The sequence below is a fragment of the Actinoplanes siamensis genome (assembly GCF_016862395.1).
GTDB classification, from domain to species: Bacteria; Actinomycetota; Actinomycetes; order Mycobacteriales; family Micromonosporaceae; genus Actinoplanes; species Actinoplanes siamensis.
In genome coordinates this window covers 1-55,021 of sequence record NZ_BOMW01000037.1, presented here as the reverse complement: position 1 = coordinate 55,021, position 55,021 = coordinate 1, and the positions used below count along the sequence as shown (strand labels likewise).

At 72.1% G+C, this 55,021-nt stretch carries 53 protein-coding genes and 2 pseudogenes (1 of these 55 cut by a window edge); 24 read left to right on the top strand and 31 right to left on the bottom strand.

Annotated features, from left to right (window positions below; translation table 11 throughout):
- The 5 genes in view from Asi03nite_RS20590 to Asi03nite_RS20570 are tightly spaced (at most 13 nt apart) and all read right to left on the bottom strand, a layout consistent with a single transcriptional unit that may run on beyond the window.
- Window positions 1-582, bottom strand: the beginning of a protein-coding gene (locus tag Asi03nite_RS20590; RefSeq protein WP_203682051.1) for a lipopolysaccharide biosynthesis protein. Its footprint begins 666 nt before the window's first position; the window shows 582 of its 1,248 coding nt (coding positions 1-582); the start codon lies at window positions 580-582; the stop codon falls past the left edge of the window.
- Complete coding sequence (locus tag Asi03nite_RS38560; protein WP_203682050.1) at window positions 575-2,062, bottom strand: tyrosine-protein kinase domain-containing protein; 1,488 nt, start codon at window positions 2,060-2,062, stop codon at window positions 575-577. The genes Asi03nite_RS20590 and Asi03nite_RS38560 overlap by 8 nt, the downstream gene beginning before the upstream one ends.
- A gap of 13 nt (window positions 2,063-2,075) precedes the next feature.
- Complete coding sequence (locus Asi03nite_RS20580; RefSeq protein WP_203682049.1) at window positions 2,076-3,284, bottom strand: glycosyltransferase family 4 protein; 1,209 nt, start codon at window positions 3,282-3,284, stop codon at window positions 2,076-2,078.
- Between the two features lie 6 nt (window positions 3,285-3,290).
- A complete protein-coding gene (locus Asi03nite_RS20575) occupies window positions 3,291-4,454 on the bottom strand; it encodes a DegT/DnrJ/EryC1/StrS family aminotransferase (RefSeq protein ID WP_203682048.1) in 1,164 nt (387 codons plus the stop codon).
- A complete protein-coding gene (locus tag Asi03nite_RS20570; RefSeq protein ID WP_203682047.1) occupies window positions 4,447-5,217 on the bottom strand; it encodes a polysaccharide deacetylase family protein in 771 nt (256 codons plus the stop codon). Before Asi03nite_RS20570 ends, Asi03nite_RS20575 begins: the two co-directional genes overlap by 8 nt.
- 165 nt (window positions 5,218-5,382) lie before the next feature.
- Here Asi03nite_RS20570 and Asi03nite_RS20565 point away from each other — a divergent pair, with 165 nt between their 5' ends.
- A complete protein-coding gene (locus Asi03nite_RS20565) occupies window positions 5,383-6,387 on the top strand; it encodes a lipid II:glycine glycyltransferase FemX (protein ID WP_203682046.1) in 1,005 nt (334 codons plus the stop codon).
- Between the two features lie 90 nt (window positions 6,388-6,477).
- Here Asi03nite_RS20565 and Asi03nite_RS20560 read toward each other — a convergent pair whose 3' ends face one another.
- Window positions 6,478-7,089 (bottom strand): lipoprotein, encoded by a 612-nt coding sequence (locus tag Asi03nite_RS20560; RefSeq protein ID WP_203682045.1) that lies wholly within the window; start codon window positions 7,087-7,089, stop codon window positions 6,478-6,480.
- A gap of 102 nt (window positions 7,090-7,191) precedes the next feature.
- Between Asi03nite_RS20560 and Asi03nite_RS20555 the strand changes: the two genes are divergently transcribed.
- Window positions 7,192-7,689 carry a hypothetical protein gene (locus tag Asi03nite_RS20555; protein ID WP_203682044.1) on the top strand — a complete coding sequence of 166 codons (498 nt, stop codon included), beginning with the start codon at window positions 7,192-7,194 and terminating at the stop codon, window positions 7,687-7,689.
- A 52-nt stretch (window positions 7,690-7,741) separates the two neighbouring features.
- Here the strand turns inward: Asi03nite_RS20555 and Asi03nite_RS20550 are convergent, their stop codons facing one another.
- A complete protein-coding gene (locus Asi03nite_RS20550) occupies window positions 7,742-8,584 on the bottom strand; it encodes an NADPH-dependent F420 reductase (RefSeq protein WP_203682043.1) in 843 nt (280 codons plus the stop codon).
- A gap of 115 nt (window positions 8,585-8,699) precedes the next feature.
- Window positions 8,700-9,425, bottom strand: a complete 726-nt coding sequence (locus Asi03nite_RS20545) for a nucleotidyltransferase domain-containing protein (RefSeq protein WP_203682042.1) — start codon at window positions 9,423-9,425, stop codon at window positions 8,700-8,702.
- 231 nt (window positions 9,426-9,656) lie between these two features.
- On the opposite strand from Asi03nite_RS20545, the gene Asi03nite_RS20540 reads away from it, so the two are divergent.
- Window positions 9,657-9,887 (top strand): zinc-ribbon domain-containing protein, encoded by a 231-nt coding sequence (locus Asi03nite_RS20540; RefSeq protein WP_203682041.1) that lies wholly within the window; start codon window positions 9,657-9,659, stop codon window positions 9,885-9,887.
- Here Asi03nite_RS20540 and glpK (Asi03nite_RS20535) read toward each other — a convergent pair.
- Together glpK (Asi03nite_RS20535) and Asi03nite_RS20530 are read right to left on the bottom strand one after the other, a co-directional pair.
- The gene (glpK, locus tag Asi03nite_RS20535; RefSeq protein WP_203682040.1) at window positions 9,881-11,377 is read right to left on the bottom strand and encodes a glycerol kinase GlpK; all 1,497 of its coding nucleotides are present in this window, start codon (window positions 11,375-11,377) and stop codon (window positions 9,881-9,883) included. The genes Asi03nite_RS20540 and glpK (Asi03nite_RS20535) overlap by 7 nt on opposite strands.
- Before the next feature lie 44 nt (window positions 11,378-11,421).
- On the bottom strand, window positions 11,422-12,177 hold the full coding sequence (locus Asi03nite_RS20530; RefSeq protein WP_203682039.1) for an IclR family transcriptional regulator: 756 nt from the start codon (window positions 12,175-12,177) through the stop codon (window positions 11,422-11,424).
- Between the two features lie 124 nt (window positions 12,178-12,301).
- Between Asi03nite_RS20530 and Asi03nite_RS20525 the strand changes: the two genes are divergently transcribed.
- Window positions 12,302-13,138 (top strand): MIP/aquaporin family protein, encoded by an 837-nt coding sequence (locus Asi03nite_RS20525; RefSeq protein ID WP_203682038.1) that lies wholly within the window; start codon window positions 12,302-12,304, stop codon window positions 13,136-13,138.
- Window positions 13,131-14,648, top strand: coding sequence for a glycerol kinase GlpK (glpK, locus tag Asi03nite_RS20520; RefSeq protein ID WP_203682037.1), 1,518 nt, complete (start codon window positions 13,131-13,133; stop codon window positions 14,646-14,648). Before Asi03nite_RS20525 ends, glpK (Asi03nite_RS20520) begins: the two co-directional genes overlap by 8 nt.
- A gap of 252 nt (window positions 14,649-14,900) precedes the next feature.
- Here the strand turns inward: glpK (Asi03nite_RS20520) and Asi03nite_RS20515 are convergent, their stop codons facing one another.
- The 4 genes from Asi03nite_RS20515 to Asi03nite_RS20500 all read right to left on the bottom strand — a co-directional run bounded on the left by Asi03nite_RS20515 (window position 14,901) and on the right by Asi03nite_RS20500 (window position 19,820).
- The gene (locus Asi03nite_RS20515; RefSeq protein WP_239102807.1) at window positions 14,901-15,491 is read right to left on the bottom strand and encodes a TetR/AcrR family transcriptional regulator; all 591 of its coding nucleotides are present in this window, start codon (window positions 15,489-15,491) and stop codon (window positions 14,901-14,903) included.
- 124 nt (window positions 15,492-15,615) lie between these two features.
- The gene (locus Asi03nite_RS20510; protein ID WP_203682036.1) at window positions 15,616-17,775 is read right to left on the bottom strand and encodes a carbohydrate-binding module family 20 domain-containing protein; all 2,160 of its coding nucleotides are present in this window, start codon (window positions 17,773-17,775) and stop codon (window positions 15,616-15,618) included.
- A gap of 192 nt (window positions 17,776-17,967) precedes the next feature.
- Window positions 17,968-18,531, bottom strand: coding sequence for a copper resistance CopC family protein (locus Asi03nite_RS20505; RefSeq protein ID WP_203682035.1), 564 nt, complete (start codon window positions 18,529-18,531; stop codon window positions 17,968-17,970).
- A 227-nt stretch (window positions 18,532-18,758) separates the two neighbouring features.
- On the bottom strand, window positions 18,759-19,820 hold the full coding sequence (locus Asi03nite_RS20500) for a glycoside hydrolase family 26 protein (RefSeq protein ID WP_239102806.1): 1,062 nt from the start codon (window positions 19,818-19,820) through the stop codon (window positions 18,759-18,761).
- Window positions 19,821-20,090: 270 nt separating this feature from the next.
- On the opposite strand from Asi03nite_RS20500, the gene Asi03nite_RS20495 reads away from it, so the two are divergent.
- The 5 genes from Asi03nite_RS20495 (at window position 20,091) to Asi03nite_RS20475 (ending at window position 25,899) form a co-directional block, all read left to right on the top strand.
- Entirely contained in the window at window positions 20,091-20,435 is a 345-nt protein-coding gene (locus Asi03nite_RS20495; protein WP_203682032.1) for a nuclear transport factor 2 family protein, read from the top strand.
- A 328-nt stretch (window positions 20,436-20,763) separates the two neighbouring features.
- Entirely contained in the window at window positions 20,764-22,458 is a 1,695-nt protein-coding gene (locus Asi03nite_RS20490; protein ID WP_203682030.1) for an ABC transporter substrate-binding protein, read from the top strand.
- Complete coding sequence (locus Asi03nite_RS20485) at window positions 22,455-23,339, top strand: ABC transporter permease (protein ID WP_203682028.1); 885 nt, start codon at window positions 22,455-22,457, stop codon at window positions 23,337-23,339. The genes Asi03nite_RS20490 and Asi03nite_RS20485 overlap by 4 nt, the downstream gene beginning before the upstream one ends.
- The gene (locus Asi03nite_RS20480) at window positions 23,336-24,325 is read left to right on the top strand and encodes an ABC transporter permease (protein ID WP_203682026.1); all 990 of its coding nucleotides are present in this window, start codon (window positions 23,336-23,338) and stop codon (window positions 24,323-24,325) included. Before Asi03nite_RS20485 ends, Asi03nite_RS20480 begins: the two co-directional genes overlap by 4 nt.
- Window positions 24,322-25,899, top strand: a complete 1,578-nt coding sequence (locus Asi03nite_RS20475) for a dipeptide ABC transporter ATP-binding protein (protein WP_203682024.1) — start codon at window positions 24,322-24,324, stop codon at window positions 25,897-25,899. Before Asi03nite_RS20480 ends, Asi03nite_RS20475 begins: the two co-directional genes overlap by 4 nt.
- Window positions 25,900-26,089: 190 nt before the next feature.
- On the opposite strand, the gene Asi03nite_RS20470 is transcribed toward Asi03nite_RS20475, so the two are convergent.
- Window positions 26,090-26,659, bottom strand: a complete 570-nt coding sequence (locus Asi03nite_RS20470) for a 3'-5' exonuclease family protein (protein WP_203682022.1) — start codon at window positions 26,657-26,659, stop codon at window positions 26,090-26,092.
- Between the two features lie 95 nt (window positions 26,660-26,754).
- Between Asi03nite_RS20470 and Asi03nite_RS37970 the strand changes: the two genes are divergently transcribed.
- Window positions 26,755-27,540: an SCO4651 family lipoprotein gene (locus tag Asi03nite_RS37970; RefSeq protein ID WP_239102805.1), complete on the top strand. Its 786-nt coding sequence runs from the start codon at window positions 26,755-26,757 to the stop codon at window positions 27,538-27,540.
- A gap of 430 nt (window positions 27,541-27,970) precedes the next feature.
- Here the strand turns inward: Asi03nite_RS37970 and Asi03nite_RS20460 are convergent.
- Both Asi03nite_RS20460 and Asi03nite_RS20455 read right to left on the bottom strand, forming a co-directional pair.
- Window positions 27,971-28,420: pseudogene (locus Asi03nite_RS20460) on the bottom strand (cation transporter); the annotation flags it as partial.
- Window positions 28,421-28,431: 11 nt separating this feature from the next.
- A complete protein-coding gene (locus Asi03nite_RS20455) occupies window positions 28,432-29,376 on the bottom strand; it encodes a DUF8832 domain-containing protein (RefSeq protein ID WP_203682021.1) in 945 nt (314 codons plus the stop codon).
- Window positions 29,377-29,709: 333 nt separating this feature from the next.
- Between Asi03nite_RS20455 and Asi03nite_RS20450 the strand changes: the two genes are divergently transcribed.
- Window positions 29,710-30,033, top strand: a complete 324-nt coding sequence (locus Asi03nite_RS20450) for a hypothetical protein (RefSeq protein WP_203682019.1) — start codon at window positions 29,710-29,712, stop codon at window positions 30,031-30,033.
- A gap of 90 nt (window positions 30,034-30,123) precedes the next feature.
- Window positions 30,124-30,888: an alpha/beta fold hydrolase gene (locus tag Asi03nite_RS20445; protein WP_203682017.1), complete on the top strand. Its 765-nt coding sequence runs from the start codon at window positions 30,124-30,126 to the stop codon at window positions 30,886-30,888.
- Between the two features lie 325 nt (window positions 30,889-31,213).
- Here Asi03nite_RS20445 and Asi03nite_RS20440 read toward each other — a convergent pair whose 3' ends face one another.
- The 4 genes from Asi03nite_RS20440 to Asi03nite_RS20425 form a co-directional block, all read right to left on the bottom strand.
- A complete protein-coding gene (locus Asi03nite_RS20440) occupies window positions 31,214-31,768 on the bottom strand; it encodes a hypothetical protein (RefSeq protein ID WP_203682015.1) in 555 nt (184 codons plus the stop codon).
- A gap of 122 nt (window positions 31,769-31,890) precedes the next feature.
- On the bottom strand, window positions 31,891-32,937 hold the full coding sequence (locus Asi03nite_RS20435) for an amidoligase family protein (RefSeq protein ID WP_203682013.1): 1,047 nt from the start codon (window positions 32,935-32,937) through the stop codon (window positions 31,891-31,893).
- The gene (locus Asi03nite_RS20430; RefSeq protein WP_203682011.1) at window positions 32,934-33,722 is read right to left on the bottom strand and encodes a hypothetical protein; all 789 of its coding nucleotides are present in this window, start codon (window positions 33,720-33,722) and stop codon (window positions 32,934-32,936) included. The genes Asi03nite_RS20435 and Asi03nite_RS20430 overlap by 4 nt, the downstream gene beginning before the upstream one ends.
- Entirely contained in the window at window positions 33,719-34,234 is a 516-nt protein-coding gene (locus Asi03nite_RS20425; RefSeq protein WP_203682009.1) for a SigE family RNA polymerase sigma factor, read from the bottom strand. Before Asi03nite_RS20425 ends, Asi03nite_RS20430 begins: the two co-directional genes overlap by 4 nt.
- Before the next feature lie 102 nt (window positions 34,235-34,336).
- Between Asi03nite_RS20425 and Asi03nite_RS20420 the strand changes: the two genes are divergently transcribed.
- Both Asi03nite_RS20420 and Asi03nite_RS37960 read left to right on the top strand, forming a co-directional pair.
- Window positions 34,337-34,705 carry a PadR family transcriptional regulator gene (locus tag Asi03nite_RS20420; RefSeq protein ID WP_203682007.1) on the top strand — a complete coding sequence of 123 codons (369 nt, stop codon included), beginning with the start codon at window positions 34,337-34,339 and terminating at the stop codon, window positions 34,703-34,705.
- Window positions 34,705-35,151: pseudogene (locus Asi03nite_RS37960) on the top strand (ATP-binding cassette domain-containing protein); the annotation flags it as partial. The gene Asi03nite_RS20420 and the pseudogene Asi03nite_RS37960, both read left to right, overlap by 1 nt.
- Here Asi03nite_RS37960 and Asi03nite_RS37955 read toward each other — a convergent pair.
- Window positions 35,130-35,498 carry a hypothetical protein gene (locus Asi03nite_RS37955; protein ID WP_239102804.1) on the bottom strand — a complete coding sequence of 123 codons (369 nt, stop codon included), beginning with the start codon at window positions 35,496-35,498 and terminating at the stop codon, window positions 35,130-35,132. The pseudogene Asi03nite_RS37960 and the gene Asi03nite_RS37955 sit on opposite strands and share 22 nt — an antisense overlap.
- 20 nt (window positions 35,499-35,518) lie before the next feature.
- Here Asi03nite_RS37955 and Asi03nite_RS20410 point away from each other — a divergent pair, with 20 nt between their 5' ends.
- Window positions 35,519-36,193 (top strand): hypothetical protein, encoded by a 675-nt coding sequence (locus Asi03nite_RS20410; protein ID WP_203682005.1) that lies wholly within the window; start codon window positions 35,519-35,521, stop codon window positions 36,191-36,193.
- A 176-nt stretch (window positions 36,194-36,369) separates the two neighbouring features.
- On the opposite strand, the gene Asi03nite_RS20405 is transcribed toward Asi03nite_RS20410, so the two are convergent.
- The 3 genes from Asi03nite_RS20405 to Asi03nite_RS20395 all read right to left on the bottom strand — a co-directional run bounded on the left by Asi03nite_RS20405 (window position 36,370) and on the right by Asi03nite_RS20395 (window position 38,758).
- Complete coding sequence (locus Asi03nite_RS20405; protein ID WP_239102803.1) at window positions 36,370-36,735, bottom strand: spore germination protein GerW family protein; 366 nt, start codon at window positions 36,733-36,735, stop codon at window positions 36,370-36,372.
- Window positions 36,736-36,801: 66 nt separating this feature from the next.
- A complete protein-coding gene (locus tag Asi03nite_RS20400) occupies window positions 36,802-37,788 on the bottom strand; it encodes a LacI family DNA-binding transcriptional regulator (RefSeq protein WP_203682003.1) in 987 nt (328 codons plus the stop codon).
- Window positions 37,789-38,080: 292 nt separating this feature from the next.
- A complete protein-coding gene (locus Asi03nite_RS20395) occupies window positions 38,081-38,758 on the bottom strand; it encodes an AbfB domain-containing protein (protein WP_203682002.1) in 678 nt (225 codons plus the stop codon).
- A gap of 473 nt (window positions 38,759-39,231) precedes the next feature.
- Between Asi03nite_RS20395 and Asi03nite_RS20390 the strand changes: the two genes are divergently transcribed.
- From Asi03nite_RS20390 to Asi03nite_RS20375, 4 genes are all read left to right on the top strand, one after another.
- Entirely contained in the window at window positions 39,232-40,332 is a 1,101-nt protein-coding gene (locus Asi03nite_RS20390) for a hypothetical protein (protein ID WP_203682001.1), read from the top strand.
- Window positions 40,333-40,352: 20 nt separating this feature from the next.
- Complete coding sequence (locus Asi03nite_RS20385) at window positions 40,353-40,976, top strand: class I SAM-dependent methyltransferase (protein ID WP_203682000.1); 624 nt, start codon at window positions 40,353-40,355, stop codon at window positions 40,974-40,976.
- Between the two features lie 62 nt (window positions 40,977-41,038).
- A complete protein-coding gene (locus Asi03nite_RS20380; RefSeq protein ID WP_203681999.1) occupies window positions 41,039-41,422 on the top strand; it encodes a hypothetical protein in 384 nt (127 codons plus the stop codon).
- 271 nt (window positions 41,423-41,693) lie between these two features.
- Complete coding sequence (locus Asi03nite_RS20375; RefSeq protein WP_203681998.1) at window positions 41,694-42,683, top strand: glycoside hydrolase family 6 protein; 990 nt, start codon at window positions 41,694-41,696, stop codon at window positions 42,681-42,683.
- On the opposite strand, the gene glxA is transcribed toward Asi03nite_RS20375, so the two are convergent.
- Both glxA and Asi03nite_RS20365 read right to left on the bottom strand, forming a co-directional pair.
- Window positions 42,680-44,629 (bottom strand): radical copper oxidase GlxA, encoded by a 1,950-nt coding sequence (glxA, locus tag Asi03nite_RS20370; RefSeq protein WP_203681997.1) that lies wholly within the window; start codon window positions 44,627-44,629, stop codon window positions 42,680-42,682. The two genes, Asi03nite_RS20375 and glxA, sit on opposite strands and share 4 nt — an antisense overlap.
- Window positions 44,626-46,305 (bottom strand): glycosyltransferase family 2 protein, encoded by a 1,680-nt coding sequence (locus Asi03nite_RS20365; protein ID WP_203681995.1) that lies wholly within the window; start codon window positions 46,303-46,305, stop codon window positions 44,626-44,628. Before Asi03nite_RS20365 ends, glxA begins: the two co-directional genes overlap by 4 nt.
- A 290-nt stretch (window positions 46,306-46,595) precedes the next feature.
- Between Asi03nite_RS20365 and Asi03nite_RS20360 the strand changes: the two genes are divergently transcribed.
- Together Asi03nite_RS20360 and Asi03nite_RS20355 are read left to right on the top strand one after the other, a co-directional pair.
- Window positions 46,596-46,871: a hypothetical protein gene (locus Asi03nite_RS20360; protein ID WP_203681992.1), complete on the top strand. Its 276-nt coding sequence runs from the start codon at window positions 46,596-46,598 to the stop codon at window positions 46,869-46,871.
- Window positions 46,872-47,000: 129 nt separating this feature from the next.
- On the top strand, window positions 47,001-48,974 hold the full coding sequence (locus Asi03nite_RS20355; RefSeq protein WP_203681990.1) for an acyl-CoA dehydrogenase family protein: 1,974 nt from the start codon (window positions 47,001-47,003) through the stop codon (window positions 48,972-48,974).
- Window positions 48,975-49,053: 79 nt separating this feature from the next.
- Here Asi03nite_RS20355 and Asi03nite_RS20350 read toward each other — a convergent pair whose 3' ends face one another.
- The gene (locus Asi03nite_RS20350) at window positions 49,054-50,049 is read right to left on the bottom strand and encodes a DUF4190 domain-containing protein (protein ID WP_203681974.1); all 996 of its coding nucleotides are present in this window, start codon (window positions 50,047-50,049) and stop codon (window positions 49,054-49,056) included.
- A gap of 98 nt (window positions 50,050-50,147) precedes the next feature.
- Complete coding sequence (locus Asi03nite_RS20345) at window positions 50,148-51,008, bottom strand: isocitrate lyase/phosphoenolpyruvate mutase family protein (RefSeq protein ID WP_203681973.1); 861 nt, start codon at window positions 51,006-51,008, stop codon at window positions 50,148-50,150.
- A gap of 98 nt (window positions 51,009-51,106) precedes the next feature.
- Between Asi03nite_RS20345 and Asi03nite_RS20340 the strand changes: the two genes are divergently transcribed.
- Complete coding sequence (locus tag Asi03nite_RS20340; RefSeq protein ID WP_203681972.1) at window positions 51,107-52,174, top strand: DUF6348 family protein; 1,068 nt, start codon at window positions 51,107-51,109, stop codon at window positions 52,172-52,174.
- Between the two features lie 207 nt (window positions 52,175-52,381).
- On the opposite strand, the gene Asi03nite_RS20335 is transcribed toward Asi03nite_RS20340, so the two are convergent.
- Window positions 52,382-52,546, bottom strand: coding sequence for a hypothetical protein (locus tag Asi03nite_RS20335; RefSeq protein WP_203681971.1), 165 nt, complete (start codon window positions 52,544-52,546; stop codon window positions 52,382-52,384).
- 112 nt (window positions 52,547-52,658) lie between these two features.
- Here Asi03nite_RS20335 and Asi03nite_RS20330 point away from each other — a divergent pair, with 112 nt between their 5' ends.
- Window positions 52,659-53,891: a lamin tail domain-containing protein gene (locus tag Asi03nite_RS20330; RefSeq protein ID WP_203681970.1), complete on the top strand. Its 1,233-nt coding sequence runs from the start codon at window positions 52,659-52,661 to the stop codon at window positions 53,889-53,891.
- A gap of 89 nt (window positions 53,892-53,980) precedes the next feature.
- Here Asi03nite_RS20330 and Asi03nite_RS20325 read toward each other — a convergent pair whose 3' ends face one another.
- The gene (locus Asi03nite_RS20325; RefSeq protein WP_203681967.1) at window positions 53,981-54,628 is read right to left on the bottom strand and encodes a thymidine kinase; all 648 of its coding nucleotides are present in this window, start codon (window positions 54,626-54,628) and stop codon (window positions 53,981-53,983) included.
- Window positions 54,629-55,021: the final 393 nt, after the last annotated feature.

Sequence of the window (55,021 nt, the reverse complement as noted above, 5' to 3'; positions counted from 1 at the left end):
CGCGACCGTGGGCAGGGCGCCGGCGAACACGTACGCGAGGAACCAGGTCTCCGGGTGCGAGGTGTGTGTGACCCACAGACCGACCAGCAGTGCCAGCAGCAGCGCCGACTCCAGCACCCGGGCGACCATGAAGTCGCGGACCCGGCCGACCGCGATCGCCACCGAGCGGCTGGCCAGGGCCGACGCCTCGACCAGGGTGTAGACCGCCAGCAGCACCACGATCACGGCGCCCGGGTTGTGCACGGCCAGCGTGCAGACCGCGGCGCCGGTGAGGCCGGCGGTCGCCGGGATCAGCAGCAGCCGGCCGTACGCCCGGACGGCCGGCCCCGGCGCCACGTCGTGGTAGTTCGCCACGAAGCTGCGCTCGGTGCCCAGCAGCAGGAACTGGGTGGCCAGGTAGACCACCTGCAGCAGCAACGCCACCTCGCCGCGGTGGGTGGGCGTCATCGAGCGGACCATCAGGATGTTCGCCGCCAGCGCCACGCCCCCGGTGAGCACCTGGGAGGCCAGCAGCTGGACGTACGGTTCGCGGAGCTGCCCCCGGACGAACCCCGGCGGACGGGCCGCTACGAGCTCACTCACCGGCCTTCGATCCCTCTGGTCGCCGGTCCCCGGTCGCCTCCAGCACCGCCTTCACCACCCGGGCCCGGCCGCGGACCACCCCGTTCGGCGGGCGCGGCGCGGGCGGGGTGCTCACCGGATCCGGCTCGTCCGGCTCGTCCAGGGGGATCAGCAGTTCGGCGGGGGACACCTGGGCCGCGGCAGCCCACGCCTGGCCGGTCCGGAGTTTGCGCGGCAACGCGTTGAGGACCGCGCCGGCCACCTTGGCGCCGATCCTCTCCAGCAACTCCAGCGAACGCTCCACGTCCGCGGTCCGGGTCCGGTTCGCCCGGACCACCAGCAGTGCGCTGTCGGTGACCTGGCCGAGCACGGCGGCGTCGGCCGGTCCGTTCAGCGGCGGCGCGTCCAGCAGCACCACGTCGAAGCGCTCGGTCAGCGTGCGCACGGTGGCCGGCAGCCGCGGCGAGGCGAGCAGCCCGCCCGGGTCCGGCACGTGCTCGCCGGCCGGCAGCACGGTGAGCCGCCCGTTCAGCGACTCGCGCAGCACGTCCGGGACCCGCGCGGCGCCGGCGAGCACCTCGGCCAGCCCCGGCGCCGGGTCGAGGGAGAGATAGCGGCCCACCCCGGGGGTACGGAGGTTCGCGTCCACCAGCACCACCCGCGCCCCGGTCTCGGCCAGCGCGATCGCCAGCCCGCAGGAGACCGCCGTGGTGCCCTCCTTGCGCCCCGACCCGGCCAGCAGCAGCGACCGCCCGCGCGGGTTGCCCCGCCGCCCGTCGGTGATCCCCGGCAACAGGCTGCGCAGCCGCCGGAACGCCTCGGCCAGCGCCTGGTCGGGATGCTCGCCCCGGCCGTGGCGGCCGTCCAGCGAGATCACCCCGACCGTCCCCAGGCCGAGCCGGCGCAGATCCTCCTGCTCGGCCACGGTGCGGGCGGCCGCCTCCCGGACGGCCACCGCGATCGCGCCGATCAGCAGGCCCAGCACCGCCGCGAAACCGGTGTCGCGGACCAGGCCGTCCGGCTCCCGGGCGGTCTCCGCGTCCTGCAGGATCGAGACGGACGGGGCCGGCCCGCCGTCCTGGCTCGCCGGGGTGATCTGCTTGGCAAGCGTGACCAGCACCGACGCGGCGGTGGTGACGATCGCCCGGCTCCGCGCGGCGGACGGGTCGGTCGCCGAGATCTCCAGCAGGTCGGTGCCCTCGCTGACCCGAGCGGCCAGGCCGGCGCGCACCTGCTCGGCGGTGACCTGCCCGGGGCCCAGCCGGGTGACCACTCCCTGGGCCACCCGGGGGCCGGTGAGCAGGGCGATGTAGGAGTTGAGCCGGCGTGCCTCGGCGTCCGGGTCACCGGTGCCCGCCGAGACGAACAGGATCATCGTCGACCGGTAGGCCGGCTTCGCGCTCACCGCCAGGCCGCCGGCGACCGCGGCCGCCACCAGCACCGGGACGAGGAGCCAGAGCCATCGGCGGCGGCACGCCCGCACGTACGCACGCAGTTCCATGAGCCCCCCGTTCTCAGGCCGCGGACCTGGTCAGCACGGCCTCGAAGCGGTCGAAGAGCAGATCCCGGGAGAACTGCTCGACCGCCAGCCGGTGCGCCGCGGCGCGCGCCTTCGCCAGCCACTGTTCGTCCCGCAGGTGCGCCGCCAGGACCTCGCCCGCGGCGTACGGGTCGTGCGGGTCCAGAACCAGCCCGGCGCCGGATCCGGTGAGCAGGTCGGCCTGCCAACCGCCGTAGTTGATGGCGATCGGCCGGCCGGCCGCGAGCGCGTCGAAGAACTTGTTCGCCGAGTTGTCCCACAGTCCGCGGATCGGCCGGACCGTGCTGGTGGACATGGTCGCGGCGCCGAGGATCACCGGCAGTTCGGACTTCGGGACCTTCTCCCACATCCGTACGCTCACGTCCAGCAGCTCGAACGCGGCGGCGAGCCGCCCGGTGCTCTCCCACTCCCTGCCGTGCCCCACGATCAGCAGCTGGAGCTCCGGGTCGATCTCGTGCATCCGCCGTGCCGCGCGCACCAGGTACTCCACGCCGTTGACCGCGCCCAGCGCTCCGGTGTAGACGATCAGCGGCCGGTCGCCCAGCCAGCGGTGCTCCGCGCGGAACCGCCGCACCTGCGCCTCGTCCACCGCGAACAGGTCGAGGTCTGCGGCGTTCGGGACGACGGTGACCGGGGTGCCGGGCCGGCGCCGGCTCACCCCGGCGGCCATGCCGGGGGAGAGGGCGATCACCTCGGCCGCGTTGCGGTAGGCGAAGTTCGCCAGGCCGCCGGCCAGCCCGCGGGCGACCGGGTTGCGCAGCGCGCCCATCTCGATCGGCACCTCCGGCCAGAGGTCGCGGACCTCGAAGACGAACGGCACCCGGCGCAGCCGAGCGGCGAGTACACCGGGTACCGCGACGGTGAGCGGCGTGCTGGTGGCGAACACCAGGTCCGCGCTGAGCCGGGACGCCCGCGCGGTGGCGAGGACCATGAACTCGGCGAAGGCGCGCAGCCGCCGGGCGTACGACATGTGGTTGTGGTACGGGACGCGGAACCAGTGCACCGTCACCCCGTCGTCCTCGGTGACCTTCCAGCCCAGCCCACGTCCGCCGGGGGTGATGTCGGTGGTGATCACGTCGACCGTGTGCCCACGGGCCACCAGCCGCCTGGCCTGCTCGTAGGACCGGATGCCCCCGGCCATCCGGGGGTTGCAGTAGTACTGGTGGATGTAGACCACGCGCATCCGCCGTCACCCCCTCTTCCCGGTGGCGGCCCCGCGGACGGCGGCCACCACCCGATCCCGGTCGTGCGCGGTGAGGGCGGAGCCGCTGGGCAGGCACAGCCCGCGGTGGAACAGGCCGGCGGCGACCGGGCCGCCGCGCATCACGCAGTCCCGGAACGCCGGCTGCAGATGCATCGGCTTCCAGGTGGGCCGGCCCTCGATGTTCGCGTCCCGCAAGGCCCCGAGGACGTCGTCGCGGTCCACCCCGAAGTCGTCCTTCTCGATCAGGAGACAGGTCAACCACCAATTGGGTACGCCGTAGGCCGCCACCGGCAGGAAGCGGATCCCCGGCAGATCGCCGAGCGCGGCGCGGTAGTGCTCGAAGGTCGCCCGCCGCGCCTCGATCAGCCGCGGCAGCCGCTGCAACTGCCCCCGCCCCACGGCGGCGAGCAGGTTGCTGAGCCGGTAGTTGTAGCCGACCGTGCGGTGCTCGTAGTGCGGCACCGGCTCGCGGGCCTGGGTGGACAGGTACCGCACCTGCTCGGCGACCGAGCCGTCGTCGGTGACCAGCATCCCGCCGCCACCGGTCGTGACGATCTTGTTGCCGTTGAACGAGAGCACCCCGGCCAGCCCGAAGGATCCGGCCGGCCGCCCCCGGTAGGTCGCGCCGAGCGCCTCGGCGGCGTCCTCGACCAGCGGCACCCCGTAGCGGTCGCAGGCCTCCACGATCGGCTGGTAGTCGGCGCACTGGCCGTACATGTCCACGGCGACCACCGCGCGGGGCAGGTGCCCGCGGACCGCCCGGCCGCGCAGCTCGTCGGCGACGATCTGGGGGTCCACGTTCCAGCTGTCCGGCGTGCTGTCCAGGAAGACCGGGCGGGCGCCGAGATACATCACCGCGTTCGCGGTGGCGGCGAACGTGAACGACGGGACCAGCACGGTGTCGCCGCGCCGCACGCCGGCCGCGATCAGGGCCAGGTGCAGCGCCGCGGTGCCGCTGCTCAGCGCCACCGCGTGCCGCACGCCGACCAGCTCGGCGCACCTCGCCTCGAACGCGTCCAGGTCGGGACCGGCCGGCGCCACCCAGTTCGAGTCGAACGCCTCCAGCAGCAGTTTGCGCTCGACGTCCGTGACGTCCGGTGGGGACAGGTGGATCCGGGGTGGGGTCGTGGACGGCTCTGGCTCAGTCATGGACCCGGGTCCGTACTGCCATGATCGGCCAGGCCGGGTGCAGCCCCTGGCGACAGATCCACATCGGCGAGTCGCCGGCGTGCATGGCCGGGCGCAGGGTGGTGGCGAAACTGCGGTAGCCGGACTCCTTGGCCAGGCGTACGTCACGCTCGGTGAAATCGACACCGGGATAGCCGTACGGCGCGGCGAAGTCCCGTACCTCGGCGCCGAGCTCGTCCTCGATCTCGCGCTTCGAGCCGGCGATCTCGTGTCCCGCCTCGGCGTCGCTCCGGTCGGCGAGCCGCGTGTGGGTCACCGTGTGGGAGCCGAAGGCGAACCCGGCCTCGCGGATCTCCCGGCAGTCCGCCCAGGTGAGGTTGCCGGGCCGGCCGACCAGGCCGGTGGTCAGGAAGAAGGTGGCCGGCACGGCGAGCTCGCGCAGCACCGGCACCACCACGTCGCGCCAGCTCAGGTGGGCGTCGTCGAAGGACAGGCAGAACACCGGCCCGGTCAGCGGACGCGTGCCGGCCAGCAGCGTCAGCGCCTCGTCCCAGCCGATCATCGGACCGATCCGGCCCAGCGTTTCCAGGTGGTGACGCAGGTCGCCGGCGTACTCCGGCAGGACGTCGTGGTAGAAGGGGAAGTAGAGTCCGGGGGCGCTGGGCAGGCGGCGGAACAGTCCGGCCGGGGCCAGCACCCGGCCCTGTGCCCGCGGCCGGGCCCGGAGTCGGCTGCGCAGGCCCAGTTCGTTGAGACGTCGCTTGATCGCCGTCGGCGGCTCCATGTCATCACCTTCGCAAAACGATGGCGAGGCGCGGCAGTAGCAATTGTCACCCTGAACACGAGAACTATTCACGTCAATTCGCGAATGGCCCTACCGGGTCTTGCGGAATGGGTGGCCGGCGGGGCATCATCCGCCTTCGACGCCTAATTCGATCGGGGCGACCGGATGCTCGCACTGCACCGGGTGGAACCGGCTTCCGCCCTCCACGCCGACCGCGCCACCTACCAGGACCGCCTCATCTTCCACACTCCCGAGTGGCTCTCGTTCGTGGCCGAGTGCCAGCGGGCCGAGCCAGTGCTGGCCATCCTGCGTGATGACTACACCACAGTGGGTCACTTCACCGGGTTGCTCGCCCGGCGGTACGGCCTACGCATCCTGGGCAGCCCGATGGCCGGCTGGACCACCTCCTACCTGGGCTTCAACCTGCGCCCCGGGGTGAGCAGGCGGGCCGCGATGCAGGCGTTGACCCGGTTCGCCTTCGACGATCTCGGCTGCGCCCACCTCGAGGTGCGCGACCGCGGCGCGACCGAGGCCGACCTGGCCGGCCTGGGCCTGCGCTGGGACGCCGCGCCCACCGCGGTGATCGACCTGAGCCCCGGCGAGGACGCCCTGTTCGGCGCGATGACCGGCGCCTGCCGCCGTAATATCCGCAAAGCCGCCAAGTCCGGGGTGGTCGTCGAAGAGGCGGAACCCGGCCCGGCATTCGCCGACGAATTCTACGATCAATTACGCGACGTTTTCGCCAAACAGAATCTCGTGCCGACGTATTCCGTGGAACGGGTGCGGTCGTTGATCCGACATCTCGCTCCGGCGGGTCGGATCAGCCTGCTGCGGGCCCGCGACGGCGAGGGCCGGTGCATCGCCACCGCGGTGCTGCCCTGGTACCACCGGACGATGTACTTCTGGGGCGGCGCCAGTTACCGCGAGCATCAGCACCTGCGGCCCAACGAGGCGCTGATCTGGCACGCGCTGCGGTGGGCCAAGGCCCGCGGGGTGACCGAGTTCGACTTCGTGGGCGGGAACGCGTACAAGGCGAAGTACGGCACGACCGAGGTGGCCGTGCCGTGGGCTCGTCAGTCGCGGTCGCCGCTGGTGGCCAGGTTGCGGGACACGGCGAAGCAGGCGTACGCCTGGAAGCAGCGTACCGCCGCGTTGCTGACCCGGCCCTGACCTGCTGAGCGCCCTTACCCGCCCGGCCTGTCCCGATCGCCCGGTCGGTCTCTTCGGCCCGCTCGGCCCGCCTCCTCGTGTTGCTCGCGCTCAGCTCACCGTCAGGCTGGTGCGCGCCAGTTCGTACGCCGGAAGCATCTCTTTCTGCTCCTCGTTGTCCAGACCGTCCAGTGAGACGACGACCAGGCCCCGGCCGGTGTCCACGGCGAACGCCCGCTCCTGCTCCAGGGAGTCGTCCAGCTCGCTCTTCTGCTGGTACTCGACCTCCAGCGCGGGCTTGCCACCGACCTGCGTCTCGGTGAACTTCGCCTGCTGCGCGCCGGCGCCGGCGAAGCCGCTCAGGCCGGCCTCCAGGTCGGCGCCGGCGCCCGTCCAGACCCGGAGGAAGCCGATGTTCCCGGCCGGCTTGGCGTCGATCTCGCAGGCCATCGTGAACGGGCCCTTCTTGGCCAGCGCGGCCAGCGGGTCACCGTCCTCGACCGTGACCTGCTTGGGTTTCCAGCCGGCGGTGAGGCCGAACGTGACGGGCAGTTCGCAGCCGCTGCCGGCGGCGCCCACCCGGGGGCCGTCCGCCGCGGCCGGCGCCTGGGCCTCCGTCCTGGTCGTCTTGTCGTCGCCGTCGCTGTCGCAGCCGGTCAGGGCGAGCGCGGCGAGGGTGGCCAGGGTGGCGGTACGGCTTGCGGTGCGGCACAGGATGTTCACAGGACGGGGAGTATAGGCTGCGTGTCCAGCCGGTCGGCGATGTGGAGCCGGTGCGAGAGATCGCAGTTGATCTTGGTCATGGTGTCGATTACGGTTCGCGCCGTGATGCGAACCCGGATTACTTCAGCTGTCCTGTTCACCGCTGCTGTGCTCAGCCTCGGCGCCTGCTCCGACGACGACAAGACCGAGGCCGGCGCCTCCTCGGCGGGCACCTCGACCGCCACCTCCGCCGCGGCCGCCCCGCCCGTCGGCGCGACCAGCGCGGCGGCCGCGGGGGGCGCCTCGGACAAGGCCATCTGCGAGGAGACCAACAAGGCCGGCGAGGCCATGAAGGAAAGCCTGCTCGGCTCCATGAAGGACGGCGACTTCCAGCCGGCCGAGGCGAAGAAGATGCTGGAGGACTTCTCCACCGCGGTGACCGCCGCGGCCGGTTCCGGCACCAGCAAGATCGCGACCGGCGCGAAGAGCCTGGCCGACATCGCGACCAAGTCCGCCTCGGCCGCCGACCCGCTGACCGCGGTCGAGGACCCGGCCTTCGAGAAGGCCGGCACCGAGCTGGCCGCGGCCTGCCAGGCCGCTGGGGTCAAGGTCAACCTCTGAGGTACGGCCGGCAGGAGCCCGTGACCGGGCCACCGGTCACGGGCTCTCCCGATCAGCGCTTGGCTTCGGCGACCGCCTTGCGGACGACCTCCGCGCCCGCCGGCGTGCCGGCCTCGCCGAACTGGCCGTAGGGCGTCACGTAGACGGGGGTGTCCCGCTGGGTGCGCCAGTTCTCGGCGAGCGGGCCGGCGTCCACCACGTCGTACCCGATCTTGTCCAGGAACTCGGTCACCACCAGCTTGGCCGCCGAGTCGTCACCCGCGATCGGCAGCGCGGTCCGGTCCGCCGCCCCGGACGGCCGCCCGAGCTGGGCGAGGTGACCGAACCAGATGTTGTTGAAGCCCTTGACCACCTTGGCCCCGGCGAAGTGCTCCTGCACCAGCTCCCCGGTGGTGCTCGTGCCGTTCTCCAGGGCCTCGACGACCCCGTCCCGCTCCGGGTAGTAGTTGTTCGTGTCGATCAGCACCTTGCCGGCGAGCAGCTCGGCCGGGATCTCCCGGACCGCCTTCAGCGGCACGGTCACCACCACGATGTCCCCGGCCGCGGCCGCCTCGGCCGTGGTCGCCGCGCGCGCCTTCGGTCCCAGCTCGCCCACGAGTTCCTGGAGCGTCTCCGGTCCGCGGGAGTTGCTCAGCACCACGTCGTAGCCGGCGGCGACCGCCAGCCGCGCCACGGTGCCCCCGATGTTTCCACTGCCGATGAGTCCGATCGTCGTCATACCAGCGCGAACCCCGCCCGTTCCCGCTCGATTCCGTCCGGGACCGACTCGTGACCGTCGGCACAATCGCTTGCGTTCCCCGTCCGGCGCCGCCGGGTTCGCCCGACAGACCCCGCACGCCCAGCCCCCATGCTCGGCTGGGCCCCACCATCGTGACGGCCCAGCGACAACCACCATGAGCGCCGGCTCAGAAGGTCGCCGGCCAGCGGTCACCGGTGCGCGGAGCCGGCGCTCGGCTGTCACCCACGCCGTCCTGTCCGGAGGGCCGGCGGGTTGCTTCGGCAGTGGGCCGCTACTCGGCGGTGTGGGCGGACGGCGGTCGCCGCTGGGCGGAGCGCACTGTACGGCGGGCGTCGCGCCAGGCCAGCCAGGCGGTTCGGAGGCGGGGGGAGGTGGTGTGCCGGCCCTGGCGGCGGGCGCGCAGCTGACTGATCAGCCAGGGCGGGGCGGCGGCCGAGGAGACGGCCTCGGACTTGGTGAGCAGGGCGCCGTGGGTGAGGGCGTGTCGGCCCCGGGACATCGAGGTGAGCGCCAGGTCGGCGAGTGGGGGATCGAGGAAGAGCCACGGGCGGCGGGCGGCCCAGGCCCAGTAGCCGGTGAGTTCGGCGCGGGCCGCCGTGCGGATGTCGTCGCCGGTCATCGCGGGGAGGAGGTCGGTGGGCGGGCGGCCGAAGACCGGATAGCCGTGCCGGACCAGCTCGGCGCGGGTGATGCCGGAGAGGACGCGCTGGACCAGGAGGCCGTGGGTCCAGGTGGGATGCCTGGCGTCCAGGTCGGTGATCCGGTTGGCGGGGACGTAGACGCAGCCCAGGTTGAGGGCCGGGTCGATGCCGGTGTGCGCGGCGACGATCCGGGCCGGGTCCGGGGCGCTGGGGACGATCGCCACCAGGTCGAGGTCGCTGACGCCGGGGATGTGGTCGCCGGTGGCCAGGGAACCGGCTACCAGGAGGTCGGTCACCCAGCCGGACCTGGACAGCCTCGCCCCGAACTCCTCGACCGCCGCCGACCGCATCGTCATGCCGATCACGCTAGTGCGCGACGCGCCAGGAGCAAGGCCGGCTGAGGCGGTGGCGCGGTGCGGGTCTGCGCGCGGTGGCGGGTGCGGGCGCGCATGCGACGTGCCCGCGGTGGCGGCGGCGAGCCCCCTGCCGGTGCGGTGCGCGGGTGCGGTGCCGGCGTGCGTGTGGGGGGAGGGGTGCGGACGGGCGTACGAAGTGCGGAGCTGGCGGGCCGGTGTCACGCTTGGGGCATGTTCTTCCTGTTGTTCGGGCTCCGGACCCGCGACGAGATCGTCGATACCACGGTGGCTACCTGTGAGGTCTGCGGGTGGACCGCCCCGCAGCAGCGGCTGGCCCGGACCACCCGGTTCACGCTGTTCTTCGTCCCGCTCTTCCCGGTGCGGCCGAAGAGGCACCTGCTGCGGTGCGGCCACTGCATGGCGCTGCGCGCCGCTCACCCGCAGGCCGCGTACGCCTACTGAGCCGGCTGGATCCAGTCGAACGTGCGCTCGACGGCGCGCCGCCAGTTGGCGTACTCGCGGTCGCGCAGGCCCGGTTCCATCGAGGGCATCCACTGGCCGGCGATGTGCCAGTTGCGGCGCAGCCCGTCCAGGTCCGGCCAGTAGCCGACGGCGAGCCCGGCCGCGTACGCCGCGCCCAGGGACACCGTCTCGACGGCGAGGGGCCGGACCACAGGCACGTCCAGCACGTCGGCGATCATCTGCATGAGCAGGTTGTTCGCCGTCATCCCGCCGTCGACCTTGAGCGTCTTCAGCGCCAGCCCGGAGTTCGCGTTCATCGCGTCGACCACCTCCCGGGTCTGCCAGGCGGTCGCCTCCAGGACCGCCCGGGCCAGATGACCCTTGGTGATGTACGAGGTCAGGCCCACGATCACGCCGCGTGCCTCGGACCGCCAGTGCGGCGCGTAGAGGCCGGAGAAGGCCGGCACGATGTAGCACCCGCCGTTGTCCGCCACCGTACGCGCCAGGGTCTCGATCTCGGGCGCGCTGGAGATCAGTTCGAGCTGGTCGCGGAACCACTGGACCAGCGAGCCGGTGATCGCGATCGAGCCTTCCAGCGCGTAGCTCGCCGGCTCGCCGGCCACCTGGTAAGCCACCGTGCTGAGCAGGCCGTGCCCCGGCCGGATCAGTTCCGTGCCGGTGTTGAGCAGCAGGAAGCTGCCCGTCCCGTAGGTGCACTTGGCCTCGCCGGGGGTGAAGCAGGTCTGCCCGAACAGCGCCGCCTGCTGATCGCCGAGCGCGGCCCCGATCCGTACCCCGGGAAATGCCTGGCAGGCGGTGCCGAAGGCGCCGATCGAGGCGCGCACCTCCGGCAACATCGCGCGGGGTATCCCGAAGAAGTCGAGCGCCTCCGCCGACCAGTCCAGCTCGTGCACGTCGAGCAGCATCGTCCGGCTGGCGTTCGTCACGTCGGTGACGTGCGCGCCGCCGGTCAGGTTCCAGATCAGCCAGGTCTCCATGGTCCCGCAGAGCACCTCGCCGCGTTCGGCGCGCGCCCGCAGCCCTGGCGTGTGGTCCAGCATCCAGCGCAGCCGAGGGCCGGAGAAGTACGTCGCCAGCGGCAGGCCGGAGATCTCCGCGACGGCGGCGGCGCGCGGGTCCGAGGCCAGGGAGTTGACCAGGGCGTCGGTCCGGGTGTCCTGCCAGATGATCGCCCGTCGCACCGGCACACCGGTGCGACGGTCCCAGATCACCGTCGTCTCCCGCTGGTTGGCGATCCCCACCGCCGCCACCTGGTCGATGGTGATCCCGGCCCGCCGTAGCGCCCGGGGCGCCAGCCGCTCCACGTTGCGCCAGATCTCCATGGCGTCGTGCTCCACCCAGCCCGGCTTCGGGAAGTGCTGCTTGTGCTCCTGCTGGGCGAGGGAGACCAACTGCCCGCGCCGGTCGAACACGATGCATCGCGTCGAGGTGGTCCCCTGGTCGATCGCGACCACGTAGCGCTCGGTCATGATCCTCCCCCTTGCCGCCGGCCGTTCCCGGTCCGGCGCCGCCGTCATTGCCGGGCCGCTCCCATCTCCCGTGAGATGGCCCGGGCCGCGTCCCGCACGCTGGTGATCAGGTGCGGGTGTGGCCGGTAGTGGCTGTCGCAGATCCGCTCGACCGGTCCGGAGACGCCGATCGCGCCGATCACCAGCCCGCCGTAGCCGCGGATCGGCGCCGCGACCGCCGCCTGGCCGAGGGTGTGTTCCTCGATGTCGGCGGCCCAGCCGTGTTCCCGGATCCGGTCCAGCGCCGCCCCGATGTCGCGGGGCGTGACCAGGGTCTTCCGGGTGTACGCGGTCAGCTCGTCGCGCGGGCTCCCGGCGCGGTACGCCAGTAGCACCTTGCCCAGAGCTGTCGCGTGCAACGGCAGCAGCGTGCCCACGTCAAGCGTCTGGAACGTGTCGTCCGGCCGGAACACGTGGTGCACGACCAGCACCTGTCCTTGTAGGACCGTGCCGATCCGGACGGCCTCGCCGCTGCGCGCCGCCAGCGGATCCGCCCAGTTGATCGAGCGGGACCGCAGCTCGTTGATGTCCAGGTAGCTGGTTCCCAGGTGCAGCAGGGCCGCCCCGAGCTGGTACTGCCCGGACACCCGGTCCTGCTCGACGAAGCCGACGCCCTGCAGCGTGCGCAGGATGCCGTGGGTAGTGCCCTTGGCCAGGTCCAGCGCGCGGGCGATCTCGCTGAGCCCGAGCCGTCCCGGCCCGCCGGCGAGCATCCGCAGGATCGCGGCCGCGCGCTCGATGGACTGCACTGTTCCCGGCATGTTTCGCACTCTAGGCGTTCACGCCGGGGCCTGCCGTGATTGAGGTTCGACAATGCCGACCGCTGTTCGTTGCTCCCGGCCCGGCGGGCTTCATACCGTCCGGAGATCGGACGAAGGAGGGAGCATGACCGCTCGACTCAAAGTTCCTGGACTCGCCGGTGAGCTCGCGGCGGAGTTCGCCGGCACGCTCATCCTGATCCTGTTCGGCTGCGGGGTGGTGGCCCAGGTCGTCGCCGGCGGGATCGGGGATCACGACAGCATCGCCTGGGCCTGGGGCCTGGGCGTCACGCTCGGCGTGTACGTCGCGGCGCGGCTCAGCGGCGCCCATCTCAACCCGGCGGTGACCGTCGCGCTCGCCGTCTTCAAGGGCTTCTCCTGGCGGAAGGTGGCGCCGTACGCGCTGGCCCAGCTCCTCGGCGCGTTCGTCGCCGCGCTGCTGGTGCGCTGGAATTACACGGAGGTCCTGCACGCCGCGGACCCCGGGCTGACGATCAAGACACAGGGGGTCTTCTCCACGCTGCCGGGCAACGGCAGCCTGCCGGTCGGTGAGTGGGGCGCGTTCCGCGACCAGATCATCGGCACGGCGATCCTACTCTTCGTGATCCTGGCGCTGACCGACGTGGCCAACAACCCGCCGGCCGCCAACCTCGGCCCGTTCGTGGTCGGCCTGCTGGTGGTGGCCATCGGGATGGCCTGGGGCACCGACGCCGGCTACGCGATCAACCCGGCCCGTGACTTCGGGCCGCGCCTGGCCAGCTTCCTCACCGGGTACGAGGGAGCATTCCGAGATCAGACCGGCTATCTCTACTTCTGGATCCCGATCGTGGGACCGATCATCGGTGGTGTGGCCGGCGCCGGTCTGTACCAGTATCTGATCGGACGATTCCTGCCGTCGGCCGAGCCCCAGGACGTGGGCGAGGTGCCGGCGGCACGTGACAGTGTGGAGGCGAACCGTGGCTGACTTCGTCGGGGCCGTGGACCAGGGCACGACCAGCACCCGTTTCATGATCTTCGACCATGGCGGCAACGAGGTGGCCCGCCACCAGCTCGAACACGAGCAGATCCTGCCGCGGGCCGGCTGGGTCGAGCACAACCCGATCGAGATCTGGGAGCGTACGGTCGCGGTGGTGCGCACCGCGATGCAGAGGGCCGACCTGGGGGCGAGTGACCTGGCCGCGGTCGGCATCACCAACCAGCGCGAGACAGCGGTCGTCTGGGACCGGCGGACCGGCCGGCCCTACTACAACGCCATCGTCTGGCAGGACACCCGCACCGACCGGATCGCCTCGGCGCTCGACCGGGACGGCCGCGGCGACGTGATCCGGCGCAAGGCGGGACTGCCGCCGGCCACGTACTTCTCCGCCGGCAAGATCCAGTGGATCCTGGAGAACGTCGACGGGGTCCGGGAGGCGGCCGAGCGCGGCGACGCGCTGTTCGGCAACACCGACAGCTGGCTGCTCTGGAACATCACCGGCGGAGCGAGGGGCGGCAACCACGTCACCGACGTGACGAACGCCAGCCGCACGATGCTGATGGACCTGGAGACGCTGGACTGGGACGACGAGCTGCTGTCGTTCTTCGGCATCCCGCGGCGGATGCTCCCGGAGATCCGGCCGTCGTCCGACCCGGCCGGTTACGGCACGGCGCACGTGGACGGGCCGCTCGGCGGGGACGTGCCGCTCACCGGTGACCTCGGCGACCAGCAGGCGGCCACGGTCGGCCAGGTCTGCTTCTCGCCCGGGGAGGCCAAGAACACCTACGGCACCGGCAACTTCATGCTGCTCAACACCGGGAACAACCTGGTGCGCTCGGAGAACGGGCTGCTCACCACGGTCTGCTACAAGTTCGGCGACGCCGCGCCGGTGTACGCGCTGGAGGGCTCGATCGCGGTCACCGGCTCGGCCGTGCAGTGGCTGCGCGACCAGTTGCACATCATCAAGTCGGCGGACCAGAGCGAGGCGCTCGCGGCGCAGGTGCCGGACAACGGCGGGGTGTACTTCGTGCCGGCGTTCTCCGGGCTGTTCGCGCCGTACTGGCGGTCCGACGCGCGCGGCGCGATCGTCGGGCTGTCCCGGTTCAACACCGACGCGCACATCGCCCGGGCCACCCTGGAGTCGATCTGCTACCAGACCCGGGACGTGGTCGACGCGATGGCCCAGGACTCCGGCGTCACGCTGGACGTGCTCAAGGTGGACGGCGGGATCACCGTCAACAACCTCGCCATGCAGATCCAGGCGGACGTGCTGGGCGTGCCGGTGAGCCGGCCGGTGGTCGCGGAGACCACGGCGCTCGGCGCGGCGTACGCGGCCGGTCTCGCTGTCGGTTTCTGGAAGTCCACGGACGAGCTGCGCGAGAACTGGAACGAGTCGCAGCGATGGCAGCCGAACTGGTCGGCGGAGCAGCGGGAGCAGGGCTACGGCCGCTGGAAGAAGGCGGTGCAGCGGACCCTCGACTGGGTGGACGTGGACTGATGTCGGCCCGCTCACCGCGGACCCGGGACGCCGCCCCGGCGGGGCCGAGGCCGGCGTGCCGGTGATCGGTGGTGGGCGGCCCCGGACGTGGTCAGCGCCGCATCCCCCGTAGAACACCATCGCCGTGGTATGCCCGTGGCGGCCGCCGGCCCTCGGCTGGTTCTCATGGTTGTCCCGACGCCGTTGGGACAACCATGGCGACCAGCCGGAAAGCGGGACGCGCGCCGCGGCCGGGGGCCGTGGGCGTACCGGCTAGATCGGGGTTTTCATCAGGGCCCGCACCACGTCGCGCAGGGGGAGCGTGAGATCGTCGGCGGAGGCCGACGCCAGCGGCTCCAGGTTCGACGCGCGCAGCAGGGTCACGCCGATCGCCGTGGACAGCAGGATCTGCGCCCGCAGGATGTCCGGGTCCGCACCCTGCAGGGAGGCCGCCTTCGCGAGCTTCTCGGCGAACGCGTGCAGGAAGCGCAGGCGGATCCGGTCGGCGTGCTCGTCGCCGGAGGAACGCAGGATCAGCAACAGGCTGTGACTGGGCCCGCCGGCCGTGCTCTGGCCCACCGCCTGCCTGGCTATCGTCTCCGGTACCTCACCGGGCGTGACGTCCCCGGCGGCCGCCCGGAGTTCCGCGAAACTGGCGGCCAGAGCCGCTTCGAACAGTCCTTCCTTCGACTCGAAGTACCTGTTGATCAGGGCGACGTTGACCCCCGCGTCGTCGGCGATGTCACGCACGGTGGTCCCCGCGTACCCGGCGTTCGCGAACCGGCGCCGGGCCGCGTCGAGCAGCGCCTGCCGGGTGCGGGCCGCGTCCCGCCGCCGGGGCGGCGGGGTCGAGCTGGTCGTCACGCCCGCAAGTGTGACGCAGGCGCGCCCGGGGACATCGTGCGGGGCGGTTCCCGAAGTGACCGGAAAGGATCGCGCGAGGAAGTCGTCACGAACCGCCGGGGCGGGCCGCCCCGGCGGCGGAGGTCTACTTCCAGGTGTCGCTGACGGTGTACGAGGTGCCGGTCCCCGTCGTGTACGACCGGTTGCCCCCGGACTCCCAGGTGACGTTTCCGGAGGCGTCCTTCTTCAGGTACTTGTACTCGAAGGTGGTGCTCCGCGGCAGCACCACCGCCCGGCTCCAGGTCGTCGAGCCGGCCGCCGGGAGCGGGATCGCGTCCGCGACGTTCCAGCCGCCCAGCGCCGGGATCGAGCCCACCACGTACACCTTGGTCCCGGTCGTCGTGGCCGCCGTCTCGGTGAAGGTCACCGACGTGGCGCTCGCGTCCGCCAGGTTGAAGCTGTTGCTGAGGGTCACCGCCGAGGTGCCGGTGCTGACCGCCCGGTTCGCGTTGCTCTCCCAGGTGACGCTCCCGGAGGCGTCCTTCTTCAGGTACTTGTACTCGAAGCTGGAGTTCGACGGCACCGTCACCGCGGACGTCCAGTACGGGTAGCCGCTGGACGACAGGGCGACGGCCTTCGACGTGTCCCAGCCGCCGAGGGCGGCGTTGGACCCCACCACGTAGACGCTGGTCCCACTGGTGGTGGGGGCGTAGACGCCGAAGGTCGCCGCGACCGTGCCGGCCGGGGGCGGGGCGGGCGAGGACGAGGTGGGCGGCGTGCTGGTGGCCGACCTCGCGTTCACGTCGATCGCCACCGCGCCGTTCGCCGGGATGGTCACCGAGGCGCTGCCGCCGGACACCGTGATCGAGGTCCCCGCGCACCCGCCGCTGGCCGCCCCGCCGGTGATCCGGTCACAGTAGGTGCCGTTCGCGAGCCCGGTCCGGTAGGTGGCGGTGGACGCGCTGCCGGACCGGTTCACGCCGAACCACCCGAGCGACCCACGACTGAAACCGATCACGTTGCTGGCGGTGTTCGTCCAGTTCGACACGGTCTTCACCGACTGCGTGGTGTTGCGCCACGCCACCATGCCCTTGACCCCGGTGCTCTGCGTCAGGCACTGCCACGCGCCGTTCGAGCAGTTGGTGTCGCTGACGTACCCGCCGGAGCCGGCCGGCGGCGAGGCCCCGGTCGCCGAGGTGGAGAAGCTGAAGCCGTCGTAGAGGAACGGCTGCCCGTACGGGTACGCGAGCAGGAAGTAGTTCGCCAGGGTGTACGTGCTGCCATCCTGGTAACGCAGCGTGCTGCCGTTGCGCTCCAGGTCGTGGTTGGTGACCATGGCCGCGGTGAGATCGCTGGACGCGTCCAGGCTCCACGAGCCGATCCCGGAGAGGTTCGCCAGCGTCCCGTTGGCGAACTGCGTCTTCAGCCCGTAGGCGTAGGAGAAGCCGAGCACGTCGCCGATGCCGGTGTAGGCCGACGGCGCGATCGCGCCACTGCCACCCGGGATGACCTCCTGCGCGAAGTACGGCGCCCGGCCCTCCGCCGTGGTGTTGTGCAGCTGCGACTTGATCGCGGAAAGATCCGAGGCGGCCATGTGCTTCGCGGCGTCCACCCGGAAGCCGTCCACGCCCCAGTCGATCAGCTTGTTGAGGTAACCCGCGATCTTCATACGGACCGAGCCGTCCTGCGATTTCAGGTCGGAGAGCGCCACCAGCTCGCAGTTCTGCACCTCGGCGGCGTTGTTGTCGTCGTCGATCACGCCGTCCTCGTCGGCGCAGTACCCGTCGTTCGGGTGGTGGAAGTCGCCGTACGAGTAGGGCACCGCAGGGTACGAGTAGCCGCCCGGGTCGAATGTCGAGCCGCCGTACCCGGTGGTCACCGTGTTGTTCGTGCCGGCCATGTGGTTGATCACCGCGTCCACGTAGACCCGGACGCCGGCGTTGTGACAGGCGGTCACCATGCCGGTGAACTCGGCCTGCGTGCCGAGCCGGCCGGAGATGTTGTACGAGACCGGCTGGTACACCTCCCACCACGGGTGCGCGCCGTCGCCCGTGGACGCCAGGGTGACCGATTCCTGGGGTGGGGCGACCTGGACCGCGCCGTACCCGGCCGGGCCGAGCTGACTGGTGCAGGCGGCCGCGATGGAGCGGAAGTTCCACTCCCACAGGTTCGCGGTCACGTCACTGTTGTTGAGGGTCACGGCGGCGCCGGCCGTGCCGGCCAGACTGACCCCGACCAGGCCCGCGGCGGCCAGCGCGAGGCTGGTCACGGACCCGAGCAGCAGGGTGCGGGTGCTTCTCTTCATGGGGGATGCTCTTTCGCCGAGAAGTCGAGTGAGCTGGGGACGGGTGAAACTTCTTGCATGGGGTTGCAAGCCGTTGCAGTTGTTTCAGCAAGTTACCAAGCTGTGTCAGACTCGTAAAGACATCGAGCGCTGTCCGGGCAAAAAAGAAGGCGCCCCCGTCCGGGGGCGCCTGCGCGGTGTCGGAGCCGGGGACTACTCGGTGGCGTTGCGGCGCCGCACGAAGACGAAAACGGCGGCGCCGGCCAGGACCAGGATGCCGATCCCGGCGACCAGGCCCAGCCACGGCCCGCCGGAGGTCGTGCTCACCGTCTCGGCCCCGGCGACCGTCTGCGTGGCCACCGGCGCGGCGGCCGAACTGGGCGCCTCGGAGACAACCGGTGCCGCGGAGGGTGCGGCCACCGGGGCCGCGACCGTGAACGTGTAGGAGCTCTTCACCACGTCACCGTCGTCCGCGGTGAGCTGCCACGCGACCGTGTACTTCCCGTTCGCCAGCGGCTCGTCGAACGTCACCGAGACGGTCTTCCCGCTGACCTCCGGGGTCGCCCCGATCGCCCCGTCCGGTCCGGCCACGGTCAGCTTGGTGCTGCCCGCGTCCAGCTTCTCGAGGAAGGTCAGCCTCACCGCGGCGGGCGCCTTCCGCACCGTCGAGCTCTTCGCCGGCACCGCCTCGACCAGCGGGTTGTGCGCGGCGGCCGGGGCGGCCGGGATCAGCACCGCGAACATCGCGGCGAGGGCAGTCAGGAGGCGCTTGGTCATGTCGGCAGATCCTTCTCGTCAGGTTCCCGGTTGGTCGCCCCGCACCGGCGGTTGGTTCCCGCCGACCATCAAACCCGATCGGCGGTACGCCCCGAACCCCGCTCCCGGCTGGTCCTCGTGGTGGTCACTCCTGCCTCATCGCCACCATGAGGACCAGCCGCGAAACAGCGACCAGCCGCGAACAGCGACGAGCCGCCCGGCAATCGCCGGGCGGCTCGTCTCAGAAATCAGCGGACGGTCACGTTGAACAGCGGGTTCGCGGCCAGCTTGCGGAACGAGGCGAGCGACGCGGCCGAGCTGTCGATGCTGATGTCGCGGTCGCCGAACGCGTCCTTCTTCGTGTCGAAGTAGACGATCGCCTTGATCGCGGGACGCTTCGCCAGCTCCGGCAGGACGCTGTTGAACTGCGCGGACTTGTTCACGACCTTGCCGATACGGTGGTACGCGCCCCACTCGGCGATCATGATCGGCTTGCCCGGGTGGTTCTTGACGGCCCAGTCGTACCAGCCCTGCGAGCCGCCCTTGGCCTTACGGTCGAGCAGGTCCTTGAACACGCCGGCGTGGTAGTACTTCTTCTCCGCGCTGACGTACGAGTCCAGGCCGATCCAGTCGACGACGTCGTTGCCCGGGTAGAGGTCCTTCCACCAGGACTGCGCCATCCACTTCTCGTTGCCCATGTAGGCGACGACGCTCACCGCGTTGCTCACGCCCTTGCTCCGCAGGCGCTGGATCACGTGGCGGAACGACTTCGCGAAGTCCTTCGCGGTCATGCCCGACTTCGCGGCGGTGCGGACGTCGTCCTCCGGCTCGTGGTTGAGCACGAGGTAGAACTTCTCCGGGAACTTGGTCTTGAGGCGCGCGGCGAACGCGTCGATCCGCTTGTCGACCTTGCCCGCGGCGACGGCGGCCCAGGTGGTGCCGTACTCGACGCGCCAGTTCAGCAGCAGCACCCGCGGGTGCGCCTTGTCCCGGGCCATCGCGATCTCCGCGTCGGTGGGGAACTTCTCGTCACCCTTGTGGTAGGTGTGGAAGATCGTCGCGGTGCGGCCGCTCAGCTTCTCCCAGTTGCGGTGCTCGACGTCACGCGGCTTGCCGGTGAAGCCGCCGGCCGCGGTGCCCCACAGCACCCCGCAGCTCGGGACGAGCTTGGCGCCGGTCGTGCAGTTCTTCGAAGCGGTGGAAGCAACGGCGGGCGCGGCCTGGGCCGGCGTGGCCGTCATCGCGGTGCCGAGGCCGGCAACGAGAGCGGTCAGCGTCAGTACGGTCTTGCGCAGCGTCGAGCGCTTCACAGTCAATCTCCCCCGTGTTGTCCGGCGGTGTTGCCCGCCGGGCATGGGAAAGAGATTCCAGGGCGCGAGTTGTCACGACGGTTGCCGTCAAGGTGCGCGAAGGTTGCGGCGTTCCGCCGGCCGGGGGATCGGCTCGGGGTGACTTGTCGGCGGCGCGGAACCCGACATGAGAAAACCGGGATGTCCGTTTCGTGGGATAGGAAGTTTTCCGCGGATGGCTACCAGCGTGGTCATCGACTCCGGCGGTGGATCGATGCCATCGTGCGGGGCATGAGCATCAAGGACATCTTCCTGGCGGCGTTCGGCCGCTTCGCCGCCGGTGACGTCGAAGTGCTGAGAGAGGTCATCCGCGAGGACTTCGTCAACCACGACCCGGACAGCCCGCGCGAACGGGACGCCTGGATCGAGTACGTCGCCAACGGCCCGATCGCCACCTCGACCCTGGACCTCAAGCGGGTGATCGCCGACGACGAGTTCGTGGTGGCCCACTACGCGCTCGTCCCGCCGGAGGGCGGCTTCGGCGAGGCGGTCGCCGACATCTGGCGCTTCGACGGCGAGCTGATCGTGGAGCACTGGGCCGTGGCGCAGCCGGCCACCGCTCCCGGCCAGGTCTGAGCCGCGTGGCAGGTGTGAATCCGCCGGACGATTGCCGGAAGAATCCGGGCACTTTTACCTTCCCGGTATGAAAGCATACGTTTGTCTGGCGCTCACGGTGCTGGCCCCGGCCGGCCTGACGTCGCCCGCGGCGGGAGCCGGAGCCCGGCGGGGGGCGGCGTTCCGGCTGGGGCCCCGGGGTGTCTCACGGGTGTGAGGCACCCCTCCCGGCCAGCCGGCGAGCCGGCGGCGCGTGGCGGGGAGCTCGCGACGTACAAAAATTAAACGATTTGCATCGATTGTTGCGCGAATAGTGCACCTTGCCTATCGATCCGATAGGTTTACGCGCATGCGCAGACTGGTACCCGCTGTCCTTTCCGCAACCGTGCTGCTCGCCGGCTGCCAGGGCGGAGGCGGTGGCGACACCACCGGCTCGAATGCGGCCTTCGATCCCAAGACCTGCCAGGGTGGCACGCTCACCGTGCTGAACCAGGGCGGCATCACCCATCTCGACCCCGCGCGGCTCTACACCTCCGGCGGCGGCAACCTCCCGTCGCTGCTGTTCCGCACGCTGACCACGCGCAACCGGCAGCCGGGCGAGGCCGGCACCAAGCCGGCCCCGGACCTCGCGACCGACCTGGGCACCCCGTCCGACGGCGCGAAGACCTGGACCTACCACCTGCGCGACGGCATCTTCTTCGAGGACGGCACGCCGATCACCGCTGCCGACATCAAGTACGGCATCGAGCGCTCGTTCGCCCCCGAGCTGCCCGGCGGCGCGCCCTACTTCCGCGACTGGCTGGCCGGCGCGGCCGACTACCAGGGGCCGTACAAGCAGCCCGGCGGCATCAAGTCGATCGAGACACCGGACGACAAGACGATCATCTTCAAGCTGCGCAAGCCGGAGGGCGACTTCCCGTTCCTGGCCACCGCGACCCAGTTCGCGCCGGTGCCGAAGAGCAAGGACAAGGGCGCGGAGTACGAGGCCCACCCGATCTCCAGCGGCCCGTACCAGGTGGAGTCCTACGAGCCGAAGAAGTCCCTGGTCCTGGTCCGCAACAAGCACTGGTCCACGCAGGTCGACGAGCTGCGGTACGCGTGCCCGGACCGGATCGAGGTGACCGCCGGCCTGGACTCCGCGGTGATCAACCAGCGCCTGGTCACCGGCGCCGGCCAGGACGCCAACGCGGTCACCACCGACGCGGTCGTCGGCCCGGAGCAGCTCGCCCAGCTCGGCACCGGCTCGGCGCTGGACAAGCGGGTCACCCGCGGCGAGTTCCCGTCCACCACGTACCTCGCCTTCAACACCAAGAAGGCGCCGTTCGACAACCCCAAGGTGCGCGAGGCGCTGTCGTACGCGATCAATCGCACCTCGGTCGTCAACGCGCTCGGCGGTTCGGCGGTGGCCGGCCCGTCCACCACGTTCCTGCCCCCGCAGAAGGCCCTCGGCTACCAGCCGTACGACCACTTCCCGGCCGGCGACACCGGCAACCCGGACAAGGCCAAGCAGGTGCTCGCCGAGGCCGGGCTCAGCAATCCGACCATCGACCTGGCCTACCAGAACGACGACAGCGAGGGCATCGGGCCCAAGGTGGCCTCCGCCGTCCAGGAGGCGTTCAAGCAGGCCGGTGTCACGGTCGAGCTGAACGCCATCGACACCGCGACGTACCGCGACGTCACCGGCAAGCCGGCCACCCAGCCCGGCCTCGCGCTGGCCACCTGGGGCGCCGACTGGCCGTCCGGCGGGCCGTTCCTGATTCCGATCTTCGACGGCCGGCAGATCATCACCGCGGGCGGCAACTTCAACCTCGCGCAGTACAACGATCCCGAGGTGAACGCCGAGATCGACGCGATCAACGCGCTCACCGACCCGGCCGCGGCGGCCGCGCGCTGGGGCGCCCTGGACGCCAAGATCGGCAAGCTGGCCCTGGTCATCCCGCTGACCCACGAGAAGGACGTCTACCTGTACGGGAAGAACGTCAAGAACGCGTACGCGGACGGCTGGCGCGGGCAGCTCGACATCGCACGGATCTCGATCAAGTGATCCGTGTTCTGCGCAAGGACCGCGGCTTCGTCGCGGGGGCGGTGGTCGCCGGCCTGATGGTGCTGGTCGCGATCACCGCCCCGCTCCTCGCGGCGCTCGCCGGGCAGGACTACACGACGTACCACGACACGCTGCTCGACTCGGCCCGCGGCGGGGTGCCGAGCGGGCCGCTCGGCGGGATCAGCGGCGAGCACTGGCTCGGCGTCGAGCCGGGCACCGGCCGCGACCTGTTCGCCCGGCTGGTCTACGGCGCGCAGGTGTCGGTAGGCGTCGCGCTCGCCGCCACCGCCCTCGAGGTGCTGCTCGGCATCACGTTCGGGGTCGCCGCCGGACTCGGCGGCCGGTGGCTGGACGCCGGGCTGAGCCGGGTGATCGACCTGGTGCTGGCCGTCCCGATCCTGGTGCTGGCGGTCTCGCTGCTCGCGATCGTGCCGCAGGACTGGCCCCGGCCGCTGCTGCTGGCCACGGTCATCGCGCTGCTCGGCTGGGGCGGCACCGCGCGGATCAGCCGCGGCGAGACGCTCACCCTGCGGACCCGGGACTACGTGGCGGCCGCCCAGGTCTCCGGGGCGTCCTGGTGGCGGGTCGCGCGGCGGGAGATCCTGCCGGGCCTCACCGCGCCGATCCTGACGTACGCGGCCCTGCTGATCCCGTACAACATGATCGTCGAGGCCGGGCTGTCGTTCCTCGGCGTCGGGGTCCGCCCACCCACCCCGTCCTGGGGGCAGATGCTCTCCTCGGCCACCACCTGGTTCCGCGCCGACCCGCTCTACGTGTTCCTGCCGGGGGCGCTGCTGTTCCTCACTCTGCTCTCGTTCGTCCTGGTCGCCAACGGGCTGCGCCGCGCCCTCGACCCCCGCCAGACCGAGGTGCCCCGATGACCGGCTACCTGATCCGCCGGATCGGCGGCGCTCTGCTGGTGCTGTTCTTCCTGACCACGCTCGTCTACGGCCTGTTCTACCTGGCCCCCTCCGACCCGGCGATCCTGACCTGCGGCAAGGGCTGCACCCCGGAACGGCTCGCCGACGTGCGCGCCGCGATGGGCGTCGACGACCCGATCCCGGTGCAGTACTGGCACTTCCTGGAGGGCCTGGTCGCCGGCCGGGACTACCCGGCCGGCCCGGACGTCCGGCACTGCCCGGCGCCCTGCCTGGGCTACTCCTTCGAGACCGACCAGCCGGTCACCACCCTGCTGCTGGACCGCATCCCGGTCTCGTTCGCGCTGGCCCTCGGCGCCGAGGTGCTCTCCCTGGTGTTCGGGATCGGCGCCGGGATGCTGGCCGGGCTGCGCCGCTTCCGGATCCTGGACCGGGTGGTCAACGCCCTGATCCTGGCCGGTTACGCGGTTCCGGTCTTCCTGGTCGGCCTGCTGCTGCTCCTGCTGTTCTGCGTGCACCTGCAGTGGCTGCCGTTCCCCACCTACGTCCCGTTGACCACCGACCCGCTGCTCTGGGCGCAGAACCTGCTGCTGCCCTGGGTGTCCCTGGCGATCATCCAGGCCGCCGTGTACGCCCGGCTGACCCGGTCCGGGATCCAGGAGACCCTGGCCGAGGACCACATCCGGACAGCCCGGGCGTACGGGATCCCGGAACGCCGGATCCTCTGGCGCCGGGCCCTGCGCGGAGCGCTGCTGCCGCTGGTCACGCTCACCGCCATCGACATCGCCGGGATCATGACCGGCGCGGTGCTCACCGAGACCATGTTCGGCCTGCCCGGCGTGGGGCAGCTGCTGGTCGGCGCGGTACGCCAGATCGACCTGCCGGTGGTCGTCGGGGTGACCCTGCTCACCGGCCTGATCATCGTGGTCGCGAACGCGGCGGCCGACCTGCTCTATGCCGCCGTCGACCCCCGGGTGCAACTGCGATGACTCTTCTTCAGGTGACGGATCTGCGGATCTGTTTCGGTGACAAGCGCGCCGTGGACGGGCTGTCCTTCTCGCTCGAGGCCGGCGGGTCGCTCGGCATCGTGGGCGAGTCCGGCTCCGGCAAGAGCGCCACGGCGCTGGCGCTGCTCGGGCTGCACCAGTCGGCAGTCGTCACCGGGTCGATCGACTTCGACGGCACCGATCTGGTCACCGCCGACCCGCGGCCCTTCCGCGGCGCGCGGATCGCCATGGTGTTCCAGGAGCCGCTGACCGCGCTCAACCCGTTCCAGACCGTCGGCGACCAGATCGCCGAGGTGTACCGGCTGCACACCGGGGCGTCCCGGCGCGCGGCGCGGGCGCGGGCCGTCGAGGTGCTCGGGCAGGTGCACATCCCGGACCCGGCGCGGCGCGCGTCGGCGTACCCCCATCAGTTCTCCGGTGGGATGCGGCAACGCGCGCTGATCGCGATGGCGATCGCCTGCCGTCCGCGACTGATCGTCGCGGACGAGCCCACCACGGCGCTCGACGTGACAGTGCAGGCGCAGATCCTCGACCTGCTCGACGAGGTGCGCGCCCGGACCGGGGCGGCGCTGCTGCTGATCAGCCACGACCTGGGCGTGGTGGCCGGGTCGGCGGAGTCGGTGGTGGTGATGCGCGACGGGCGGGCGGTCGAGTCCGGCACCACCGAGCAGGTGCTGCTCGCCCCCCGGCACGAGTACACCAGGGCGCTGCTGGCGGCGGTCCCGAAGCCGGGCACGCGCTCCTTCGAGCCGGGGGAGCCACTGCTGCGGCTGCACGACGTACGCAAGCATTTTCCGCAGCCGCGACGTGGCTCGCTGCGCAAACCTCCGCCGATCCGGGCGGTCGACGGCGTCAGCCTCGACGTGTGCGCCGGTGAGACGCTCGGCATCGTCGGCGAGTCCGGCACCGGCAAGACCACCCTGGCCCGGATGATGGTCGGCCTGGTCCCGCCCACCTCTGGATCGATCACCTTCGACGGGGTCGACATCGCGCGGCGGCGCGGCCGGTCGGTGCAGATGGTCTTCCAGGATCCGCTGTCCTCGCTCAACCCGAGACGGTCGATCGGCGAGAGCATCGCCGATCCGCTGCGCCTGGCGGGGGTGCGCGACCCGCGCGCCCGGGTGGTTGCCCTGCTGGACCGGGTAGGGCTGGCGGCGTCCGAATACGATCGTTATCCGCATCAGCTCTCCGGCGGCATGCGGCAACGGGTCGGCATCGCCCGCGCCCTCGCCCCGGCCCCGCGCCTGATCGTCTGCGACGAGCCGGTGTCCTCGCTGGACGTCACCACCCAGGCGCAGGTCCTCGCCCTGATCGAGGAACTGCGGGAGGAGCTGGGGTTCGCCCTGGTCTTCGTCTCGCACGACCTGGCGGTGCTACGGCAGATCGCCGATCGGGTGGCCGTGCTCAAGGACGGCGCCGTCGTGGAGATCGGAAAGACGAGCGAGGTGTACGAGCAGCCGCGCCACGCGTACACGAAGGAACTGCTCGCCGCCGTTCCGGTGACCGATCCCGCGGAGGCCCGGCGGCTGCGCGCTCTCCGCTCCGCCACGAATTGACCCGCCCGCCGGACTCCGGCCACGAGGCGCCTCCGACCGCCGGCCGCACGCGCGCGGCCGGCGGTCGGAGGCGCCTGAGCCGTCGCGAGAGACCTCCGGGTGCCGGCCGCGAGATGGCGGCCGGCTGCCAGGGGCGCCTCGACCGCCGCGAGGCGCCGCCGGGTGCCGGCCGCGGGTCGGCGGCTGGTGGTCAGGGGTTCTGGCGCTGGGCTCGTTCCCGGCGCATCGCGCAGAACAGCGCGCCCTGCTCGATCGCGTCGTCGAGCGCGACGTGACTGTGCGGGAAGTCCCCGAACCACCGCTTCGGCATGGCCCGCTTCACGGTGGCCCGGAACTCCGTGCCGAGCAACGCCATCGCATACGACTTGAGGTCCAGCGCGGAGTGCGAGAACGGGCTCACCCCGGTGAAGCGGATCAAATACCAGTACACGAACGTGAAGTCGAACCCTGCCGGATATCCAACGAAAACCGGCCGTCCGGGCAGTGTCTCCAGCCATCCGCGATACCGCTCCAGCGCGACGGCCGGGTCCTCCGGGTCTTTCCGGCAGGCCGCCCACGCGGCCGGCTGGGTGGCCCACCACCTCATCGTCGCCGGGTGCCCGGTGGCGCCCGGGAGCGTCTCCAGATTGGCGCTGAAGGTGTCGACCAGGGTGCCGTCCCCGCAGTAGGCCGCCGAGCCGAAGCTCAGCATCGAGTGCGGTCCGGGGATCGGGCCGTCCGTTTCGACGTCCGTGCTGACGTACACCTCCGCGCGTGCCATGCCGGCACTTTAGGCTCCGCCGCGCCCCCGGGCCACCGCATTGCCGGGACGGTCTAGGGTGAGCGGCCGATGCCTAGGGACGGGGAGACACCACGATGAAGATGCAACGTCTGGCCGTCACGGGTCTGGCCCTGGTGGCGATCGCCGGGCTCAGCGCCTGCGAGGACAAGGAGACGCCGGCCGCGACCGGCGGCGCCGGCTCGTCCGCCGCCGCCGAGGCGGCTGCCACGACCGCCCCGGCGGCCGGTGACGCGTCGCGGGAACTGGCCGCCGCCGCGGCCAAGCTCACCAACTCGACCGGCAAGATCCACATGACGATGATCGGCGGGATGACCGGCGACGGCTCGTTCGACACCCCGAAGCGGGCGGTCGACATGACGATGACGATGGCCGGGCTCGGCGACGTCAGCGTGCGCCAGATCGGCACCGATCTGTACATGAAGTTCGGCGGCTCCGCGGCCAAGGCGTACGGCAACGGCAAGTGGATGCACGTCGACGCCAGCAAGATGCCGGCCACCAGCTCGCTGAGTCTGGAGAAGAACGACCCGCGCAACTCGGCGAAGATGCTGGCCGAGGCCACCGAGGTGAAGGAGACCAGCGCCGGCAGGTACGCCGGCACGATCGACATCTCGAAGTCGCCGACGGTCACCGCCGAGATGCTCAAGGCTCTGGCGGGCAAGAGCACCCAGGTGCCGTTCACCGCGGAGGTGAAGGACGGGTACCTGAGCAAGATGTCGCTGGACATGGACTCGGTCGTGAAGGGCGCGGGCTCGGTCGACGCGACGTACTCCGACTTCGGCGCCAAGGTGGAGGTCGCCAAGCCGGCCAGGAGCGAGACGGTCGAGATGCCGGAGTCGGCGCTGAAGTCCCTCGGCGGCTGAGACAGTCCGGCAGTTGTCGACATGGGCGCGGGTGGACTGCGCCCTGGGCGGGGCGGTGCACGCCGGGCCGGGCTTCGCGGTCCGTGAGGCGGCCGCGCGATGGCGGCCGGGACCGTGGTCGAGGTCGCGTCCACCGCCACGGTCAGGTCGCCGCGGACCAGCGTCAGGTCCGACGCCTCGATCGCCACGTCCGCGCCGGTGCCCATGGCCAGCCCCCAGGTCGGCCTGGGCCAGGGCGGCCGCGTCGTTCACCCCGTCGCCGGCCATCGCCACCACCTTGCCGGACCGCTGCAGATCCGCGATCACGGCCACCTTCTCGGCCGGCAACACCCCGGCGATCACCTCGTCGATGCACGGTCCAGCCGTGCTGCTCCAGCAGGGCGGCGCGACCGGCCAGGACGTCCTTGCCGGCGACCTCGCCGCGTACCCCCGTGCCGAGCGAGACCAACGTGTCCATGGTGGCCGCGCCGTGGCGCAGGTTGGTCCAGGTGGCGCGGTGGAACGGCCAGCCGCCGTAGACGACGACCGGGGCGGCCAGGGTCAGCGAGAGCCACTGCCAGTAGTCGAACTGCCAGGCCGGGACCATCGCCAGCACGATCACCGGGACGCTCAGCAGTCCGGAGATGATCAGCCGGTCGCGGAGCGGGTCGGACTTCTCCGTCTCCTCCGGCTCGGCCGCCGGCAGCGTCGCGGTGTAGCCGGTCTTGTGCACCGTGGCGATCAGGTCGGCAGCGGTCACCCCGTCCGCGACCGTGGCGGTCGCCTTCTCGGTGGCGTAGTTGACGGAGGCGGTCACCCCGTCCATCCGGTTCAGCTTTCTCTCGATCCGCGAGGCGCAGGAGGCGCAGGTCATGCCGCCGATCTCAAGCTCGACAATCATCGCGTCCGCCCTCAGTCGTGGGTGTGCCCGGTGCCGGTGGTGGCGGTGAACTCGGCCAGGTGCACCGTCCCGCCGTGCTTGAACTCCAGGAAGAGCCGGTACGCCCCGGTGGACGGGACCGCGGCGTCGACAGTGACGTCCGAGCCGGCGGTGGCGCCGTCCCGCGGGTGCAGGTGCCGGTAGGCGAGGTCGCCCGGCCGCAGCGCGACCAGGTGCGCGAAAGAGCCGAGATACGGTTCGAGCGTCACCGGCTGACCGTTCCTGCTCACTGAGATCGTCATCCAGGACGTGCCGCCGGCCCGTGGGTCCCCGGCCCGGGTCACGGTGTAGCCGTCGGGGGACGCCTCCCAGGCCGGTCCCGGCAGCCCGCGCGGGCGGTAGTCACCGGGTGCGGTGACGTCGGCGCCGAGCACCAGGCCCTGTGCGCGGGCCTGCGGCGTGAAGTCGGCGAACACCCGATACGGCCCCGGGTCCCGGACGGTGAGCGGCGCCGACCAGGTGCCGTCGGGGGCCAGGGCCGGGTGCAGATGCTGATATCCGGCCATGTCCCGGCGGACCACGATGAGGTGCAGCTCGCCGGTGAACCCGGTGACCGGCTCGGCGTCCGGCCCGATGATCCGGAACGCGAACGTCTCCCGTCTCCCGGCCGGAAGTTCCGTGGTCAGCGGGATCAGCGTGTATCCGTCCTGGGTCACCTGCAGGCCGCCCGGAAGCGCCTTGCTCGCATCGTGCCCGCCGTGCGCCCCGGTCCCGGGGTTCCCCGCCGTGCCCGCGGAGTTTTCCCGCGCGGTATCGGAGTGCGCCCGCTCGACTCCGGAATGCGTGGTCGCAGCTTCGGGGTGCGCCGGCGTGGGCGTCGCGGGGTCCGGCCCGAACAGCCGCCCGGCTCCGGCCGCACCCCCGAACACCACGATCAATCCGAGCGCGTACGCGGTGAGCCGCACCGAAGTCCTCATACCCCCCACCATACACATACCCCCAGGGGGTACCAAGTCGGCCGCGCGCCGAGCGGTGTCACCTCTTCGCCCGGTCGCCGACGCGGCACGGCTGGCGGCTGACCCTCAGGGGGTGTGTCGCGGGCGCCGGGAGGTCCTTCCCGGCCAGCCGGCTCGTGGCGGCCGGCGTCCGGGGACGGGAGCCTGGAAGGCGCGAGGGCCGGCGTCAGGCACGTTCTTCAAGTTATAACGCGATTTCCACTGGTAAATCAGGTTCAAAGGTCTATATCTTTCGTGCTCCCACCGGCGCATGCTTCATGTCAGAAAGCAAGTCGGGTGCAGGGAGGCGACATCATGTTGCTGCAGGAGAATCCTTCCGCTCAGAGCCACCGCCGGACCGGATCCGGCGCCGACGACCAGGCCATGACCACGTCCGGCCGGCTCCGGGGCACCCCGCCGCGGCCGACGGCCTTCGCGCCGGGCCGGGCCTACCCGCCGATCACCTGGACGTCGCCGAGCCTCGGGCGGTCTGTTGCCGACGGCCTCGGCGGGATCAGCAAGGCGATGGTGGCGGCGGTGCTGACCGTCGGAGCGCTGGTCGCGGCCGGGATCGTCGCCGCCCTGCTGATAACGACGGTCGTCCAGGCCTTCGGCATCGACCTGGCCTCCCGCTACTGAGACCCGGCGCGGCCGGTCGAAGCCGGCCGTCCCCGGCGGGATGGCCGGAAGCTCTTCCGGAACCCGGCGCACATGCTGGATGATCTCGGCATGGCGACATTCCGATCCGGCGATGGCGTGGAGATCTTCTACGAGCTGTGGGAGACCGCGTCCGCCAGGCCGCCGGTGCTGCTGCACCACGGCTTCATCGCGGACGGGCGGACCAACTGGGTGCTGCCGGGTGTGGTGGCGGCGCTGACCGCCGCCGGCCGCCGGGTGGTGGCGATCGACGCTCGCGGCCACGGGCGGTCCGGCAAGCCGCACGACCCGGCGCTGTACGGCGAGTCGCGGATGTCCGACGACGTGATCGCCCTGCTCGACCTGCTCGGGATCACCGAGGTCGATCTGGTGGGGTACTCCATGGGCGCGATCGTGGCGCTGCTGACCGCCACCCGGGACGCGCGGGTGCGCCGCCTGGTGGCCGGCGGGGTGGGCGCCGGCGTGGTCGAGGTCGGCGGTCTGGACACCCGGGTGATCGGCGGGGAGCGGCTGCTGCACGCGCTGCGCACCGACGATCCCGCCGCGATCGCCGACCCGGCGGCGGCCGGTTTCCGGGCGTTCGTGGAGGCGGTCGGCGGGGACCGGCTGGCGCTCGCCGCGCAGGCGGCCGCGGCGCACGCCGACCCGATCCCGCTGGAGCTGGTCAGGGCGCCGGCGCTGGTGCTGGCCGGCGCGCAGGATCCGCTGGCCACCCGGCCGGAGGTGCTGGCCGGGGCGATTCCGGACGCGGTGCTGCGGACCGTGCCCGGCGACCACACGTCGGCGCTGCGCGACCCGGGGTTCGTACCGGCGCTGCTCGATTTTCTCGACGCCTGAGCGGGCCGGCGGCTGCCGGGCGAGCTCCGTCGCGGTTCATGCCCACTCCGGCTCGGCGACCGGTGGCGTCCCGCGCGTGTGGAACATCCCGATGGTCTTGAGGCCACACGCCTGGCCCTTGGCGCGTTCCGCCCCGGTCCAGGTGATCACCTCGTGGTCGGGCGCCGGCAGCAGCCGCGCGCCGGCGTCCCAGAGCTGGATGCGGTTGCCGCCGGGCTCGTAGACGTAGAGGAAGAAGCGACGGGCAGACCGTCGAAGAGGTCGCGGACGCGATCCGGGCCTCGATGGACCGGTAGTCGTGGCGGCCCCGTCCGCGGTGGACAGCTCAGTCGGTGAGCTTGAGGTCGATGATGACGCCGTGGTCGGCGCAGGCCGACTGGAGGCCGCTGACGTGCTCGGTCAGGGGCCGCAGGTAGGTCAGCGCGGTCATCTCGTCGTCACTGCCCAACTGGGTCACCTGCCACAGGACGTCCATCAGCTTGGTGCCGTGCTCGCGCAGGTCGGCGTACCGGGACTCGGCGAAGACCCTCCGCATCGAGACGTACTCGTCGCGGGTCAGCGTGTCGTCGGCGCCGCCGTTCGCGCCGTTCCTCTCCTCGGCGGCCAGTGCCCTGCAGGCGGCCACCCCGGAGTCCTCGCGCAGCACCCGGTCGTACAGCACCCAGCCGGTCCCGGCGACCAGGAGCAGCGACAACGCCGCCACGGCGGCGATCCACGGCCAGAGCGGGCGGCGCGGCGGCGCGGGGAACGGCGCGGCGGCCTGGTGATCGGGGACCGGACCCGGTTGGCCGTACGGGTCGGTGCACGGCTGCGTCGGCGGACAACTGACGTACGGATCCTGCGGCGGCGGGAACGGGGACTGCTGTGGCGGGTACGTCACCTGTCCATCACAACCGACCCGCACGAAGCCCGCAGTGGGCCGAACGGTTGGTAGCGGCTTTGTCACCCGATCCGGTGCGTGCCGCGTGGACATCCGGCCCGCGACCGGGTGAGAGTCTGGAGCTACCGATCGGCCAGCGCCTCGGCGGCCAGCTCCAGCAGCCCGTCCACATCGTCGCCCGGCGGGATCGGCGTGGGGTCGGCACACCGGTCCAGCAGCAGCTCCACCAGCGCCGCCCGGTCCAGGATCGCGGCCGCGTCGATGGCCCCCGGCAGGATCCGGATCTCGACGGTGTCCCGGATCGGGGTGTCCGTGAGCAACTGGGTGAGGTTCACGTCGAAGTACTTCGTCAGCTTCCCCTTCTCGGCGGCCGCGCGCAGTTCGCCGGACGACGGAATGCCCCGCACCGCCTCGACCAGCGGGCCCGGCAGGGGAGCGAGCCGCCGGCACGCCGGGTTGGTCCGCAGCACCGCCCGCAACGGCTCACGCCAGTAGGCGAACAGCCGGACCAGATTGGCCAGCGCGCGCGGCGCGCGGAACGGCCCGCCGTCCACATGCAGATGGACGGCGGCCTCCCGCGGCACGGTGAACCCGAGCTCCCGGGCCGGCGCCAGCAACTCCTCCAGCGAGGACTCGAAATCCGAGGTGAGCGGGGGCGTGATGATCTCGCACGGCCGTTCCCGCTCCCCGCCGAGCGGCGCGGCCAGGGCGATCGTCACGTCTGCCGCGTCGTTCAGCCGGTACACGTCGCCGTGCCGCTGCACCTCGCTGCCCCACAGCGCGGCGGTCCCCAGCAGGACGGTGTCGATCGTCCCGCCCGGGTTGCCGTGCCGGGCGAGCAGCCGGAGCAGCCGCTGGTCGTCGGTGAGGACGCGGAACCATCCGGGCCGGGCGGGCGCCGCCGGGTCCAGGCCGGCCAGCAGGGTGATGTCGTCGGCGAGCGTGCACAGCAGGGCGCCGTCCGGGCGGCGTACCTCGAACGCCTGCGTCAGGTGCAGGAACCGCCCCAGCCCCGGGACCAGGGACGGTTCGCTGTCGTGATGCCAGACGGGCCGGACGCTGCCCCCACAGCGCCCGGCCAGTTCCCTGGCGAGGGTGCGCCGGCTGACCCCCGCAGGGGCCATCAGCTCGATCTCGAAGCCGGTCCGCCGGCGCAACCCCGGTGTCACGGCTTGATCGGCAGCGTCTCGCCGGCGAGCAGTCGCTTCCCGGCCGCGACCTTGGCGTCGTACGGCGTCTTCAGCTTCCACAGCTTGGCCAGCTTGACCGCGTCGTCGTAGTCGTAGCCGGCGTTGAAGAAGGCATCCACCCGGACGCTCTCCTGGTTCTCCTCGGCCGTCGCCGGGTTGGGCTTGAACGGCAGCTTCTTGCCGGCGAGCAACTTCTCGCCGCCGGCGACCTTGGCGTCGTACGGCGTCTTCAGCTTCCACAGCTTGGCCAGCTTGACCGCGTCGTCGTAGCCGTACCCGGCGCTGAAGAACTCGGTCACCGCGTCCGGGATCTCGTCGGTCCGGGTCGGCCGGACCGGCAGCGTCTGCCCGGCCAGCAGCCGGCGCCCGGCCTCGGCCTTGACCGCGCCGATGTCGGCGGTCGGCAGGTTCCACAGCTTGGCCAGCTCGACGGCCTCCTCGTAGCCGTAGCCGGCGCCCCAGTAGGCGTCCCACTCGCGGGTCGGCTCGGGGCTCGCGCTCGGCGAGGCGGGGGCCGCGGCCACGATCGGCGCCGTGGCCGCGGTCCCGTCCTGCTGGCCACCGGGGAGGACGGCCGGCAGGTTGACCACCGCGGCGATCAGGCCGGCGCCGAGCGCCGTGCCCCCGGCCACGGTCGCGCCACGACGGCGCCACTTGTGCTTGCGGGACAGTTCGACGACCCGGGCGTACACCTCGCCCGGGTCAGGGGTGTGTGACTCGCGGCTCTCGAAGGCCGCGCGGAGCCGGTCACCGTGATCGGTCACGACTTCTCCTCGGCAAATTGAATCTGTCGCTCCGACTCCAGCCGGAGCGTTCGAAGTGCCTTCGATGCTTGGCTGCGTACCGTGGCCGGGGAGCAGTTGAGCAGGTCCGCGATGGTCTCATCGTCCAGTTGCTCGTAGTAGCGGAGTACGAGCACGGCACGTTGTTTCCGTCCCAGCGCGGACAGCCGGTTCCACAGCGCGTCGGATTCGGCGATCCGGTCGGCGTGGTCGTGCACCCCGCCGCGGGCGTCGTCGATCTCGACCAGCCGTTCACCGGCCAGGTGCAGGTTGCGGACCGCCCAGGAACGCCGCCAGGACAGGTACTCGTTGAGCACCATGCGCCGCACGTACGCCTCGGGGGAGTCCGCGTCGCTGATCCGCTTCCACCGGACGTGGGCGCGGGCCAGCACCTCCTGCACCACGTCCTGAGCGAGATGCCGGTCGCCGGTGAGGACGACCGCGTAGCGCAGCAGGCTGGGCAGGCGGGCCATCGCGAATTGCTCGAAGGTCACACCCACATCGACGCCTCCCACCTCGTCCCTGTGCACCGCTTCGCCCGACTTTTTTCCCGACCCCACTAGGTAGGAAGGCTGGTTAGCAGATAGCCTGACTACATGATGCCCAAGCCGTGGCTGCACGGCTTCCTCGACCTGTGCCTGCTGGCCATGCTCCGGGAGCAGCCCGACTACGGTTACGGCCTGGCCCAGCGGCTGGCCGCCGCCGGAGTCGCCGACGTCCCCGGCGGCACTCTCTATCCTGCGCTGCTCCGCCTCGAGGAGCAGGGTCTCGCGGTGCCGACCTGGGCGCCGTCCGAGTCCGGGCCCCGCCGGAAGTACTACGCGATCACCCCGGCCGGTCTCGACGTCCTGGCCGTCCAGGCCGACCAGTGGGCGCGCTTCCGCGCCGGCGTCGACATGCTGCTGCGGCCGGTGCCGGGTCCGCTGTCCGCTTCCGGTCCGCTCTCGGCCACGGGAGACGACTGATGGGTACGTACGATAGCTGGCCCGCCCGGTTCCAGGCGGAGCTGGAACGGCTCGGCGTGCCGGGGCCCCGCGCCCGCCGGCTCACCGGGGACACCACCGCGCAGGCCGCCGAGCACGCCGCCGACCCGTCCGGCCTCTTCGGCCCGGCCCACCTCTATGCCCGCCACCTGGTCGCCGAGCTCTCCGCCCCGGTCGGCGCCGAGCCGCCCCGGTACACGGCCGGCCCGGTCCTGCTGAGCCTGTCCGGCGTCGGGAAACGCTACCGGCGCCGGGCCGTCCTCCAGGACGTCGATCTGGTGGTACGGGGTGGCGAGGTCGCCGCGATCGTCGGCGCGAACGGCTGTGGCAAGTCCACGCTGCTGCGCATCTGCGCGGGGCTGACCCGCCCGGACAGCGGGACGGTGCGGCGCACCCGCCGGGTCGGCTACGTCCCGCAGGACGGCGGCACCGCCGGCTGGCTCACCGCCGAGGAACACTTCACCCTGTTCGGGGCCGCGGCCCGCGTGACCCCCGGCCGGGCCCGCTCCACCGGCACGCACCTGGCCGCCAAGCTGGCCTGGCGCCCCGACCGGCCCAGCACGTCCAGCAGCTCTCCGGCGGCACCCGGCAGAAGCTCAACCTGGTCCTCGGCCAGCTGCACGCGCCCGACCTGCTGCTGCTCGACGAGCCGTACCAGGGCTTCGACCAGGGGACGTACCTGGACTTCTGGCGCCAGGTCCACGCCTGGCGCGACGCCGGCCGCGCCGTGGTCGTGGTCACCCACCTGCTCCACGACCTCACCAACGTCGACCACGTCCTGGATCTGGGGGAGCGATGACCGCGCTCGTGGTGGCCGGGCTCTCCGCCCGGGAAGTCAGCCCGCGCCGGACCGCGGTGCTGTTGGTGATCGCCCTGCCGCTCTGGTTCTACCTGGTCCGGCGGGACCAGACCGGCCAGTCGATCCGGATGCTGGCGCTCGGCATCGGCTGGGCGATCTCCACGCTGACGCTCTTCGTGGTGAACGCCTCCCGCGGCGTCGACCCTCGCCTGCGGCTCTCCGGCGCCTCGGTGCCCGGCCTGGTCGGCGGCCGGCTGCTGGCGATGAGCGGCACCGGCGTGCTGCTGGCCCTGGGCTACTGGGCGCTGGTGGTCGCCGACCAGAGGGTCGCGCACCCGTTCGCCACCGGCCTGGTGATGGTGCTTGCGGCTCTGGTGGCCGCCCCGTTCGGCAGTCTCGTGGGCGCCCTGCTGCCCCGCGAGCTGGAGGGGGCGCTCGCGCTGCTGAGCGTGTGCGCGGTGCAGATGCTCGCCGACCCGGCCGGCCTCGCCGCCAAGCTGATGCCGTTCTGGTCGGTGCGGCAGGTCGGCACCTATGCGGTCGACGACACCGGCACCGGTTATCTGTGGGACGGCCTGGCGCACTTCGCGGTGGTCTGGCTGCTCTGCGCCGCCGGCACCCTGGCCGTCTTCGCCTACCGCCTGCGCCTCGCGAGATACCCCGAACCCTGACCACCCCACCCGGCGGTCCCGACCCGCCGAGGCCCTCCCCGGCGTCCAGCCAGGCGTCCCCGGCTGGACGCCAGAGGTGCCTGCCGCCCGCCGAGGCGCGTCCGGTGTCCGGCCGGGTGCTTGCGGCTGGCGCTCGGGGTGTCTCGCCGCCGGGGAGGGACTGCTGGCGGCGGCTGTCAGCGGCGGCGCAGCACCGAGCGGGCCACCAGGAGAGCGACGATCGCCACCGCCTGGCCGCCCAGGATGACCTTGTTGACGTCGATCGCCGGCTTCCAGGTGACGTCGCCGTTCTTGAGCATGAAGACGCCGGCCGGGGCGGCGCTCAAGCCGTACCCCACGCCTGAGCCCTCGCCCTGCGGCGCGTCGCCGCCCTCGGCGGGCTGGGCGTGGCCGCTCCCGCCGCCACCGCCGCCGCCCGCGCTGACCTTGGCGACCGGCAGCAGGACCACCCCGTCCCGCTCCACCGGCTCGCCGAACACCCGGGACACCACTGCGTTGTCGGTAGCCGCCTTGGCCCTGTCCAGCAGTGTGGCCATGTCCATCGGTCTTCCCCTCTCGGTCGCTGCGCTACGGACAGCCTCACAAACCCGGGGCCGGCACGGGGTCGGTCAGCCGACACTCCGGTACCCGGTGGTGCTGCCCCGCACCACCAGGTGCGTCGGGACCAGGTCGGTGCCGGGGGCGGCCGGGCCCGCGCCGATCTGCGCCAGCAGCGCCTGTACGCAGCGGCGCCCCACCTCGGCGAAGTCCTGGTGCACGGTGGTCAGCGGCGGCAGGAACGAGGACGCCTCGGCGATGTCGTCGAAACCGACCACGCTGACGTCCGCCGGCACCCGCCGCCCGCGCTCGTGCAGGGCCCGCAGCACCCCCAGGGCCATCTGGTCGTTGGCCACGAAGACCGCGCTGCACTCGTCCGGCAGGGCCAGTCCGGCACGGTATCCGCTCTCCGCGGACCAGTCGCCCCGGCCGATCGCCGGCACCGGCCGGCCGGCCTCCTCCAGGACCGTGCGCCAGGCCTGGGCGCGGCGCTCCGCGGAGAACGACTCGGCCGGCCCGGCGATGTGCCACACCGTGGGGTGGCCGAGCCCGAGCAGGTGCCGGACGGCCTGCCGGGCGCCGTCGGCCTGGTCGGTGTCGACCACCGGATAGCGGTCGCCGGCGTCCGAGTCGACCACCACCACGTGCACCCCGGGCGGCAGCGCCACGGTGGCCGCGTCCAGCAGGTGCACCTCGATGATCACGATGACGCCGTCGACCGCCAGCTCGCCCATCCGGGTGAACGCGCCCAGCACGTTGTCCTGGGTGGGCACGCCGACCGGAATCAGCGTGATCGCATATCCCTCGGCGGCCGCCTGGGTGGCGATGGCCTCGACGGTACGGCTGTTGCCTGTCGTTGACAGTCCGAACAGGATCACGCCGAGCGTGTTGAAGCGCCCGTACCGCAGGGACCGGGCCGCGCTGTTCGGCCGGTAGCCCAGTTCCCGCATGGCGGCGAGCACCAGCTCGCGGGTGGACTCGACGACGCCGCTCTGGCCGTTGGCCACCCGGGACACGGTCTGCGACGAGACACCGGCCAGCTTGGCCACATCGGCCATCGACACCCGTTGTTTGCGGCGCCCGCCGGGCACGTCCGATCCACCGCGAAGACGCTGCTTTTCGATGGTGTTACTCCTTGACCGCCCTGGTGACCCGGGCCACTATACGCCCACATGTTTGCGTAAACATTTCCCATCGTCACCGAACATGCGCCTCGCCGCCCGACCCGCTCCCCTCGGCCCGGACGGCGTCCTGGAACCGCGCGGTGCGCTGATTCAGCGCGACTGACCAGGGGAAACAAGCGCTGGGTGCTGCTCCGGGGGCCTTGGAGCAGCACCCAGCGCGGTCCGGTCAGCCCACCGTGCGCGGCACGAGCGCGAGCGCGTCGTCCGCGGCCGACTCCCGCAGCCGCAACCGGCTGTTCGATTCGGTTACGAACCGTGCCGGATAATTGGTGGAACGCAACACCAGCGCGGCGCCCGAGCGAATCGCCACCGGACAAAAAGTGGCGTCCTGGTCGTAGAGACCCGAGCCGTCCCGCCGGTGCAGTTTCAATGCGAAGTTCTGGTGCCGCAAGAAATAGCCCGGGTAGTTTACAGATTCCAGGGAAACGCATCCGGAATTGTGCAGACCGGTACGCACGGTGAAGCTCGAGTCGGCCCGGTCGAGCGCGCCGCCGTGCGCCGGGATCGCATCCACCCGAGCGATGAAGTAGCGGTGCCGGATCCGGAGCCCGGGACGGTCGGCCAAGGTCAGCGCGACCGTCTCACCGACACGCAGCGTGACGCCGACCGGCGTGGTGACCGGTGTCATCGGGATGATCCGGCGGGCCGGAGGATTCGACGTTCGCCGATGTGTGGCGACGGGCTCGGTGGGAGCGCTCCCAAAGAGCGGCGGCTCTGAACTGGGGATCGGCGCGATCGCCACCGTCCGGGCCGGCGGAGGTGCGGGCGGGACCTCGCCGGCGACGAAAGCCGGGCTGCCCGTCTCCTGGTTGCCACCGAGGGCCGAGGCGGTCACGGCGGCCACGCCCAGCGTGGCGGCCGCGACGGCGGCCAGGGCAGCCCGCCGGCGCAGCGGCGTGGACCGGCGGCTCCAGCCCGGGAAACCGGGTACCGGCGCCGGTGGGAAGGAGGCGGGCGGGACGGGCCGGATCGGCGGCTTGCTGGACCGCGCCTCGGGCGAATAGGGCGGGATCCAGCCACCGACCCGCAGCCCCGGGCGGGGGTCGTCTTCCGGCATGCGATTTCGCTTCCTGGCAGAACTGGAGCAAAGCAGAACTGATGCGGGGGAGAACCGGCGCGGGGGGAACCGGCGTAAACCAACTTAATGAAGCGATAAGGATCTTTGTCGTCCGGCTGCCGGATATCAAGGGTTTCACTTGATCCGCGTACAAATCTTTTCCCCCGGGCCGCCGAACCGAACCGGAAGGCGATGCGTATACCTCTGTGGACCACCGGCGGGACATGGGGTTGCCGGCTGGCCGCATCGAGGAGACGTGCGTGGACAGTGGAGTTGCGAAGACCGGTGAGCCGCCGAGACCGCCCCGGGGCTGGCCCCGGATCTCCGACTACTGGCCGGACGCGCCGCACCGGCTCGGGCCGCCCGCCGACCACTACGAGCTGCCCGGAGTCGACGCCACGCGGACCGGCCCGGCGCTGCACACCCGGCCGGCGCCGCCCGGCGGCCCGGCGGCCACCTGGATCGGCGAGCCGCCCGGCCGGGCCGGAAAGGATCTGAAGCCGCTGCTCCTGCTGGTCGCCACCGCGGTGCTGGCCGGCGGCGCGGTCTTCGCCGCGGTCTCCTACGCGCGCGACCGGGGCGGGGACGGCGGTGGCGTGGCGAGCCTGCCGGCGCCGCCGTTGCCGGCCATCAGCGCGGGGACGCCGCCCGCCACCCCGCCGGTGTCGATCGGCACCTCGCCGCCGCCCAGCCCGCCGGCCACGCCGGCCACGCCTTCCGCGCCTTCCACTCCGGCCACCCGGCCCACCGAGGAGGCCGCGCCCGGCGGCGCCGGGAAGCCGATGATCCCGGACGCCGCCACCTTCGAGCTCGCCACCGGCGTGACCCAGTTGCGGGTGGTCACCGGGGACGTGCGCAACGGCTTCTTCAGGATCTCGGTCGGCGACGACAGCAGGATCACCGCGAAAGCCGTGGTGGACGACGACACGGTCCGGGTCACTGTCACCCCGAACGGCCGGACCAAGGGCTCGGCCCGGCTGGAGGTGCTGCTCGACGACGACGTGCGGTGGTCGCTGCGGATGCGCGGCGGGGTGAACGAGGCGGGCATCGACCTGTCCGGCGGCCGGGTCGGCGGCATCGACCTGGTCGGTGGCGCGGCCACCGTGGACCTGGTCGTCCCGGATCAGCGCGACGCCATCCCGATCGTGCAGCGCGACGGCATCGGCACGTGGCGCATCGTCACCGGCGGCAAAGTTCCGGTGCGCGCGTTCTTCCGCGAGGGCGCGGGCTCGGTCACGCTCTACGGCGACACCGAGGACGGCGTGGGGAAGGGCACGACGCTGCGTGACGGCCGGGGCGATGACGGGATCCGTGTCGACTCCGCGGGCGGGGTGGGCGCCCTGACCGTTCAGGGGCGGTGAGCGCAGGGCAGAATCGCGGCGTGACACGTACCCCGGGTGACGCCGCGCCGCCGGAGCAGTCCTTCTCCCTCGACCACTTCATCGGGCTGTACGAGGCCAAGGACGACCCCTGGGACAACGCCACCAAGTGGTCCGACCAGCGCAAATACTCAGTGGCCATGGCCAGCCTGCCGCGCGAGCGCTACCGCCGCTGCTACGAGCCGGGCTGCGCGGTGGGCCGGCTCAGCGTGCTGCTCGCCGGGCGGTGCGACGAGGTGCTGGCGGCCGACTGCGTGGACGAGGCGGTGGCCCAGGCGCGCGCGACGACCGCCGCACTGCCGAACGTCCAGGTGGAACGGGCACTGCTCCCGGCCGAACTGCCGGACGGCGCCTTCGACCTGATCGTCATCGGTGACCTGCTCTACTACCTGTCCGCGGACGACCTCCGGGTGATGCTCGACGGCACGGTGGCCCGGCTGGAGGACGGCGGCGACCTGCTCGTGGTGCACTTCCGGGACCGGGAGAACCCGGGCAACTACGACGGCTTCAACGTGCACGCGGTGATCGCCGCCCGTCCGGGCCTGGACCGGGTCATCCACCACGAGGACGAGTGGTTCGTCCTCGACGTCTTCCGCAAGAACAGCATCACCGGTCACTGCGGTTGACGATTCTCACCGTTGCGCAGGAGATCGACGAAGGCCCGGCCGTGGCCCCCTAACCTGGGCATATGTCTTACGTATCCACCCGCGACGGCCGCCGGAATCGCCGCGCCGTCCGCCGGGCCCCAGCCGTCCCCGCCCGGATCGACGACCTGCACGGAAACAGTCTCGGCGTGCTCGAGGTGCCGCATCACATGGCCTGCGGGCACGCCAGCCGCCGTCGGTACCAGCTGGAGGATCCCGCCCAACTGCGGCAGGCCTACGAGCAGGTGCTGTGCGAGGCGGCCGGCTGCGGTGAGGTGGAGGACCTGATCAACCCGGCCACGCTGCGCCGGGTCTGGCGTGACCTGCACCTGCCGTCCCGGGTCCGGGAGGCGTGGGAGACCCGGCATCCGAGCCTGACCGCGCCCGCTCCCACCGCCCGGCGCCGGATCGTCCGGGTGACCGCCTGACGGGGTCGACGCCGCTGACGGTCGGGCGTCCTGGACGGCCGGTTCGCCCGACCGGGTGCTTCTCGCCGAATCCGGCGAAACGGCGCGCCGCGTGTGCTCGGTGTCGTCCATCGGGGCGGTACGGTGCGTTTCGACCAGTTCGACGGGACGCTGAAGCCGGCGTCCCGGAAGACCGCACCGTACGCCCGTCACCCACCTGCTGGAGGGACCGCCGACACTCCCGGAGGCGCTCGCCGTGGCCCGCTCGGTGCGCTGAGACGCTGAAGGGAATATGAGAGTTCGTTCCGCGGTCCTGGCCGTGGTCGCCTGCACGAGCCTCACGGCCTGCTCCGGCGACCCCGAGCCCCGGCCCACCACACCGGCGCCCGCACCGAGCGTCGAACAGTTCTTCGTGGAACCGGACGGCCCGGCCGCCGAACAGGTGGCGGCGTGGGACGCGGAGGGCCGGACGGCTGATGCCGCGGCGATCCGGCGGATCGCCGACGCGCCCACCGCGGTGTGGTTCGCCGACGCCGAGCCCGGATTCGCCGACAAGGCCAGGGACCTGGTGACCGCGGCCGCGGCGGCCGGGCGGACACCGGTGCTGGTCGCCTACTACGTGCCGCAACGGGACTGCGGCGGGCACTCCGGGGGCGGGGCGCCGGACGCCGCGGCCTACCGGGACTGGGTCAGGCAGCTGGCCGAGGCCGTCGACGGATCGCCGGCGCTTGTCGTGCTGGAGCCCGACGCGGTCACCCATGTGCTGCAGAACTGCCTGTCCGGGGCGGCCGCCGAGGAGCGCTACCAGCTGCTCGGCGAGGCGATCCGGACGTTCCGGGCGGACCCCGGGGTACGGGTCTACCTGGACGGCGGCAATCCGGGATGGGTCAAGGACGTGGACCGGGTGGTCGGCGCGCTGCGCCTGGCCGGGGTGGCCGACGCCGACGGGTTCAGCCTGAACGTGGCGAACTTCGAGACCACCGACGCGAACATCGGCTACGGGACGGCGATCTCCGACAAGCTCGGCGGCAAGCACTTCGTGATCGATACCAGCCGCAACGGGAACGGGCCGGCCGGGAACACCGGCTCCGGGGACGGGCACTGGTGCAACCCGCCCGGCCGGGCGCTCGGCCCGGCGCCGACGGCCTGGACCGGGCACGACCGGGTGGACGCGTACCTCTGGGTGAAACGGCCGGGCGAGTCGGACGGCGCCTGCGGCGGCGGCGCCCCGGAGGCCGGCCGCTGGTGGCCGGAGTACGCCCTGGCCCTGGCCACCAACTAGCTGACGTGCACCCAGGTGGCGGTGGACGGGACATCGCCGGTGTCGGTCACGAAGAGCATGTACCAGCCGGGCGGGAGCACCCCGCGGTCCTCCGGGACCCGCAGCACGATGCCGCCCGGCGCCCGGCGGACACCCAGCGCGACCGACCGCTGGTCCACATCCGTGGCGTGGGTGACCGCGGCCGGCCGGATCAGCCGGGCCGAGCGGATCCGGCCGGCGTCCCCGGTGCCGAACGAGACGGACGTGCCCCGGGTCACCTCCCGCGGGCCGCCGGTGATCGCGGGACGGGGGCCGCGGAACAGGTACGGCGGACTGTAGATTTCGATGCGCTGCTCGAACACGCCGGGGTTGCGGCCGCTGGGGTCGTAGATCGGGTCGCTGCCCATGGTCACCACCCGCCCGTCCGGCAGCAGCAGCGCCTCCGAGTGGTAGTCGCGGCCCACGGCCGGCGCGGCGGCGGCCCGGAAAACGTTGCTCCCCGGGTCGTATATCTGCGCGGCGAGCAGGTCGCTGCGGGGCTTCCCGCGGTACGGGCCGCCGCGGTAGCCGGACGAGCCTCCGCTGGTGAACACCGTGTCGTCGGGCAGCACCACGGTGTTCAGGTACCGCGTCGGGGCCGGCAGGTCCGGCCCGGGCCGGTAGACCGGGTGCTTCGCGGACAGGTCGGCGATCGCGGTGCGAGCCGTGGAGACCGGCGAGTCGCCGACCGCGCCGCCACCCAGGATCATCACGCGCTGCCGCTGGGCCGGCGGGAGCAGCACGGACGCGCTGGTCTCGGTCATCGTGGCGTCGCGCAGTCCGGGCACCGGTTGGAACTCGTTGTTGCGCAGGTCCCACAGGCCCGGGGTGCGGCCTTCGGTGGCCGACCCGTAACCGGCGTTCGAGCCGGAGAAGAAGAGCCGCTCGTCCCTGGTGACGAACAGCGCCGGGTAGGTGGGGAACGTGCGGGTCAGCCTCGGCGCGGCGGCCCAGCGGCGGTCGCGGGCGTAGTAGATCTCGTTGCGGCCGGGCAGCATCCGCCCGAACTGGTCCAGCCCGGACACGGCCAGCACGTTGCCGCCGGGGAGCGGGGCCAGCGTGGGGTACCAGCGGTGGTCGGTGAGATCACCGGTGCGCACGTAACGTTCGGTGCGGGGGTCGAACTCGTAGGAGGTGTCGTCCCCGCCGTACTCCTGCTTCTCTCTGGTGATCTTGTCAGCGACGCCGTAGACGTTCCGCGCGTCCGGGCCGGTCAGTCCCGCGATCCGGTACTGCGCCGGCTCCTTGATCACCTGCGCGTCGCCGGCGGTCACCGCGTCCACCCAGACCTCGGCCTCGCCGGCGTGCACCATGGTCCGCCCGCCGTGTGTCATCTTCATCGCCGCCGGGACCGTCACGTCCGTGCGGGTCGCGTACTGCCGCCCGTCCCGCGCGATCAGGCGGGTGCCCTTGGCGAAGATCCGCGGCCCGCCGTCCGGGGACTCGTTCTTGATCTTCATGACGCCGGCCGCGTACCTGATGTCCTCCGGCAGCACCTCGTAGGACCGGGTGCCGCCGGCGACGAGCAACGTGCCGTCGGGGAGGAAGGTGTGCCCGGCGCAGAACATGTCTGTCGGCGTGTCCACCAGCGAGAACCGGTCCGTGGCCGGGTCCCAGAGGATCGTCTTGAAGGTGCCGGCCTCGAAGTTCTGCCGGTTGTTGCCGGACCCCGCGATGATCAGGACCTTGCCGGTGCGCAGCAGTGCGGCGTGGATGGCGTTGACGGCGAAATCGTCCGGGACCGGCAGCGTCGACCAGTGGCCGTACGCCTGCTTGTAGCCGGGCCGGTTGATGTGGAACTCGTGGTACTGCTCGGCCGCGAAGACCACCACCGGGCGGTTCGCGAGCAGGACCGCGGCGAGGGCGGGGACGACGGCCAGGCCGCGGAGCAGGCGGCGGGTCAGCGTGGGCTGGGGTCGGCGGATCATGCGTACGTCCTAACCGGCTCTTCGGTTCGCTGGGCAGGGATCGGCGCCACCTGCCGGACCGGTCTCGCGGCCGACGCCCAGAGCGCCGGCGGGGCCAGGCAGAGGGCCAGGTTCAGCGCCGGCCAGAGCCACATCAATCCGTGGGTACGGCCGGTCAGCACCGCCGTCACCAGCAGCGCCGCGAAGAACGCCGCCCAGCTCAGGTGGGTGCGAAAGGTGGCGAGCCGGTCCGGGCTGGCCGAGTCGCCCTTCGGGGTGACCACGAAGCCGGCCCGCCTGCGCAGCAGTGTCTGCCGGAACGAGGCGACGTAGACCGGCGCGCACAGCGTGGAGAGCAGCATCCCGGTCAGCCCGGACGATCCGGCCTCCTCGTGCGGGCTCACGTTGTGCCGCCGGTTCCACAGGTAGAGCCCGACCTGGAAGAGCGCCGCGTCCACGTAGAGCATCGACCACACCTGCTGCGGCACCTGCACGCCGCGGACGCCGAGCACGATGTGCGCGACGGCGGTCGCGGTGCCGAGCAGCCACGCCACCGCGGTCATCGGGTAGTACGCCATCAGCAGCGCGTAGTGCAACGCCCGCCGCGGCCCGAGCCGGGCGATACGGGGCGCGAAGCCGGCCAGGCACACCTCGTCGGTGCCGCGCGACCAGCGGTGCTGCTGGCTGAAGTAGTCGGTCCAGGAGGACGGGCCCTCACCGACCGCGAGCACGTCCGGCGTGTAGACCGAGCGCCACCGCCGGCCGGTCGCCGGGTTCCGCGCCGCGTGGATCGCCAGGCTGGTCGCCATGTCCTCGGTGATCGAGTCCTGTAGGCCACCGACACACCGCAAGGCCTCGATGCGTACGGCGTTGTTCGTCCCCACCAGCATCGGCACCCCGAGCCGATTGCCGGCGCGCTGCAGCAGCGAGTGGAACAGGTACTGCTGCGACTCCGCCCAGCGGGTCACCAGGTTGTCGTAGTTGCCGTAGATCTGCGGCCCCACCACGAACGCCACGTCCGGGTCCCGGAAGTAGCCGAGCAGGCGCTCGCCGAACGAGGGCAGGGGCACGTGGTCCGGGTCCACCGAGACGAACACGTCGTAGTCGTCGCCGTGCGCGTCCACCCAGGCGTTGTAGTTGCCGTGCTTGGTCCGCGCCTTGAACGCGCCCCGCCCGGTGTTCCAGCGGGCCACCCCCCGGCGGCTGAAGTGCCGGGCGCCGACCCGCGCGCACATCGCCCTGACCTGGTCGTCGTCGCCCTCGTCGAGCAGCCACACGTGCGGCGCGCCGTGGATCCGGGACGCCGCGCGCAGGGTGCCCTCGACCATCTCGATCGGCTCCTTGCCGGGCACGATCGTGGTGAGGAAGGCGACCCGCAGGCGGTCGTCCGCGACGACCGGCACCGGGTCCCGGACCCGCAGCGTGGCCAGGCACAGCGTCACGACGTTGACCAGGCGGAACAGCTCGATCAGGGCGGTCGCGCCGACCAGGACGGCGGTGGCCGTGCCGGCGCCGCCGGACTCGGTGATCATCCAGCCGAAGAAGGTGGCCTCGCTGGTGAACGTGGCGGCCACGATGAGCAGGCTGCGCACCGGGCGGTGGCGGGTCAGCCGCTGCAGCCGGACCCGGTAGTCGCCGGGCGGTGGCGGGTCGGGTGGGCCGGCCAGCCGGCTGAAGCTGTCGTAGTCGTAGGGCATGCTGCTCCCTGAACAATGTGGACTAACGGCCCGGTCCGCGCACAACAGCCATTGCTTGCTTAAGTGGTGAACCGGATTTATCCGGGCACATCTGGACACTAGTCAGAGATCACTGGGGCTGGCATCCCTCGACAGGGGAGTTGCCGGCATGCGGTCGTGACCATGTGAGGCGCCCGGATCCGCACCGGCTGAGAGATGTGCGGAAACCGTCGAACCGATACGCCCTGTGATCCGTTTGCTTTGTCGAGGCGGGCGCGCAAGGCCCGCTCGGATTCGACAAGGCGGTGGCGATGCTAGTTCTGTTCCTGCTCATCCTGGTCCTGGCCGCCGCCTGCGTGCTCGCGGTGCGCGGAGTCCGTGCCGAGGCGCGAAAGGCGGAAGAACCGCTGGTCGTCCCGGAGTCCTTCCTCGCGCCGCGGAGCCTGGAAGGCGTGCTGTGCGGCCAGCTGATGGACGGCGACATCACGCGCCGCCAGTACACGCGCTCGATGGAGGGCATCGCCGCGCGTGACGAGGCGCGCCACCCGCTTGTCGTTCCGTGGCACCTGGGCGCCGGCGAGGAGTGACACAGCGCGACGAGACGACGCGGGCCCCGGCGGAGATCACCGCCGAGGTCCGCGTCATCTCATGACTTTCCGGCGTTCTGGACGGGTCCGGCGGCCGCTCGGCGTCGCGCGCGTGATTAGCTTCTCGTCATGATCGGCGACTCCATCGACGCTGCCCACCTCCGGGATGTCCTGGACGGGCGGTGGGCACACGTCCGGCAGGCGGTGCGCGACGAGCTCGGCAAAGCGGGCTTCGCCGCGGTGCACGGCGAGACCGGCGAGCAGGCCCGGGAGCGGGTCTCCGCACTGATCCGGCAGATCCCCACCGACGTCGGCGTGGCGTCGGCGTTCCCGGCCGCCTACGGCGGCTTGGGCGACCCGGGCGGGTCGGTGGTGGCGGCCGAGATGCTGGCGTACGCGGACCTGTCGCTGATGGTGAAGGCCGGCGTGCAGTGGGGGCTGTTCGGCGGCGCGGTGGTGGCGCTCGGCACCGAGCGGCACCACGAGGCGTACCTGCGCGGCATCATCTCCACCGAGATCATGGGCTGCTTCGCGATGACCGAGACCGGTCACGGCTCCGACGTCCAGAAGCTGCGCACCGTCTGCGTGTACGACCCGGAGACCCAGACGTTCGACCTGCACACCCCGCACGAGGCGGCCCGCAAGGACTACATCGGCAACGCGGCCCGGGACGGCCGGATGGCGGTGGTCTTCGCCCAGCTCATCACCCAGGGCCGGAACCACGGCGTGCACGCCTGGCTGGTGCCGATCCGGGACGCCGACGGCAACCCGATGCCCGGCGTCACGCTCGGCGACGCCGGCCACAAGGCGGGCCTGCTCGGCGTCGACAACGGCCGGATCGGCTTCGAGCACGTGACAGTGCCGCGGGACATGCTCCTCGACCGGTACGGCCAGGTCGCGCCGGACGGCGCCTACTCCAGCCCGATCGAGAACGACACCCGCCGCTTCTTCACCATGCTGGGCACGCTGGTCCGCGGCCGGGTCACGGTGGGCGGCGCGGCCTCCGCCGCGACCCGCGCGGCGTTGACCATCGCGATCCGGTACGGGGACACCCGCCGCCAGTTCGGCGTCCCCGGCGCGGACCGTGAGGTGGTCCTCAACGACTACCTCGCCCACCAGCGCAAACTCATCCCGGCGCTGGCCACGACGTATGCGTACGCGTTCGCCCAGGAGGAACTGGTCGGCACGCTCGCCGACGTGCAGTCCGGCCCCGGCCCGGCCGACGAGCACCGCCAGCGCGAGCTGGAGTCGCGGGCGGCCGGGCTGAAGGCCGCGCAGACCTGGCACGCCACCCGGACGATCCAGATGTGCCGCGAGGCCTGCGGCGGCGCCGGCTACCTGTCGGAGAACCGGCTGCCCGCGCTGAAGGCCGACACCGACGTGTTCACCACGTTCGAGGGCGACAACACGGTGCTCCTCCAGTTGGTCGCGAAGGGCCTGCTCACCGGCTACCGGGACGCCTTCGGCTCGCTCGACGGCTGGGGCCGCGCCACGTTCGTCGCCGAGCAGGTCCGCGAGATGGTGCTGGAGCGCACCGCCGCCCGCGGCCTGATCCAGCGCCTGGTGGCCGCGGTCCCCGGCCGTGGCGAGGAGGTCGCCGTCACCGATCGGGGCTGGCACCTGACGATGTTCGAGGACCGCGAGAAGCACGTGCTGGAGGGCGCCATCCGCCGGCTCCGCAGCGGCGCCGCGGCCAAGAAGGACCGGCCGTTCGACATCTTCAACGACGTCCAGGACCACGTGCTGAAGACCGCGACCGCGCACATCGACCGGATCACCCTGGAGGCGTTCGTCGCCGGCATCGAGCGGGCCACCGACCCGGCGGTGAAAGCACTGCTCGACCGGGTCTGCGACCTGTACGCGCTGACCACGATCGAAGCCGACCGGGGCTGGTTCCTGGAGCACGGGCGGCTGACCCCGAACCGGTCCAAAGCGGTCACGGCGGTGATCAACGACCTGTTGAGGGAGCTGCGGCCGCATCTGGGGACGCTGGTGGAGGCGTTCGCGATCCCGGACGAGTGGTTGAACGCGGCGATCCTGCGCGAGGAGCCGGGCCGCCAGGAGGCGATGGCCGAGGAGGACGCGCGCGTCGCGGCGGAGTGAGGGGTACGTCCGCCGGGCGCCGCGCCGGCCCGGTGGGCCGCGGTCACGCACGGCGCCGGGCGGCCGCCGCCTCGCGCGCTCAGTCGAACAGCGAACCCGTGCGCGGGCCGTCCGGGTCGACGGCGATGCACACCACACCGCGGTCGACGGACCAGCTCGTGGCCGACCGCGGATACAGCGCCCGGACGTCCAGGTCCGCGTCCGCGCCGGTGCGGTAGCGCTCGGCGTCCCGGTCGCAGCCATCCAGGGCCGTCCCGCGCACCGTGGACTGGCCCGGCCAGGCGCCGCCGGGCAGGGTGAACACCGAGTACACCTCGGCCTCGTGCGGGCTGGAGCAGGGCACGGTGGTGAGGTCGCCGGCCGTGGTGCCGCGCATCCGGTCGATGCACACGCCCGGGTACAGACCGGCCTGCGCCCGCCGGTCGCCGAGCGGGTCGTCGTGCCGGTCCACGGCCTGGTCGATGCCCTGGAAGACGGCGGTGAACGAAATGATCACGTAGATCACGTAGATCCAGAGACCGGCCGCGATGATGCCGCCGACGGCCAGGCCGCGGCCGGGCTCGCGGGTGCGGTTGATCTGCCGGATCGCCAGGATGCCGAAGATGACGCCGAGCGGGACCAGGCCGACCAGGCCGGTGATCAGCGCGGTGATCGCGAAGCGGTTGGTCGGCTGGGCGGGCGGCGGGACGGGCGGACCCCAGCCGGGGTGCGGGTAGCCGGCCGGAAGCGGCGCACCCGGGTACCCGGCGAAGGGATAGGTGGCCGGAAGCGGCGCACCCGGGTACCCGGCCGGCGGGTGGCCGGGCGCGGGGTGTCCCGGGTAGGGCGGGGCCGGCGCGGCATGTGCGGCGGGCGGGAAGGCCTGAGCCGGGTAGGGCGCCGTCGGATCGGGCTGCGGGTAGTGGAAGGTCGGATCCGTGGCCGGATACGCGGCCGTCGCGGGTTCGCCGGGCAGGGCGGTCGTCTCCGGCTCCTGGGTGGCCGGGACGGCGCCGGCCGCTTCCGCCGACGGCGCCGGGTCGGGCGAGTGGGGTGGCTGAGCCGGGCTCGGCGGGGGTGGCAGCTGATCGCTCACGCAGGGACGCTAACAACCATCATGATCAACAGTAGCCCCGCCCCCCGGTGCGACCTGATGTCCGCGGCCCAGCGGGAGGCGGCCGGTGCGGTGCGTCCTCAGGTCTGCAGACCCTCGGGGACGTGAGCGGCGTCCGGGCCGTGGGCCTCGGCCGGGTCGGCCAGGGTGGTGAACGCCGCCCACGGCAACCGGTCCACCCGGTCGGCGGTTCCGGTCTCGGCGAGGGCACGATAGGTGAGCGACGCCGCCCGCATCGCGGCCAGCAGGGCGGCGACCGGGTGCAGCACCAGGCGCACGCCGGCCGCGGCGAGTTCCGCGTCGGTCCAGGTGGTCCGGTGACCGGCGGCTTCGCTGCGTTCCACGACCAGGGGTACGCCCGGAAGCGCCCGGCCGACCGCGGCCAGCTCCTCGATCCCGGGTACGCCGTCGTCCGCGGACCACGGCCGGCCCGCCGTCGGCAGGAACACCGCGTCGGCGCCCGCCTCCGCGTACGCGGCACAGCGCTCGATCGTCCCGGCGAGCCCGCTCACCGCGTACACCTCGATCTTGGCAACGACCGCGAGCTCCGGCACCTGGTCGGCCAGAGCCCGGATCCGGAGGACGGCCGGGTGGTCCGGACTCCGGTCGCCGAGAACCAGGCCGGAGACGCCCGCCCGGGCGTACGCGAGCCCGGTCCACACCGCGTCCGGCGGGCTGTCGTAGCCGGTGCCCGCGTCGGCCAGCAACGGGACCCCGCGCAGGGCCGGCGCCAGCGTGGCCGCCCGGTCGGCGATCTGCGTGGCGTGCACGAAGTCGAGGTCGGACCGGCCCAGCATGGTCGCCGAGACGGCGGCGCTGGACAGGTGGACGGCCTGGTGCCCGGCGGCGACCGCGAGCGCGGCGGTGAGCGGATCGTGGACGCCGGGCACGTGGGTGACCCGGCCGGAGGTGAGGAGAGCGCGGAGCGCGGAAGCGGCCATGAGGGATTGTGCACCGTGCGCCAGCGGCCGGGACAACGAGGCCGGATGCCGCGGCGGCGAGGACTTGCCACCGGGATCGGTGGGGGTAGGCTCACGCGATGTTCGACGAGGCGGTTGTGGTCGCGGTCACGGCGTTCTGCGAGAGCGCGGAACCGGTGCCCGGGGACGCGGTCAAGAACAAGCTGCTCAGCGGTGGGCTGGAGCCGTGGCTGGCGGACCGGCTGACATACTTCCTGCCGCTCGCGTTCGGCCGCCGGATCCTGGACGGCGTCGAGCTCGACGACCGGTTCCTGGACGGGGACACCGAGCGGCGCCTCGCTGACGATCCGGTCTTCCAGGCGGCGGCGCGGCGCGCGACGGTCGCCGACGACAGCGAGATCGCGCGGATCGCCGGGTACAGCAGCGAGGTGGCCGCGGTCGGCCAGGCGCTGCGGGACGGCGCCCAGCTGGAGCATGTGACGCTCGGGATGGTGGCGCTGGCCGAGCCGCTGCCGCCGATCGGGAACGGCAGCGGCGGCGTGCCGTCGCCGGCCTCGGTGTTCGCGCACTGGATGGCGGCGTACGGGGTCGCTCTCGGCAGCGACCTCACGCTGGGCGAGACCGAGTTCCGGGCCACCCTGGCGGCGCATCCGCGGCCGGCGCCCGAGCTGGTGGTGGCGCAGGTGAACTTCGCGGTGAACCATCCGGCGCTGGCCCGGCCGTGGATGGTGGAGAGCTGCGTGGGGGTGGCGCCGACCTGGAAGGACGCCATCTTCCAGACGCTGGCGATGTTCGAGCGTGCCGTGGCGTACCCGATGATCGCCGCCCTGCTCGATCGGCGGGTCGCCGCCGAGCACGTGCACATCGAGCGCTACGAGCATCCGGCCGGCGCGTTCGACCTGCTGCTGGGCGCGCAGGTGGATCTGTTCGCGACCGAGCCGGTGCCGTCCGCGGAGCCGCTGCTCGACCAGCTGCTGGCCGCGCTGCGGGAGGTTCCGCTGAGCCGGGCGGTGCACGCGCTGCGGTTCTTCATGGCGTACCAGGACGGGCAGATGCTGACGAACGAGGTCTTCCTGGACGGCGAGCCGTGGGAGGTCGGCATGAAGGTGTCCGCGTCGGCTCCGGCGCCGCTGCCCGGCGGCCCGGTCGGCGTGCGGGTCTTCGCCTTCCTGGTTCCGGTGCGCTGATCCCCTCCCGCGCCACGCGCCGTCCGGGGCTGCCGGAACGACCCGGTGCCGGCCCAGGCCGGCACCGGGGCGTGTGTCCGCGCCCGCGAGACACCCCGCGGCCTCCACCCGCAGTTCCGAACGCAGGTCCAGGCTGGACGTCGCCTCGTCGAGCACGACCACGCGGGGCGCCGCCACGAAGACGCGGGCCAGGGCGATCAGCTGGCGTTAGCTGACTATCTGGGCGGGAAGAACCCCGGCGCCGGTGCGCTGGGCCCACTCGACCAGGTGCGGCGCCGTGTTCCACGCGAGCGCGGCCCTGGCACGCATCTCGGCCCTGGTGTTTCCCGCGAGCGCGGCTCCGGTCGGCCGGTCGTGGCTGGTGCTCCGCACCGGTGGGGCCTCCGGTCGTACCCCGACATCGCGTCCCGGATCTGGAGGATCGCAACCGGGGCGCATCGGTCGGGAACTCGGACCGCAACCGGGCCCTGCCGATCTTGCGGGCATGCTCCGCCGCCTCGCGACCCTTGCCGCCTCCGCCGCTCTGCTGGTGTCCGGATTCTCCGCACCGGCGCAGGCCGCCACCGTCGCCTGCCGGCCCGGCGCCGGGAGCCCGCGATGCGTTGTCTGGACCGGCACGGTGGCGTGGGTGCCGGACGGTGACACGCTGCTGGTCAGCGTGGCCGGCAAGCGGGCCCGGTCGATTCGCGTGATCGGCGTGCAGGCGATGGAGCAGTACGCCTACTCGCCCAGGCCGGCCAGGCGCCGTGGCGAGTGCCACGCGCTGGAGGCCACCGCCCGGGTGGAGCAGCTGGTCAAGGCCGGCAAGGGGGTGGTGCGGCTGACCGCGCAGCACGCGAGCAGCAGCAGCCGCGGCCGGCCGCTGCGGTCCGTGGCCGTGAAGATCAAGGGCCGGTGGCTGGACATCGGGCAGGACCTGGTGCGGTCCGGGTTCGTGCTGGGGTTGTCGTTCCCCGGCGAGACCGCCTGGGATTCGGTGTACGCGGTGGCGTCCGCCGACGCGGCGCTCGCTCACCGGCGGATCTGGGACGACGACTACTGCGGGGCCGGGCCGGCGCGGGGCGCCCGGCTGACCGTCTCGGCCAACAGCGACCCGGACGGGACGGACACGCTCGACCTGAACGGGGAGTGGATCCGGATCGGCAACCCGGGCTCCCGGACGGTGGACGTGAGCGGCTGGTGGGTGCGCGATTCGGGGCTGCGGCGGTACACGTTCAAGCGCGGGACGGTGGTGCCGGCCGGTGGGCGGATCTACGTGCACGTGGGTAAGGGACGGGACACGGCCACCGACAAGTACTGGGGGCTGACCGCGCCGATCCTGACGAACGTCGATCCGGTGCGGCCGGGGGCCGGGGACGGGGCGTACCTCTTCGACCCGCAAGGGGATCTGCGGCAGGCGTTCGTCTACCCGTGCCGGGTGCGCTGTGGCAGCCCGCTGACCGGGAAGATCGACCTCCAGGTGGCGCACGACGGGGCCGGGAGGGTCTCGGTGGTCAACGTGAGTCGGCGGGCCGTGGACCTGCAGGGGCATGTGGTGATCGGTGGGCGGTATCAGTACCGGTTCCGGGAACGTACGGTCCTGCCGCCCGGGGGATCGATGGACGTGCCGCTGGGGAACGGTGGTGCGGTCGTGAAGAAGGCCGGGGGTGAGGTGCGGTTGCAGACCGCTGACATGTGGACCGTGGTGTGCCGGGCCTGGGGGTCGGGGAAGTGTTAGCCCCTGTCCCGTGGATCACGCGGAGCTCCGGCGTGGTTCACGCGGCGCCTGACAGCGCTGCGTCCCGCGGAATTGCCGGATTCATGAGTTCATGCCGGGCCGGGCTCGCCGTTGCGCCAGTGACGGCGGCAGAGCACGCGGTAGGAGACCGCTGACGTCTCCGTGGTGTCGCCGACCGCCACCTGCTCGCCGGCCCGAGCCACCTGGCCGTCGACGATGCGCGCGTTCTGCCGGCCCGGGCGCCCGCACCAGCAGGTCACCTCCACCTGCAGCGGGACGATCACGTCGGCCAGCTCGACCAGCCGCTGCGCGCCGGGAAACAGGCGGGACAGGAAATCGGTCGTGATGGCGTAGCAGTCGATGTCGACACCGAGCTCGTCGGCGGCCCAGGCCAACTGCTCCACCTGGGCCGGGGTGAGGAACTGCGCCTCGTCGGCGATCACGAAACCCCCGGCGGGAACACGCTCCGTGACCAAAGCCACCAGGTCCATCTCCGGACCCACCTCGACGGCGTCCGCGGTGACCCCGAGCCGGGACGACATGATCCCCTCGCCGGCCCGGTCCTGGCTGGTCAACAGCACTCCGGGGCGGCCGGCCTGGCGGCGGTTGAACGCGTTCTGCAGGGCGAGGGTGCTCTTGCCGGAGCCCATCCGGCCGGTGAACAGGGTGAGAGTCCCGAAGACCGGGGCCAGCGCCGGCTGCCGAGAAGCGAGAACGGTCGCGGCGGTGACCGGCATCAATCGGGGCCTCTTTCTCTTCCGGGCGGGGCCGGTACACGCTACCTGGTCGACGAACGCCAGGTTACCGCCGGTCGGCGGTGAGGTTCGAGACACCCGACGTGAGATCGACGTCGTAACGGCCGGTCGCCGTGCGCCGGCCGGACGGCGTGCGGTCCGTGCCGGCCGCGGCCCCGGACCCGCGTACGCCGTCGATGATCACCGCGGCGGAGCCGCACCCATGCGCACGGGAACGGGCGCACCCTCACCTCACTGGCGCCGCCACTCAGCGTAATCGGGATGGCGCCTCGTGCCGCCGGTCCGAGCGGAGATCATGGTCGGCGCATGTGGTGGTGTCCGCCCGGATGGGCGCTCTCCCATGCGCCGACCTCGGCCGTGGCGGACGCTCTAGTG

Bases quoted from the DNA above. Each gene is read 5' to 3' on its own strand.
- Asi03nite_RS20530 (WP_203682039.1), bottom strand. From the start codon at position 12,177: ATGCCGGGAACAGTGCAGTCCATCGAGCGCGCGGCCGCGATCCTGCGG.
- Asi03nite_RS20340 (WP_203681972.1), top strand. From the start codon at position 51,107: ATGTTCGACGAGGCGGTTGTGGTCGCGGTCACGGCGTTCTGCGAGAGC.
- Asi03nite_RS20540 (WP_203682041.1), top strand. From the start codon at position 9,657: ATGTTCTTCCTGTTGTTCGGGCTCCGGACCCGCGACGAGATCGTCGAT.
- Asi03nite_RS20475 (WP_203682024.1), top strand. From the start codon at position 24,322: ATGACTCTTCTTCAGGTGACGGATCTGCGGATCTGTTTCGGTGACAAG.
- Asi03nite_RS20580 (WP_203682049.1), bottom strand. From the start codon at position 3,284: ATGCGCGTGGTCTACATCCACCAGTACTACTGCAACCCCCGGATGGCC.
- Asi03nite_RS20490 (WP_203682030.1), top strand. From the start codon at position 20,764: ATGCGCAGACTGGTACCCGCTGTCCTTTCCGCAACCGTGCTGCTCGCC.
- Asi03nite_RS38560 (WP_203682050.1), bottom strand. From the start codon at position 2,062: ATGGAACTGCGTGCGTACGTGCGGGCGTGCCGCCGCCGATGGCTCTGG.
- Asi03nite_RS20510 (WP_203682036.1), bottom strand. From the start codon at position 17,775: ATGAAGAGAAGCACCCGCACCCTGCTGCTCGGGTCCGTGACCAGCCTC.
- Asi03nite_RS20545 (WP_203682042.1), bottom strand. From the start codon at position 9,425: ATGACGATGCGGTCGGCGGCGGTCGAGGAGTTCGGGGCGAGGCTGTCC.
- Asi03nite_RS20355 (WP_203681990.1), top strand. From the start codon at position 47,001: ATGATCGGCGACTCCATCGACGCTGCCCACCTCCGGGATGTCCTGGAC.
- Asi03nite_RS20445 (WP_203682017.1), top strand. From the start codon at position 30,124: ATGGCGACATTCCGATCCGGCGATGGCGTGGAGATCTTCTACGAGCTG.
- Asi03nite_RS20505 (WP_203682035.1), bottom strand. From the start codon at position 18,531: ATGACCAAGCGCCTCCTGACTGCCCTCGCCGCGATGTTCGCGGTGCTG.
- Asi03nite_RS20565 (WP_203682046.1), top strand. From the start codon at position 5,383: ATGCTCGCACTGCACCGGGTGGAACCGGCTTCCGCCCTCCACGCCGAC.
- Asi03nite_RS20550 (WP_203682043.1), bottom strand. From the start codon at position 8,584: ATGGTGGTTGTCGCTGGGCCGTCACGATGGTGGGGCCCAGCCGAGCAT.
- glxA (WP_203681997.1), bottom strand. From the start codon at position 44,629: ATGATCCGCCGACCCCAGCCCACGCTGACCCGCCGCCTGCTCCGCGGC.
- Asi03nite_RS20525 (WP_203682038.1), top strand. From the start codon at position 12,302: ATGACCGCTCGACTCAAAGTTCCTGGACTCGCCGGTGAGCTCGCGGCG.
- Asi03nite_RS20575 (WP_203682048.1), bottom strand. From the start codon at position 4,454: ATGACTGAGCCAGAGCCGTCCACGACCCCACCCCGGATCCACCTGTCC.
- Asi03nite_RS20450 (WP_203682019.1), top strand. From the start codon at position 29,710: ATGTTGCTGCAGGAGAATCCTTCCGCTCAGAGCCACCGCCGGACCGGA.
- Asi03nite_RS20480 (WP_203682026.1), top strand. From the start codon at position 23,336: ATGACCGGCTACCTGATCCGCCGGATCGGCGGCGCTCTGCTGGTGCTG.
- Asi03nite_RS20455 (WP_203682021.1), bottom strand. From the start codon at position 29,376: ATGAGGACTTCGGTGCGGCTCACCGCGTACGCGCTCGGATTGATCGTG.
- Asi03nite_RS20495 (WP_203682032.1), top strand. From the start codon at position 20,091: ATGAGCATCAAGGACATCTTCCTGGCGGCGTTCGGCCGCTTCGCCGCC.
- glpK (WP_203682040.1), bottom strand. From the start codon at position 11,377: ATGACCGAGCGCTACGTGGTCGCGATCGACCAGGGGACCACCTCGACG.
- Asi03nite_RS20325 (WP_203681967.1), bottom strand. From the start codon at position 54,628: ATGCCGGTCACCGCCGCGACCGTTCTCGCTTCTCGGCAGCCGGCGCTG.
- Asi03nite_RS20470 (WP_203682022.1), bottom strand. From the start codon at position 26,659: ATGGCACGCGCGGAGGTGTACGTCAGCACGGACGTCGAAACGGACGGC.
- Asi03nite_RS20410 (WP_203682005.1), top strand. From the start codon at position 35,519: ATGACCGCGCTCGTGGTGGCCGGGCTCTCCGCCCGGGAAGTCAGCCCG.
- Asi03nite_RS37970 (WP_239102805.1), top strand. From the start codon at position 26,755: ATGAAGATGCAACGTCTGGCCGTCACGGGTCTGGCCCTGGTGGCGATC.
- Asi03nite_RS20375 (WP_203681998.1), top strand. From the start codon at position 41,694: ATGAGAGTTCGTTCCGCGGTCCTGGCCGTGGTCGCCTGCACGAGCCTC.
- Asi03nite_RS20405 (WP_239102803.1), bottom strand. From the start codon at position 36,735: ATGGACATGGCCACACTGCTGGACAGGGCCAAGGCGGCTACCGACAAC.
- Asi03nite_RS20400 (WP_203682003.1), bottom strand. From the start codon at position 37,788: ATGGCCGATGTGGCCAAGCTGGCCGGTGTCTCGTCGCAGACCGTGTCC.
- Asi03nite_RS20365 (WP_203681995.1), bottom strand. From the start codon at position 46,305: ATGCCCTACGACTACGACAGCTTCAGCCGGCTGGCCGGCCCACCCGAC.
- Asi03nite_RS20420 (WP_203682007.1), top strand. From the start codon at position 34,337: ATGATGCCCAAGCCGTGGCTGCACGGCTTCCTCGACCTGTGCCTGCTG.
- Asi03nite_RS20345 (WP_203681973.1), bottom strand. From the start codon at position 51,008: ATGGCCGCTTCCGCGCTCCGCGCTCTCCTCACCTCCGGCCGGGTCACC.
- Asi03nite_RS20380 (WP_203681999.1), top strand. From the start codon at position 41,039: ATGTCTTACGTATCCACCCGCGACGGCCGCCGGAATCGCCGCGCCGTC.
- Asi03nite_RS20330 (WP_203681970.1), top strand. From the start codon at position 52,659: ATGCTCCGCCGCCTCGCGACCCTTGCCGCCTCCGCCGCTCTGCTGGTG.
- Asi03nite_RS20570 (WP_203682047.1), bottom strand. From the start codon at position 5,217: ATGGAGCCGCCGACGGCGATCAAGCGACGTCTCAACGAACTGGGCCTG.
- Asi03nite_RS20360 (WP_203681992.1), top strand. From the start codon at position 46,596: ATGCTAGTTCTGTTCCTGCTCATCCTGGTCCTGGCCGCCGCCTGCGTG.